Origin of the sequence: Ruegeria sp. (assembly GCF_965199275.1) — a bacterium.
Lineage (GTDB): Bacteria > Pseudomonadota > Alphaproteobacteria > Rhodobacterales > Rhodobacteraceae > Ruegeria.
The window spans coordinates 1-52,465 of sequence record NZ_CBDAQX010000018.1 but is presented as its reverse complement, the minus strand read 5'-3'; the positions used below and the strand labels follow the sequence as shown (position 1 = coordinate 52,465).

Genomic DNA, 52,465 nt, shown 5'->3' with positions numbered 1-52,465 from the left:
GGAAGATGTTGACTACCGGACGCGGCGCGGCCTCGACAAGGGTCTGTTCCAGCAATTACTGACCGGGAAATGGATTGCCGACAAGCGCAACTTGATCATCACAGGGCCTTGCGGCGTCGGCAAAACCTGGTTGGGGTGCGCTTTGGCCCAGGCCGCCTGCCGCTCCGGAACCACCGTTCTCTACAAGCGCCTGCACCGTCTCTTCGAAGAGCTGGAACTCGGTCATGGCGATGGGCGGTTTCCACGCCTGTTCCGTCGCCTCACAAAGACCCAGCTGCTGATCCTCGACGATTGGGGTCCGGAGCAACTCACCGCCACGCAACGGCGCGATCTGATGGAGATCGTCGAGGATCGATACGGCACCGCTTCTACAATGATCACCAGTCAACTGCCCCTGAAATCATGGCACGATGTGATCGGAGATCCGACCTTTGCTGACGCCATACTCGACCGCATCGTTCACAACGCATACCGGCTCGAACTGGACGGAGATTCCATGCGAAAAACCATGCAAGAAAATACAACCAAAACGAGTAGTGACAATGACCAGCAGTAACCCCTAAAGTAAGAAAGTAGCCACGCTTCTAAGTCGCAGGCCAAAGGTGGCCGGATCGACCAGAATGGGTGGCCGGATCGACCAGAATACGCAGCCGTTCAAAATTCGCGGTCCAGCCGCAACTTAAACCCACAGGCGGTCAGCTTTGACGAGCGCGTTTGCGGTGCTCTCCCAGATCAGCCCGCAGAGGGCAGGTAACGCATCGCCGCAAACAGGATGCCGTTCAAAATCGCAATCCCCCCAAGCAACCGCCACGTCAGATCGTATTTCGCAGCAGAAATCTCCGCCTGAAGATCAGACTTCACCGTCTGAAGTTCGGGTTTAGTCGCCATCTCATCCCTCAGCGCTTTAATATTGGCATCAATCTTCTTGTCCAGCGCACTGATCTCACTGCGGATACTGGAAATGTCATCCTTGGTGGCAACATTGCCAACCAGATGCTCATGCAGCAGGATAGCCGTGCCTTCCGCCTGCTTCGGTGGAAACCCAAATTCTTTCTCAAGCCGCTGCGCAGCGCTCAATGTGTCAAATGCTGTCTGTGCCATTTAATTATCCTTTCTCTCAACATGCGATCACAAATCAATCACACCCTACCCTCAAGGTTGTTGGCGTACGTGATTGGCAAATTTCGGCCGAATGACTTGTGACACGACCATTCCGGTTATCTTGTTCGCCCGGTCTTGCTTTGCGTATAGTCGCGCTGTTCAGCAGATTTACAGAGAATGACTTCGACCGCGCGAGAACTGTGATTGGTATGATGCAAACGTTCCCCGACGCCGAATGCGATGAAGGTGAGCCTTTGAGATTTTTGAATTTCACGCTCAATCTCTGTCGGGTCGCCATGGGTTCTCCCGCTCAACGCCAGCAAAATCCGCCGCTTCACCAATTCTGCGCGGTTTTCGGAAATTCGGATATTTGCTTCGGGCATACCAGTATAACTGGCGCCGCCTCTGAGAAAGATCAGTCCCACCTTTGAATTCTTTGTATAGTCACCTTCACGGAGTTCTTGCAATTTTTTGACCAAGCTATCTATGTCAGAAGGATTTTTCGGGGCATTCGATACCCCTTCCCTGAAATCAACAAATCCGAGACGCTGCGTCTGGTTGCTGGCACAACCGGTGAGATGGCCCTTCCCGTTGCTACGTGCAATGTCGTTGATGATACCGGGCGTCCGTGTTGGCACACCATCCTGTATCACACCATAGACACCCTTCCATGGAACGAAGCGATCCACGGGTGGAACGGACCGGTGATTCGCAAGGGCTCGGAGGAAATCGTTTCTTAGGTTATGAAACCTGAGAGATACGCCGAGAAATGTGGCTGACAACCAGTCCTGGCCTTCTCTCAGCTGGCTCGTATCCCGCGCCAAACCTTCCTGGACTTTTACCAACTGCTCCAGAACCATAGCAAGATCAAGCTGCGATGGATTCCTGTATTGACGTGCAGTCGCTATCATTTGCAGCTTGGCTTGGTTGCGTGAAATATTAGAAGACAAGCGCAAAAGCCTATCCTCGAGGTCCCTGACATCTGCGGTTGTGATTTCAGGCTGCGTTACGTGATGCGGAAAATTCAGCGCCACATCCAGACGGTTACCATTTCCGACGGAGACCGTAGTCGGCGTATCCTGCTTCTCGCCGCTCGATATTAACTCGGCCGCAGACGCGCGAGAAAACTCGATGATGGCGCTGCGCCTGACCAGAACCCTCTCTTCTGGCTTTTCCACCCGAGCGATGAAAGCCCAATCGCCAAAATCACCTATGTAAATTAGCTTTTCCGTACGGAACCCGTGCTCGCCGCTCTTTTCTGACGAGACATCCAAAAGCGTTGCTTTTGCTGTTGGCTGACGCGCGAAGGTCATCATTCCAGGCTCGGGTTTAGAAGTAACCATCTCAAGCAAGACTGGGCCACCAAAAAGCTTTAAAAAATTATTGTAGAGGAAATTCGTCAGGGGGTAAAATTCCCGTTCCTCAATCGCTTGGTTCGCGCCATGTGCAAGCCCAGCCGTCAGAGATATTTCAGGTGCATCTGGGGCGTTGCATTCCAAGATCGTCTGATCGGCTACTCCATGAATCTCGGGCTCATCGTGCCGCGTTTCATTAGCATTTTTAGCAATATTTCTGATTAGGTTGTCGCGGTCATATGCGGCCTCTGCTGCAAAGATAAGAGCAGTCGAACACAGAGTTATCAGCAAAATGGACTGTCCAAAGCCGGTATAGGGGTACGACCGGTCGCTGCAGATAACTCCGTTCCAGAACCAAACCCAGAAACACTTGATCAATTTCCAAACGGATTTAACGTTTTTTCTGGCGACATCACGTTTTTCCTCGAAATTGACGCGGGAATTATTTTGTTTGCAATCCAAACCCGTTCGAAACTTCTCGAATGCGCGTTTGAACCAACTCTCTTGCCCAACTTGTTCTATTGCCCTGATGTCGTTTAGTTTGCCCGCTCTGAAACACCTCGCAAGAAACTTAAAAAAACAACTGTTCACGAAGGCAATAGAAGTCAACCCCCATGAAACCGCAGCAACCATCCCAAGGTAAATTGCTGACACCGCCGAGGCCGATAAAAGGAGCAATAACACCGCGAACGCAAAAACCAATAGGCCAAGCCCAGCATTCTGAATCGCGGCGGCGGTCATGTCGTACCCCCCGATCGTCAGGCTGCTGGGCACACAAAGTATCAGTGACTGAATACGTTCTATGCAGAATAATGATACCGTGAAAATGGCCGTTAACACCGCCGCAGGCTTAAGATAAAAGGGGGTGTCTTCCTTCTTTCCTTTGCCTACTTTGTCGTCCGCGCACTTCAGCGCATCCAGTATCATCTGCTGGGTCTTGGTACGGTCTCCCTTGAACCTCAGGTGGTGTCCAGTTTGATGCAACAAGAGATGCTCAGAGCACAGAACGCCAGCACCATTGGCAGCCGTTGTGTTCTCACAGACCACGTTGTCACGCATCGCAATGCAAGTCAGCCAGGTTTCTTGCGTTTTTGTTCCGCTCAAGTGCCCATCTCCTTTTCGCGCCTTTGCCCGCAGTGAACCGCCCCGGGTTTAACGGACATCATCGCGCCTCACGACAGCCTTCCGCCCCTTCGGCCATCGAACTTGCCCATGCATGTCGCATGGCGGGTCTTGGCTGGGTATAGAGCGTTCCTGCCAGCACTTCGGCGACCTTGTTGGGGGGCGCGTCGAGGACGTCCTGGTAGGTTGCCCTGCGTCGGGGTGTCTGGATGCTGCGGTCCTGTGCGGTCATTGCATTCATCTCCTGTTGCCCGGCATCATAGAGGTCTGCTTGGTTCCTGTCACTTGCGTTTGCGGCCCTGCGCGCTGTTCCGGGCCTTTGCCAACCGTCCTTGTTCGGCGATCTGTCGGCGCCAGGCCTCCCCCGGCTTGCGCTCGGTGCCGTCGTCCACGAGCACAAGTTTCATGCTGTTCTTGCGCCCGGGCTTCCAGATGTATGTTCGCTCGAACGCACTTGCCCCGGTGGGGATACGGGTGACCCGGCCTTTGGCGACGGCCTCGTCGATGAGGCGGCGTTCTTCTGCTGTGATGACCGAGTGCTGCCGCTGTCGCCCAGGCTCATTCCTCTCATCCATCTCGACCCTCTCCGCCGTCATTCTGCCATCCTCTGCTGTCACCCTGTGGTGTTCTGTCTGTCCGACAGTATTTCAGCGCTGCTGTGTGTTTTCCTCACCGGCTTGCCGCCTGCGCAGCCGTAAAATGCGATTAGAGCTTCAAGCCTTAAACTTGAGACACGAATACCCTGCCACGCTTCGCGCTCTCGGGACATTCGTGTCGCATGTGCTTCAGAGATAAGGCTTGAAGCTGTAACGGATGTCGGGACAAGTCCGGTGCGGTGACTGATCTCCTTGACGCTCATGCCCGCTGCGGCCCAGGCCTCTATGTTCGCATCCCTCTTGGCACGTGCCGCATTTTCCACCGGGTCTCCATATATTGCCGGTCGATCAGAGCTTGCGCGGGACAGACCCCAGGTTTTCTTGGCGCGGCTGTTTTCGATCTCGGCCAATGCTTTCCATCGCGCCAGCACTGTGGTTGCCGCCTCTTGTCCCGAAGGTTTCATCTTCTGTCCCCTGACATCCGAGCCGTCCTGAGCCTCTGGTCGTTTATGATCAAACTCCGCCTGGGCCTGTCCGCGACCCGTTTCACGCATCATCGCGCCCCATGATAGCCTTTCCACCCCTTCGGACCCTGTGAGCGCCCGCCCTGCGCCCCTTTCCCCGTCCCCCACATCAAGCCACCCCCTTTCCCCGCCACATCGCGCCGCTCCATCCGCCCGCACACCTCATCGCCCCCCGCACCCCGTCCCACAAGTCCTCTCACTGCAGTGCTCTGCCTTCGGGCTGCGCCTTTGGCTGTTTGCCTTGTCTGTCGCGTTCCCAGATACCGAGGATAGCGCGTGTGAGGTTGAGCTCACCTGTTATGGCGCGCCGTGTACATGCGCGCAGTGTACCGCCCGGGTTTATGACGGGTGTGACGGGATGGAACCTGTTTCTGTCGATGACGAGCAGGGCGATGAAGGCGATTTCGTCACCCATGACATCTGTGGCCTCGAGCCATGCGGATATATTGATGCCGAGGTCGCGCAGCAGGTAGGGCAGGCAGTCGCGCCAGTCTTCCAGGACCTCAAGATACATGGCTGCGTCTTCGGATGCGAGATCTTTGAGTGTATTCTGGTTGAGTTTTTGCAGGATTTCGGGGTTGATCCACAGGCTGGCCTTGCGATCATTTTTTCTAAAGCAATCATTGCGCCCGTCAGGGTGCAATGCCAAGCTAACCCTGTCGCCAGCGTATGCTGGCGTCATCATTTTCGACTGCAGGTCGTTACAGGACTCAAAAGGTTTGGGTTCAGGTTGTATATGGGGCCGGACATGGGAGACCGCCGCACCGGACATATTTGTGCCATAATGCCTGTTATCCACAGAGGTTACGGGCTGGTCTGTATCCGTGCTTGCATGGGTGTTTCCATGTGTGTTTTCGGGGGCGATTGCGGCTTCGTCCTGACGGGCGTCACGCTCTGCGTCCTGCCGAGAAGAACAAAGGTCTGCGGATTTGCTTGCCGGGGATACCCCTTCGGGCGCCAGCACGTGATCCGGTGATGCGGCACCCTCTGCTTCGGGCGTTGGGTCAGACTCAAGCTCAGGCGCTGGTTCCGGGGGGCAGGGGGCCTGCGCCCGGGGTTCAGTCTGCGGTTCGGACTGCAGTTCGGGCCGGGGGCCTGCCTGCGCTTCAGAGTGGTCTTCTGTCCGGTCTTCTGCCTGGATGTCAGTCTGTGGCCCTGTCTGTGGCCCTGTCTGCTCTTCGGGGGCGAGCGGTGTCAGGGCGTCGCGAATGTGGTCCTCAAGCGCGATCACCTGTGCGTGAAGCAGATCCAATGCCTCCGCGTCCAGAGCGCGCAGCCGGGTCCGGGCACTGAACACGCGCAACCCCTCGTAAGCCTCTTCCGCCCAGGCCCGGGTTTCCGCATCCGCAATGCCCCTGATCAGCAAACGGACCCGCTGCTTGCCTGTGCGCACATAACCCACCACCTGCCGGCGCTGCGCTTCCTCCTCCTCGGCCTGCGCCACAAGAAAGGTGAAGGCCTGGTAATTGGCAATCGTCGGCTCCAGCGACAGGCCAAAGCGCACGCCCTCTGCGGAGCCCTGGCCCGCCCGGTAGCCGCGATAGCCATTCTCCGCCGTGGTCCGCGCAATCAGGCCAAAGCGCACCAGCCGCTCTTCGATGCGCCGAAACTGCCGCTCGCTCAATCCCAGCGCCCGCGCCATGTCACATTGCCGCCGCCAGTTCACCGGCGCATGGGTGCCGCTGTGCCAGGCCACCCGTTCGGTGCGGTCGGCAATCTCGCGATAGGCCTGCACATCCGTCGCATTGCCCCCCATCAGGATCAGAACCGCAACAGCAATATTGATCGCCGTGGCCTTGGTCACATCCCCCGGCAAGACAAAATGTTCCTCCGCCCCCGGTATAAACGCCTGGATCTGATGCGCACGCGCGGGATCATAAACCCCCGGTGCGCTGTCGCATGTAAAATCTCGCATCTCTGCTCTCCATATGTTCAGAGCGCAGGTCATCGCCGCATATACCCAATCAGCCCGGGTGAGGCGCGTCGCAGATCCGACCGCACACCCGATCCAGGGGACAGATACAGCTCTCCCGATCCCGAAAATGCATTTTCGGGTTGCCTCTTGCGTCGCTTCGGGCTAATCAGAAGGTGATTTTATAGAGCTTCTGACTAGTCGCCATAAGCAACTCAATCGCGCGGGGAGACCTGCGCGTTTTGCTTTTTTGGCCTCAACTCTTTTTTGGCCTTACATCATCGCGTTCCGGATCCCGTCTCCTCCTGTGCTGGTGGGCCTCTGATCGCAACCGGCCGGTATATCGGCACCGTCGCAATATCTGGCGCGCAGCCTCGCGTACTGTCTGGCGCAATATCTGTACCGCCCGAATCGTGCGGACGCTCCATATAGTATAGAGCCGCAGCCCTCCGGCGCGCATTTACAATCTGCGCCAATAGGGGTAGGCTTGAGCGCGTCACACATGATCTGCGAGACCGCTGTAATGATTCGTCTGGACATATTTGCCAAGAAATCCCCCCCCCTCAGGGTTTGAGACGAAAGTCAAGCGATTTCTCCCGGTTTTTCCGTAAAAATCTTCACGACCTCTCACGTCAGAATCACTCACGTCAGAATCACTCGCGTCAGGATGTCTCGCGAATCGGTGTCCCGGAATGCCCCGGTCCGCTCCCGAATCACGTAACACCGTCACCGCGCCCGGCACTGACGCGCGTATATAGCGGCTGTTGCGTGCAAATCCCTGCATATCTGAGCCTGCTCAAGTCTTGTCCCGTTCTTTTTGTCCTACTCCAAAACCACGCGCGGCGTCTACTGCTATGCGCCGCGGGCGCAATTGCCGCTATATCTATGCTCGCCCCACAAGAGGGCCGGGCGCAAGACATCATCCGCTGCCCGGACTGGCAGTCGCTGGTCAGACCGGTCGCGCTGCGCGCCAGCACCGAGCGGGTCGCGCCCGGCGCGTTTGAGGCAAAGCTCACGCGCCCGGGCCGGACTGCCGCCCCGTCGCCAGATCTCGCAGATCAGCGGGACGGGGCAGGCCGCAGGCGGGCGGTCCCATTACCGTCCGCCTGCACCCATACCATCCGCGCCGGCGACACGCTGGGCCGGATCGCGGCGCGCAGCCTGGGCAGCTCACGTCGCTGGCCCGAGATCGCCCGCGCCAATCCCGGGCTCGATCCCAAGCGCCTGCGCATCGGGGCCCCCATCCGATTGCCCTGTGAGGCCGGGGCCGGGCAGGGGGCATCAGTGGGACAGGAGAAGTCCAGCGCAATACCCGCCAGCACGCCCGGCGCACCGCTCAGCGGCACCGGGTTCCTGGCCGCCCTTTTTGGCACCAAAGCGCCCGCGCCCTCCACCGCAGCGACACAGACAGGCGCAGAGAAGCGCCCACAGACAGAACCGCCGACAGAACTACAGACAGGTCCGGGCAAGGCAGGGCGGGTCGCATCCCCGGCAGATGGGGCACAGGTGTCAAAGCCTGCAAAAGGGACTAAAGCTGCAAAACCCGCCAAAGACGCCACACCGCCGCCCGCGCCGCTGCCCATCTGGAGCGCGCGGGCTGGCGAGGATTTCGAGGCGGTGCTCAGGCGCTGGGGCAGGGCGGCGGGATACCGGGTGGTTGTCAGCACCAGTGATGCCTGGATCCTGGCGGTGCCGGTCCGGCTGCAGGCCGAGTTTGAGGCCGCGTTGAACCAGCTCGTGCAGGGCCTGGGCTCTGACGGCACCGCACCCCCGGTGCGGATTTACTCCAACAGGACAATCCGGCTGGGAGGTCTGTGATGGGGCGGCGCAGATCATCCGGTCCGATCCGGCTGGGGCCGCTCCTTCTGCTTGCGCTTTGCGCCTGCGATGTCAGCGAGCAGGCCGGGCGCGATATCGAGGATGGAACACGGCTGACCCGTGAACAGCTTGATGCACAGCGCGCGGCACAGCGTGGGGAAGTCCTGCGCGTTGACCGCCCCTATTACGGCGGCGCGCTCAAAGTCACGCGCGGCTCGAGACAGGGTGATCCGCTGCCCCGACAGCTCGAGGCCGCGCGCGGCGTGAGCCTCAGGCTTCCCGGGCAGGCTGACATCCGCACCATTGCCGCCGCGATCACATCGGCCAGCGGCCTGCCGGTCAATATCCGCACGCGCTACATCCTCACGGGTGGCGATGTGGTCGAAGTGCCCATCGGCACGAGAATGCGCGCCGCCTATACCGGCCCGCTTTCGGGGTTTCTGGACCGGCTGTCGACGCGCATGGATGTGGCCTGGTCCTATGACGGCAAGGGGATTGCCATCGATCGCATGGTGACACGCGATTACAGGGTATCGCTGCCGGTGGGCAGGACCACCGTGACCGACACAGCCGAGGCAGACCGCGGCCCGGTGATCGCCACCGAACGGGGTCTTGCACACTGGGATGAGCTTGAAGCCCGGCTTCAGCCTCTTGCGCCGCCGCCTGCACGCATCACGCTCGCGCCCGGCTCTGGTCGCGTGAGCGTGTTCGGCCCCCCATCCGTTCAGGCCGCCGCGCGCAAGGTCATTGAAGATACGCAAGCCACCGCCTCCGCCCGGATCGGATTGGAAGTTGGTGTCTATTTCGTGGACAGCGAGGCGGCGGAAGACTTTGGACTGACCACCTCGGGATTCCGGATCGGACATAATATTGCCCGCTCCGGCAGTTCCATCGTGATCGGGAGCGAAGCCACCGGCAGGGGCGGTCTGCGTCTGACAGGCCCGAATGGCTCTTCGATCGATCTGGCCGCTTTGGCGCGTGACCGGTCCGTGGTGGATTATCGGCTGGCTTCAAGTATTGCCCAGTCCGGGGTCATCACCCCGCTCGGCCTGACCCGGGAACGCAGCTATATCAGAAACAGGACCATCGAGCGCGATGGCCGGGGCACCGGGGGCACCTCTTCGCAGGGCGACGATCCCGGGCGCGTGAGCTACGAGATCGGGGAACTGGAAACGGGTCTCGGCATCACCGCGCTGCCCAGATTGATCGACAGCCGCCAGATCCACCTCTCACTGAGTGTCATCCAGCGCGCCTTTCTCGGGTTCGACCAGGATGTTGAAACCCGCACAGGCGGCATTCAGGCGCCTTCCGTGGAAACCCGTGAGATCAGAAACACCTCCGTGCTCGCCCCCGGCGAAACCCTCGTGCTTTCGGGGTATGAACAGGATGTTTCGTCAACGGGCGCCTCCGGCATCGGTCTCTTCAAGGCCATCGGCCTGGGCGGCAAGCGCGAGGCCCGCACCCGCAAGGTCCGCATGGTCATCCTCGTGCGCCCCAGCCTGATCCCGCAGGCCAGGGGGCGCTCATGACCGGGGTTCTGTCCGATCACCGCGCCTGCCCGGCCCCCGCGCAAGATACGGACGGTCCGGGGCGTGCTTCGGGGACATGCGTTCAGATGGCCTTGCCTGGCCCGGCCCTGCCGCAGCCGGTCTCGATGACATCACGGGGCGGCATCCGTCTTGTGGCGGGCCTCACATGGCAGGTGGTAACGGGGCCGGAGCTGCCCTGCCTCAAGACCGATGCACCGCTTGTGCTGCGTTTGAACGGTCTGCGCGCGCAGATCGACAGATCGGGCGGTGATAGCGCATCGACGTCGCTGCTGCTGGCCCTGGCGGCGGGGCTTGTTCATGACCTGCCCGAGGCGGCGGGCACCTGGATCTTTCTGGCCGGCCTGCCGCGCGCGGAGGGCGCCCCCGAAACCCTGCTGGCGATGGCCGATCTCTCGCGGCGAAGCGCGGAGCATGAAGAGGGCGCCATCACAGAGCGCGTGAGCCCGCGCGCAGGCCCCGAGGCCCTCTTCGACGATCCCGGCGATCTCCTCGCCGCGATCCGGAACCACCTCGGCACGACCGAGATCGGAGGGATCGCCCTCTGCCGGGCCGCCGGATCAGATGCAGCCTGGCGCCGGTTGAGCGAGGGGCTTGCAGCTGCTGCGCCGGATATAGCATGTCATGATGTGAGCCCGCGCGCGGAGGGCGTGCCGGTCTTCTCCAGCCCGCCCCGTATTCCGTCCAAAGCGCTTGGTTTGGCCGGTCTTGGGGGGACGGCGCTCTGCGCCGGGATCTTCATTCTCGTCCCCTTTGTCCAGTCGATCTTTGCGCCGCCGCCTCCGCCGCCGGTCCCGATGGCCGATATGCGGATCGAAGCGGGGGCTTTTGCCCGGATATGTCAGGCCGCGCTGGCGGGGTGGTGGCCCCGCAGTGTGGGCTGGGAGCTCGGCAACAGCGGCTGTGCGCTGACCTCCCATCTGCCCGCCACGCTGGGGCTGCCGGACCCGGGCCGGTCTGATCGATTGTTTGAACCCATGCTGGTCTGGGCGCAGTTCACCCCCGCTGTTGATCGCAACCCGGTTCTCGCCCGCGCGGCCGCGGCGCAGGTTCTCAGGGCCTGGCCCGGTGAGGCGCAGCTGGAGGGAGGGCGCCTGATCCTCTGGCGGGTTGAGCCTTTGCCCGTGACGGAGGCCGGGGCCGCGGGTGTTCCGGCCCCTGCGCCCGATCAGGCAGCCCGACAGCTCGCGGACGCCTTTGCCGAAGCCCCCGGTGCCGTAAAGACCGGTGAGACCGGGGTCTCGGTGACACCCCCTTCCGGCACGGCAACGGGTGATCTGTTTGCCCGCTCAGCCGGTGTGCCCCGCTTTGACCCGGTGCGCTTCATCCGCTCGGGCAAAGGTGAAGAAACACTGTACCTCGCGCCGGTTACCACGCGACAGGTGCCGGCCTCGCTCCTTGATCCCAACAGATCGGAGGACACGCCATGATCCTCCGTCTCTCATCTGTTCCGGCACCTGGCCTTACCGCCCTGTTCCTCAGCACGCTCGCCCTGGGGGCAAGCCTGTCGCCCATGGCGGCCTCTGCGCAAACCGCGCCACCAGGCGGGACACTGGGCGGGACACCGGGCGGGACACTGGGCATTGATTGCGACCAGCCGCGCCGGTCTGTCGAGGGCCGGCTGATCCTCGACAGGGATGGCGCGCACAGGGTTGCCTGCGAGGCGGATCGGGCAACCGCACTCAATTACGCGCGGGTCGTGCGCGAGACCCGCAATCGCCTGCGCCTGGCCCTTGATGCAGCCCCGCAACCGCTCTGGGACGATCTTGTGACCCACCTGCGCAATGACGGCGCGGGAACAGACAGGCAGGGGTCGGGGGACAGGGTCTCGGACTGGAGCTATACCGCCCGCGATATCGACGCGCTGCCGGCGGGCAGCGCCGCAAGGCGGGCTGCGGACTATTGGAAGGACGGTGTTCTGAACCGCAGCGCGGTCCCGAAGGACTGGCGCCCGATCGTGAAGACGCGCGCCTGTGGTGTGGAGATGGAGGGCGACAGGCCCGTGCCCGGCATCGGGGCTGCGGTTTTTGTCTGGCTCGATCGCGACAGGATCAGGGAGCGCTGGTCGTCGCAGATGGTCCAGCGCACTGTCCGGGCCTGGCTGGAACGCGGGCAAACCCGCGTCTCGATGATCGAAGAGATCCCCGACATCCTGACCGGGGCCCGCACGCTGAAAGATGCCAACGGACAGGAGCGGGGGCTCAGCGCCGATCTGCGCGCCTGTATCGACCAGGCCCCGGCAATCCCCGAGGGCGCACTGGTCATGCGGGCCTCGCTGACCTGGAAAAGCAAGCGCGGCGAAACCGTGCGGCCCTGCACTGATCCGCTCAGGGTTGGCGTGCAAAGGCTGGGATGGGAACGGCATAACGACGTCCATGTCGTGCCTCTGAGTGCAATCAGGGCAGATGGGTCCCCCCACCCGCAGCGCGGCAGGCCGCTTCTGGCACAGTTCGCCGACCCGCGGGACCGCCCGGTTCTGGTGGATGAGACCGTTTCCATAGATTATCCGATCGTCGAAGGTGAAGAGGATAATGAGGCCGACAATCAGGCTGAGGCAACATTCCTGGTGCGCAACAGCTGCCGCGTGCCGCGCGTGCGCGATGTGATCCGCGCCGAAGACTGTAAAGCGATTATCAACGGCACCGAGGTTGAGGGCAAGCATATCAGGGTCTTCCGGTTCCGGGAGGTTCAGGATGATCCCACCGATCCCACCCGCGTCTATCTCAGGCCGGTGATGCGCGATCCAGGGAATGCCGCAAACGGGCTCGGTGTGGTGGTTGCAGGCAATGGGCACCCGATGTGGGAAGAAAGCACGATTGGCTGCCCTGACGTGCCTGATACCGAACTGCCGGATATTCCCGATCCTGTTGTGGACACCGTCCCCGCAACGAGTTGCAAGCAGCACTGGGGAAAGAGCTACGAGGGCGCGCGCACCGGCTATGTCCAGACCATCACCTATCCCGCAGGCTGGTCTCTGGATGACGTTGTCATCCGCACGGTGCGGGATGATTGCTTCAACACGATCCCGGTTCAGAAGACGCAAACCACCCCCGCCGGCACCTGCCCCCGGGGTCAGATCGGGTCGATCACCAAAAGCCGCCGCCTGACCTGGTTCAACCGGGCCTGGGCGGTGCAGGACCGTGTCTATCCCCGCTTTGCCCGCCGCCTGCCGGACAGAGCCGGCCTCGAACATGCCATCGCACAGCTCCGCACCGATCAAACCGGGCTGGCCTGGTACGACCAGGTGCGCGCCGGAGGCTGGAGCACCTCCAACACCTGTCGGCCGCCACCCCCGAAGCCTTCTTCGGGAGGGGGCGACGGGGGTCGTGGTGAAAACATCGGCTCATGGGACAGTGATGGCGATGGGATCACGGATTCTGTCGGTCAATACGCTGGGGGCGGCGGGACCAGTCCCGACGGTGTGGGGTCAAGGGCCAATCCAGGCACGAGTTTCGGTGGCGGTTATTCAGGAGGCTGGAGGTGACATGCACCTGCTGCACTCCATATCCCAGTCGTTTTTCGAGACGAGATCACCCCGTTTTTTCGAACGTGAAAGGGGACTTTTTGTCACCAGCACAATCATCAGAGAGGACCCATGTGATGAGACAGCATATCCTTCAGGCCCTGGCAGCAGCGGTCTTGCTGGCCAGTGCGGCAACACCCGGCTTGACCCATTCGGATCGCGGCGAGAAACGCCCGCGAACCTACGACGAGGTCTTCATCCCATTCACAAAAGAGGACGCCGTCCGCGAACCTTTATTCCGTCACCCGCCCGGCAATGTGCGCGCCGAGCACATGTGGCCTTTATTGGCCGGCAAAGTCATGCTTGTGGATGCCGGCAGAAAATACAGCTCGGTCCCGGGCGTGGTCGATCACGCCTTGATGGTCGTCTTTATGGGCCCCCAAGGTCGAAATGTCTGGTGCGTATATGGGGATACATCCGACTATTATCATCGCGATCAAAAATGGGCACCGATCAGGTGGAAACACGGGGAAACGTATTTTCCGCAACTGCATCCCGCGATAGGGGAGGACAAGCGTCCGGGCCTCAGCCCGGTCTATAATGGCGAGACCGGCCAGATCGTGTTTTTTACCCATCGCCAACCGGGATGGTCCACACGGAGTGTCGGTCATCTGCAGGAGCGGCTGCCCGCGGCGGTCTGGACGCTCTGCCCGGAGTTTCCGAGCGCGGAAGAGCTGGGCGTCGGTGTCAACAAGAACCAGACCGCCGTGACCTATGACAAGCTGCTGGAACAGGATCCCGGGCGGCGGGTGTTGCGCCCCGATCTGATCACCCTCGATCCCACGGAACCGGCCAAATGAACGGGCAGGGGGCATATCACAAACCCGGACCGGTACAGTCGGTCGGCGCTGCCTCGGCGTCCCGCGTCAGTGGCGCTGGTCTCTTTTGTCAGCGTGTTGAAGCGGACAGCCGGTCAGAGAAGCCTGTCGAGCAGGGTCATGACCACGATCCCACCCACCATGATGCTGCCAAGAAGGATCTTCATGTCCTTGTTCTGAACGATCATCTCCTTGCGCAGCGCTTCAATCGATGCGTCGATCTTTACATCCAGCGTAGCAAAGGACGCGTCGATCTTTGCATCCAGCGTAGCAAAGGACGCATCGATTTTTGCATCCAGCGCCTTGCTGTCCTTTTGCAGCGCGGCCACCGAGGCGTCAATTTTTTCATCAACCCTTTGGATATCCTTCTGCAACAGCGCGATATCATCCTTGGTCGCAAGATTTTCGGTTATGCCCTCGGCGAAGGTTGCGGCAAGGGTTGCGGCCTGGTCTTCGGAAAATCCGGCGGCGCTGAGGCGTTGCGCCGCTTTGAGGGTATCGAAGGCAACAGACATGATCGGCTCCACAAGATTCGTGACAAAACGCGTCTGACATGTGTCATAAGCGCTTTGCCCGGGGTTTTCCAGCCAAAGCTTGCAGCATGTCGGGCGGCCACCCTCCTGATCGCCGCCGCTCTCGCGTCCCCCGCCCCGGCTCAAACAGCAGACGCGGAGGCCGGGCCAGGCGCGGGGACTACCCTCGCGCCTGTCACCACCCCCGTCACCACGCCGGCCCTCACCCCCGTCACCGCCCCCGCCCGGAGCTCCGGTTTTGATCTCGGCGATTGTCCGGATGATCTTCTGCGGCAGGCCTGGCTGGAAGAACAGCCCCTGCAAATGGCGGCGGTGGAAGCGGAAGTGCTGGCGCTGTGCACCGAACGCGCCGAGGCCATCGCCGGTTTCCTGCGCACCCGCGCCCTGCAGGACGCGGCCCTGGGACGCCTTCAGGGCTCCCGGACATCACCGCCTGTCGCGCCCCGCGCCCCTGCAACAGCCCCGACGTCTCCCGTCATTCGGGATCTGACGGTGAAGGTGAACGCCTTGACCGCGCGGATCGCCCGGCTGGAAGCGGCACCGGAGGGGGGCGCGCCGGAGGACGCGCTGCACCAGCTGCGCCTCGAACTTGCCACGGCCCAGGATGCGCTCGTCGCGGCCCGCGCGGCAGAAGAGGCCACAGGCGACGCATCAGGGCCCGCGCCACAAGACCTGCCGCACGTGTCGCCGCACATCCAGGGCAGCGCGGCGGCCACAGCCCGGCCGAACACGTTGGCAGACGCGATCGCGCAAGAGCTGGCGAATGAAGAAGACGCTGAGCCAAAGGCAACCTCAACCGACCAGCCGGAACGATCCAACGGGCCCGCGCGTGTCGCGACATCCGGGCACGCTCTTGCAGACGCGCGCCCGATAGAATGGCAGGTGGTCCATGCCGTGCGCAGGGGCGATGGACCCTGGAGCGTCCGGCTGCGCGGCGCGCGCGAGGTCGCGATCCCTGTTCCGGGAGCCACCCCGGAAGACCCGCCCACCCTCCGCTGGCAGACCGTCACAGAACCCCCCGTTACGCGCCGCGTGGGCGAGACCTTGCCCGACGGGTCCATCCTGCAGGCCGTGACCAGGGACGGTGTGCGCCTGCGCGCGCCCGCTGCAGCCGGGACCAGATCGGGGAGCAAAGACGCGCTTCTGCCTTTCGCCTCCGGGGAGGACACCGCGCCGGGCACGCTGGACTGGAAGGTGATCAGGATCGAGGGAGAGGGCCGGGATGCTGGATGATCAGGGCAAACCCCGCGCCGGCACAGCTGACCGCCCGCGCAGGCCGCGCCCCGGACGGCTCGGGGCATGGATCGGGGGATGGTTGGGGGCATGGTTGGGGACGCTGCGCCCGCAGATGGATGCGGCTCTTGAGCGGGCGGGGCTGTCCGGTCTCACGGGCCAGCGCCCGACACCCCCCTTGAGCAAGGGCGGGGCCTTTGACATCGGCTCGGAGCCGTTTCGCAAAGCCTGCGCCCTTCTCGAAGATGGCACGGTCTGCCTGGTGCGCGCCTGGAACACCGGCGAGGTGGCAGCGGAACTGGTCGCGTTGCGGGCGCGCTATGACCTTCCGGATGAGAGAGACCGCCGCGCGGTCACGGCGGCACAGATCAGCGCGTTTTATGGCGATGAGACGAAGGCGCTGGTCAGGCATACCCCCGGGGGCGGGCAGCTCAGGCTGAAGCGCGCGCTGCAGGAGGCGGCCGCGCTGGGGGCGTCGGACATCAAGCTGATCGAACGCAAGACCCATGGCCTGTTGCGGATCAAGGTGGGGTCGGGGGAATTCACCCATGGCTCGGAATGGCCGCTTGAGGATGTCGTGGCGGCCATCGACTGGGCCCATGGCAACCGGGACGGCGGCGGCGGGACACCGACAAAGCTTCTGGGTGTCCCGGACAGTTTCTCGCTGGGCCAGTCCGGGGAATTCACCGGGATGCCAAAGGGCATTGCCGCCCTTCGGGGCCAACTGGCCTGGCACGGAGACAACCGGCATTTCCTGAACCTGCGGCTGCTGCCAAAGGCGGACGCGGCACAGTTCGGCAATCTCGCAGGGCTCGGACTGGAGGCGGATATCCTGGAGGCGCTGGCGGCAGAACGCCGCTCGGAAAGCGGGCTGGTGATCCTCGGCGGCTCGACCGGGGACGGCAAATCCACCACCCTGGTCCGTCATCTCGAACGGCTTTATGCCGAACGCGATGGCAGGATCTCGCTCTACACGATCGAGGACCCGGTCGAATACCCCGCCCTGGGGGACGGTGTCATCCAGTTCCCCGTGGTGCCGGGCAAAACGCCCCAGGAGCGCATGGCGAATTTCTCCAGGATGCTGATGACCTTCGTGCGCACCAACCCCGATGTGGGCATGGTCAGCGAAATCCGCTCGGCGGCGGATGTCAACGAGGTGCTGCATTTCGTGACCTCGGGACATAAAATCTACACCACGGTCCATGCCAATTCGGCGATTGGCGTGCTGTTCCGCCTGATCGCGCTCGGGGTGCGCCCTTCGGAGCTTGCCGGGCCGGATGTGGTGAACATGGTGATGCGCCAGAAACTTGTGCCCGAGCTTTGCCCGCATTGCGCGGACGTGCTGAGCGGCCCGGCGCGGGCCCGGGTCGAGGACTGGCTGGGCGAGGAGGCGCTCTTTGTCGCACAAAAAAGGCCCGGACCCCTCACCCTGTTGCGCCGCAACCACAAGGGCTGTGCGCATTGCCTGGCCCCTTATGCCAACCTGTCCGGCGCGATTGCGCAAACCGCAAAAGCGGCCTGGGCGGGATATTGCGGCCGCCGCGCCACCGCAGAGCTGATCCGGCTGGACAATGACTATCGCAAACTCGTGAACGCGCAGGACCAGATTGGCGCGCTGGAATACTGGCAGATGCCGGTCGCAGAGGGCGGCATGGGCGGGCTGTCGCTGGCCACGCGGCTGCGCCGTCTCGTGGCGTCCGGCGTGACGGATTTCGAACATGTCACCAATGAAGCCCTTCCCGACCCTCTGCCCGCCATCACCGGACCGAAACGGGCCGCACGCCAGACAGGGGACGGATCATGACGGGACGCCTCACGCAGTGCTGGATATGCTTCGGGTGTCGGAATGACCGCGTGCCTGCCGTGAGGGGCCCGGACTGTCATCTCTGCGCAACGCGGGCCGATGACGCAACTGCGCACGGCCCCGTTCAACAGGGCCGGCCCTGCGATGGGGAGGGGCTGCAATGAGCCGCACCCGGGCAATCAATATTCAGCTCAGCGGCGCGCCGGTCAGGGGCGTGGCGCTCCTGTGGCGCAGGCTGAACTTCAGGGCCGCCACCCGGGCGGATGTCTGGCAATTGCTGGGGGATGTGGTGGCATCCGGTGTCGAGCTGGAGGAGGCCCTCAAGGGCGAGATCCGCAGCAGTCTGAGAACCGGGAACCGGACCCGCGCCCGGGTGCTGGCAGAAATGGTGTCGGCCAGTCTCGACGGCAGGCTGGCGCAGCGGCTTGCGCCCTACACATGGCCGCCGGAACGCCTGATCCTGGCGGGGCTGGGGCGCCAGCCCGCACATGCGGTCCTTGCATCGGCAGCGCGGCTGCTGCGCACCCGGCTGGCCCTGCGCAAGGCCGTGAACGAAGCGATTGCCCTGCCGGTCCTGCTGGCCCTGAGCCTCTTTGCACTGGTCCTGTTCTTTGGGCTGGAACTGCTGCCCGCCCTGTCGGAGATCGTCGATTTCTCGACCCTGGGTGCGGTGCAGGGCGCGACGGTGCGGGTCACTCTTGCCCTCTCGGGCAACCCCGCCCGCCTGGTTTTGTGGGTCGCGGTGGCAAGTGTGGCGCTCATCGCGCTGATGCGCCTCTGGACCGGGGCGGGCCGCGCCTTTGGCGACCGCTTCCCACCGTTTTCGATCATGCGCCTGCAAGCGGGCATCGGGTTTTTGTTTGCGGTGATCGAGCATGGCCGGGGCGGAACGGTGATCAATGGCGGATTGCTTGAGGAGATGGCGCAGAGCACCGGGCGCTATGAGGCCTCGCGCATCCGTGCGGTGAGCGCAAAACTCGGCCAGAACGCAAATCTGGGCGAGGCCGCCCTGGAGGCGGGGCAGGGCTTTCCTGACGACAGGCTTGCCGGCGTTCTGAGCCAGCTTTGGAACCGCCCCGATGGCATCCACAAGGCAGGCCGGTTTCTGGACCGGCGGCTGGAGCAGATCGAAAGCACCGTCAAGGCGCGCATGGCGGCGCTGAACATGGTGCTTCTGGTCCTCGTGACCACCGTGCTGGTCCTGTTGATGTCCATCATGCTGCCGGTCTTCGACCAGATCAACCGGGGGGCAGGGCTGTGACGATGACCTGGACAGTGAGACCACGCCAGCACCTGTCATGCCCGGTCATGTCCGGTCATGTCCCGACCTGGCAAGAGAAACCAACAGCTGAATGGGAGAAACACATATGAAAACCCGACTTGAAACAGCGGCCCCCGGGACCGGCAGCGGGGCCGTATCGGAATGTCACGACACGGTCCCAGGAGCAAAGGGCAGACGGCGCGTCCCGCGCCGGGCGCGCCGGGGTATCTCGCTGTTCGGGGTGATCCTGGGGGTGGCGGTGGCCGCATTGGTCACGGCCGGGCTGGTCAGCGCATACCAGGGCGTGGTTCTGAATGTCCGCGCCGGAAGCGTTCAAACCACCTTCATTGGCGCGGTTGCAAATGTCAGGCGGGCCTTTGCCAGCGCAACAACCTTCGCAGGTGGCAGAGCCTCGATGAACGCCATCATCTATTCCAGCGCCCCCGACAATTTCCGGAACACGAACGGAAGCGCCCGGGATGCCGGCATCACATTCCCCTGGTGGGAAGGCTCCTCAAAACTGATCGCCAGCGCCACTGCTGCAGAACACAGCGCGGATCTATTCACGCTGCATCTCGAGAATGTGCCGCCGGCCGTATGCGAGGCTGTCGGGGCCGCCTTCATCGGCAACAGTTCGGTCGAGCAGATCGCTGCCGATAAAGCGGCGGCAATCGGCGGGGCCGGGGAGGTGGCTGACACGGGCGTGGATCTCGCCGCCAATTGCGCCAACGTCGACAGCGACGATGACCTGACCGACCTGAAAATCCAGTTCCGGGGATGATCCGGGGTATCGCATATCCCGGCGCCAAAGCCTTTCCCCGCCGCCCCCGGCGCGGCCTTTCGGCGCTGACCGGCGTGATGCTGCTGGCAAGCGTCATGGCCGGCATCGCCGCAAGCTGGCAGATCGACATCGCCCGCGCGCGCATCGAGGGAGAGGCCCGGCACCTGGCGGAGGTGGTGGCCGCCGAAGGCTACGGGCTGCATCACTGGCTGCACGCAAACCCGCCCATAACCGCACCCGGAACCGATCCGTGTCAGGCCACCGGCGCTGCACCCTGCGGGCGGGCGCTCACATCAGAGGAGCAGGCCCGCCTCGCGCGCGCCGCGACCATCGCGCCCTGGCGCAGGGATGCCACTGATACAGCCAATGACCCAACCCGGGTGCTGCTTGCGCGCGGATGGACCCTCACACATCTGATCGGCGACACCGGCAACGGGCCAGCAGATGGCGTGATCGTCCTGCACCCAGGAATGCACGTGGTTACGCATCCGACATGGCGCGCCGCCCGGCAGGCGCTCGATAATGCCTTTGGCCTTGACGGGGCCGGGGATGAAGAGACGCAGCGCGCCGCCGCCCTGATCGCGCGGGACGCGCTGGGACGCGGTTTTGATCCCAAACATGACCGCGCCATCCTCGCCTCCCGCTTCGCACGGCTCGATACACAGGCGCTCTTTCGCGAACGGGTTGCCGGACATCCCCCCTTGCCCATGACAACAGGCATCAACATGGGCGGCAGGACCATCCTGGGGACCGGGCGCCTGGGTGCACTCAGTGCCACAGTTCCGACACTGCGCGGACAGGGCGATAATCCCCTGCGCGCCGACAGGCTTGCACCACAGGCCGGGATGACGCTGAACGGGGTGTTCGCGCCCCGAATCGTCACCCTGTCGGGAACCGGAACAGCGCAAATCGACGCAGACGCAACCGTGACCGAAACCCTGCGCGTCGGGACCAATCTCATCACCGGGCTTGCCACGCAGTCCGGCGCGGCAACCATCACCGGACGGACAACCGCCCGCACCCTGATTGCCTGTGCGGATCCGGACGCAGAGCTTTGCGGCGGCGGCGATCTGGAGATACGCAGACTAAAGCCCGACCAGACCCTGGCAGATGTGGTGGTCTTCGGGACCACAACCGTCACCCGGGCCGACACCCGGGCCGTCACCACAACCGGCGGGGCGGAGACATCCACCGTCCGGGAAACGCGGGCCGGAACCGGCGTGTTTGATGAGATCACCCGGCCCCGGCTGCGGGTCACCGGCTGTTACCGCTCCGTCACCCCCTTTGTTTATGGATCGAGGTGCTGACCCATGAATGCGCATATATTCCCCTCCCGCACCCGGCGCGGGCTTGGCCTCTTCGACAGCATCCTGGCCTTTGCCGTCTTCTCCTTCGCCCTGCTCTGGGCAAGCCAGATCACCGGCAACTGGATCACGGCGCGGGCCATGGCCAATGAGGCCCGCTCCGTGGCCGAGCTCGCGCGCGCAGGCCGCCTGCTGGTGGAAGGCGATCCGGCCCATGCCGGGCGCCGTCACGCGCCCCGCGCCGCCCCGCACCCCGTTGATCTGGCCGAGCTCGAAGGGGCAGGCCTGCGCGCCCCCGCGCTTGGGGAGCGGACACCGGGGCGCCGGACATTGTCGCTGTATCTCTATCGCCCCTCGGAGGGCGCCTTGCTCATCATCGCCCGTGCGCGCGGGGAGACCAAACTCACCCGCATCCCCGGCGCAGAAGATGGTGTCAGCGGGGTGGGGGTGCTTCTGTCCGGAGAGACCGGGTTGCGCGGGCCGGGCGTGAGCTACGACATGGCCCCCATCAACAGGCGCATGCCCGGCTTTGCAACGGCAAACGACATCTTCGCGCTGGACTATGTTGCGCTCGACAGGAACTGCCCGCCCTATCTCTACCGGGTGGCGGTCGATTGTGACGGGGATGGCAGCAACGATGCCGAGGTCAACACCATGTCCGTCGATCTGGATATGGGCGGCAACGATCTGACCGGCGCGGGTTCCATTGGCGCGCGCAGCGCGCAGATCCGCCAGCTGGTCGGGCAAACGCAGATCACCGGCCCGCTCACGGTCAGCGAGACGCTCGACGTCGAAGGCAACACGACGATCGCCGGTGACCTCGCACTCACCGGCACGCTCACCGCGCCCAATATCACCATAGGCGAGAGCCTGACGGTCAAGAAGGCGTTGAGCGTGAACGGCCCGCTCACGGGCGGGGCGCTCACATTCGATGGGGAGGCAACAGTCGCGGGAACCGCCCGGATCGGCACCCTCCGGATCACCAACATGAGGACGCAAGAGCTCAGGGCGGACCGCATCGATCTGGGAACCGGGACCTTCCGGGAGCTCTTCACCGAGCAGGCGACGGTCACGAATTGCACGGGGTGCAACTGATGGCAGGCAGGCGCAAACCCCTTCTGTTCATCGCCACGGCCCGCGCCCTCTGCGTCCTCTACGCGCTTGCGGGTCTGGTCGCAGCTCCGGTCCTTGCGCAGATACCGCTCACCGCAGAGGCGCAAACCCCGCTCCCGATCCTGGATTATGCAGAGGACAGCGGCAAACGTGACCCCTCTGGTGGCGCCTCTGGTGGCCCCTCTGGTGGCAATGGCGCGGGTCCTGCGCGGCACCCCCCGGCAAGGGATGTCCGCGCGGCGCTGTCAGAAGAGATGGCGCAGATGCGAAAGGACATCGCCGATATCGCGCGGTTCGCGCGCTGGCAGGACAATCTCGCACGCATCGCCCGCACCGACCCTGCCGAAGCCCTGCGCCAGCGCCTGCCCCTCTCCGACTGCCGCGCCAGCCTGTTCGCATCGATCTGCGACGCGCTGAGCGGGATGTTCAAACCGGAGGATATCGAATGAGCACCGTGCAGCACCAGGCCCGCTTTGCACGCCCCGTCAGGCGCGGGCAGAAGAGGATGGGCAGGAGCATGGCAGAGACACGGGCGGAGACCAGGGCACAGCCCGGCCTGACGGTGGATCCGCGCGCGGCGGTTCTGTGCTATGGTCGCAGTGCAGAGATTTCCCCGGCACGGGCCGCAGGACAGGATGGCACGGACAGCACAACACGCCCCCGACGCACCCACATGGCGGCAGACCCGCAAGATCGGCGGCCATGTCTGGCACGTCTCGATCACATGGGATGGCGGCGACGGCCGGGATGGCGATCGTGCGCTCTGCACCTGGCGGCGCGACACGGACCCGGTGCAGGGGTTCATCCTGCGCACCACGGCCAGCCGCCGCGATGTCACGCGCCACTTCCAGAGGCTGGTGCTCGGGTTCGCGCGGCGCTGAAGACCGCCCCCGGCGCGGCGCGCAGGACCACACGCCATAGCAGTTTCCTCCTCCTGTTTGTTGGAAACTTCAGTATGGAGGACAGCGCGGTCAGGCCACGACGGTGGTTTGGCCGCGCCACAATTCGACGCGGGAGGCAGCCATGACGGACCGCATTCCCCTGCCAGACCGCCGCCCCGGCGAGACCCGCAAGCTGACATGGGCGGGAAAGACGATTTTCGTCACCATCGGTTATGGGGCCGATCACATGACGCCACTCGAGATCTTCTACGATAGCGGCTACCGCTCGGGCTCGGATATGGAGGCGCTGGTCTCGGATCTGTGTATCGCGCTGTCGGTCATGCTCCAGCATGAGGGCGTGACGGCAGCAAGCCTCGCCCGCTCGATGAGCCGCGCGTTCGATCTGCGCACCGGCGCAGAGAAACCCGCATCGATTCTGGGCCTGCTGCTGGACGAGCTGATCCGCCCGCCCGCATGGTCGGCGGAACTGGCAAACCGGTTGCGGGCCGCCGAAGACACCGCACCGGATGGACCGGGAGAGACGCCATGATCCACACGCGCATATCCTTGCCCCATATCGAAGAGACCTCCTGCCGGATGGTGTGGGTGGCGGTGCTCTTTGCGGTGGTGCGCGATCTTTGCGCCTCTGACGCCCGCGCCCGCGCGCGGCAAGAGGCCGAGCGATGGGTGGGGGCCTGGCCGGGGCGGGATTTCCGCACGGTCTGCCAGATGGCCGGGCTTGATCCGGCCCGGGTCCATCGCGCGCTCTCCGACCTCATGCGCCTGGCCCCGCGCGCGCGCCGCAAGGTGGCCGCGGACCGGCTGGGCTGCAAGAGCACACAGATCAGCACCGCGCTCACGCTGCGCGTGCAGGGCTTTGAGGCCGCGCGGCGCGATGCCCCGAAACCCGACCCAAAACCCGACCCAAAACCCGACATGGCACCCGGCCCGAAACCCCTCCGCCGCAACAATCAAGGGGACCCCATGACATGACGCTCCCGATCCTTGATACCGCCGAAGGCCCGGTTCTGCTGATGGCGCTCTGCTGCACGGGCGTGGCGCTTTTGGCCATGGCCTGCATCGCCTGGCACGATTGCCGGCGCTTCGAGATCCACTTCGAAGGGCTGGGCCTTGCCACGCTGGCCCTTGTGCCGGTCCTTCTTGTGGCGGGCGGGCGCTCCGCAGTGCCCGACGCGCTGTTGGGTGCCGGTCTGTTCGGGGGCGCCACATGGATAGCCCGGCGGCTGCACCCTGCCCGGCTCGGGCGGGGGGATATTGCCCTGATGGCTTTCCTGGGCTTTGTGGCGGGACGGGAGGGGGCCGTCCCGGTGCTTGCCGCGCTCTGTCTCTTCTCTGCCCTCACCGCCGCCCTCTACAGCATCGCGCGCGGCAAGCGGCTGTTTCGCTCGATGTTTCCCGCCGCCCTGCCCGCAATGCCTGCGGCGGCGCTGGGTCTGGGGCTGCGCCTTGCGGCTCCGGCAGAGCAGGACATACGGCTCTTTGCACCGGTGCTGGACGCCCTTGTGGATGTGGCTCTCCCCGTCACGATACTCGCCTCTACCGTCCTGGTCGGCCTGGCATTTGAGCGGCGCGGTAAATCCGCGCGCGGAGGGGGGCAATGACGGGATTGGTCGACATGCTGGACAGCCTGCCCGCCGGTCTGCTGCCGGGATTTATGGCCTTGCTCGCCTCAGGCGCAGGTTGGATCGCTCTCGCGCACCGGCGCCGGGTTGCCGCGCGGGCCGCGACGCGCGCACACACGGGCTTTGTGGCCCGCGCGATCCTGAACCGGCAGGAGGCGAAGCTTTATCGCCGCATCGAGGCACGGCTTCCAAAGGGCCTGCGGTTGATGGCGCAGGTGTGCTACGGCGAAATGCTCTGCTGCCGCGACCGGTCCCGGTTTTTGACCATCAATGCGCGCCGCGCCGATCTTGTGGTTGTGGATGCGGGCTTCAACGTGGTGGCCGTCATCGAATACCAGGGGCGCGGCCATAACGGGCCCACAAAAAGCCGCTCCAGCCGCGCGGGCCTCCGCGCGGGCCTCGGTGATCGCAGGAAGAAGGCGGCGCTGGAGGAGGCGGGCCTCACGCTGATCGCGATCCCGGCAGAGTATGACACACGCACGATCGAGCGCGCCATGGACCTGATCCTGCCCAAACGGGAGGCACGCCCATGAGCCGCCCGCGCAAAACCGCCCGCAGCGTGACAGGCGCATATGACCTCTGCCGCAGGGACGGCTGCAGGATGAGGGGCACGGGCGCAGACAGTCCAATGACCCGGAAAGCCCGCGCGTCCCTGCACGCAGCAACAGGGGGTAACAGGCGGCGGCTCATGATCTGCACACCCCCCACCGCTGTCATGATCGCCCCTGGGTTCCACAAGAAAACAGCGTGCCTGTTCGACGGTATCCGGAACGCCCTTATGGCACGTCCAGTTAACCTTGAGACGGTTTGTGCTGGCTGTCGGCGGCACCTTGGGCGCGCAGAACCGCCCATTGACCTCATTGATAACCGGAAATGCTGTAACGCCGCCTCACCGATGAGCAAAAATACGCAAGAAGCCCGGGTTTCTTCCGGAACGCGCGCAGTCTTCAAGAAACTGTCTATGCTCGTGTTGCCAATGTTCAATAAGCGGTGCCGAAGAGTACGCTCTATACAGGTCGTCAACCGTCATTTTACCCGCCCTGACGGGGTCCATGTTGAGGCGATCACCAGCAACGGTGCGCAACGTATCAAGGCCAGTCATTGGAAATCGGCCATTGAGTGCAATTCTGCATCCCATGAGTTCCAGCCAGAGTTGCTTCAAACCCAACAGTCTAAAACCAAGAAATGGCATATATCGCGCGACCCGAAGTGTGAATCGCGCATCCTGCAAGCTGTTCGTGACACCCTCACAATCAAGAGCACGGGCAAGAGAGCGGGACCCGATGGCGCGGCCAGACGTTTCGAAGTGCTCAATCTCCATTGCGCACAAAACGATCAGGTGATTTCGCATTCCCCGGTCCTGCGGCCAGTTGAATGCGAAACGGACGAATCCAACGCCAGAGAGCAGAGTGATTCCTTTCATATTTGTATTTTGGACGATCACAATATGAAGGAATGCGGGGCGCGGGGCAAAACCCCGTGCCTCGTCCAGAACATTGCCGGGGCGGGTCAGACATACCCCCTCCCACATTCATGTGCATGTGCCCCGGCTGCCCGGCCAGTGCGGGCAAAACAGGCACACACCCCAAACACAAAAGGGCACCTTTATGCAACCCGTTGGAACACCGCTCCTGAAGCTGTTGTGGATTTTCATCTCCAGATTCGGGATGGGCGTCATCATCGGCACCCTCCTGCTGCTGGCGCTCACGTTCACGCGCAACACCATCCAGTGCGGCGATCCGTTCATCTTTCCCGACCGAAGCATCTGCCAACGCACACCCACGCACACCCCGGAGGTCCCCGCAAACAGGCACGGGCCATGACCACCCGACCCCGCCGCCGGGGCGGGGGCAGGATGAGGGGCAGGGGCGCAGACAGTCCAATGACCCGGCAGGGGGCGTTTGCTTTGCACGCCCGCCTGTCAGAGCCCGGGGGCCGCCGATGACCGGGCGGCGCACCGTGAGGGACTGGCTTGTGCTGGCCCTGGCCATCCTGATGGCCGCGGGTCTGTTTGCCTCACATGAGAGGCTCGATCAGATCATGCGGGCCCTTGTTGCCCCGACCCCGGCACAGGGGACAGGTTTGCGGGGCACAGGTCTTCAGGGCGTGGCCACGGTCACAGATGGCGACACGCTGGAGATACATGGCCAGCGGATCCGGCTGCACGGCATCGACGCGCCCGAGAGCGGGCAGAGCTGCGCGGATGCAAAGGGTGCGCTCTATCGCTGCGGGCACTGCGCGGCGCGGGCCCTGGCAGACCGGATCGGAGACGGGGTGGTGCGCTGCGAGCAAACGGATATCGACCATCGCTACACGCGGGTCGTGGCGGTGTGCTCTCAGAACGGGGTCGACCTGAACCGCTGGCTGGTCGAGACCGGCCAGGCGCTGGCTTACCGTCGGTACAGTCCGGATTACGTCAAGGCCGAAGAGATCGCGCAGGCCGCGCAGCGCGGGATCTGGGCCGGGCGGTTTGTCGCGCCCTGGGACTGGCGCAAGGGCGCACGGCTGGAGAGGGAGGCTGCCCCGCAGCCCTCACCCGCGCCCGAGGGCTGTGAGAGGAGGGCGCAGCGATGAGAGTCACGCTTGAGCGGCATAATGAAGTTTATGGCAAATGTATCAGCAAGCCTGACCTGATCTCGCGCGCGGGACCCACCTCAATGCGGGGTGTTCGGGTCAAACACAGCCGACAAGGACGGCGCATCGATCGCCGCATCGAACCAGGTATCAAGCTGATCGACATCAGCGGCAGCAACCCGGTCACGCATTGCTTGGGGCACATGGCCGAACCGGCGCTCAAGCAGGCGCAGCAGGGTTTCGGCCTTGCCAACCGCCAGACCCTCCGCCTTGCCCTTTGCCTCACCGGCAGCCAGGCCCTCGGCCAGGCCCACCGCCTTGCCCTCGGCATGCATCGTCTGTGCGATCGTTCCCATATGCGCCTCCATGTCATGGGCGCCCAGGCGCCGCAGTTCCGCCATGATATCGTCGCGGTCCACATCCTGGTAGACCTCGCTGATATAGGTGAAGACCTGCCTGCGCAGATCACTGCCCATTGGCAGGTCGTTCACCACATCCTCAAGATAGCGCACCGCCTCGCGCTTCATCGCGATCAGCACAGCTTTGAGCGCCGGGTCCTGCGACAGCGCGGCGGTGGGTATCTCGCCGATATTTCTCAGAATATAGGCCGCGCCGGGCAAAAACACCAGTTCCGGCGGCGCGTCGATCATCGCGCCCAGCCCGTCCGGCACGCGCCAGCGCCGTTCGCCGTTATAAAGCACCAGCGGCACGATGGCCGGGAGCCTGCCCTTCAGGGCCGGGCCGTATTCCTTCCTCAGCCGGCGCCAGATCCGGATCATGTAGCCGGCCAGTTGCAGCGGCAGGTCCGTGTCGGGAGTGCTCTTGTGCTCGACCAGCAGATAGCACCAGGCCGCGCGGCCGGACCGGGTGGACACCCGGAAGAGCGCGTCACTCTGGCTGCCGGCCAGGGCCTCATCCACAAACGTCCCGTCCACCTTCTGCGGGCGCGACAGGTCGAGATGGGCGGCAATTGCGTTGGGCAGGTGATCGCGCAGGAAGGCGCGGACCAGCTTCGGGTCCTCGAACGCGGCGCGAATGAGCGCGTCATGGGCGTTGGAAAGCTCGGCCATCTGTCCTCCGGCAGGCGCGTCTTTTGCCCCTGCTATGCGCAGAGACCGCGCGGCGCAAGGCCCGATTGCCACCTGGAAGACCCTCACCCCCGGCCCCCATCCATGAAAGGACCCTGACCATGAGCCATTTCACAGTGCATGTCCCCGTCGCGGGAAAGGACGGAAAGACGCGCTACCCCCGCGTCGGTGTCCTCTTCGAGAACACGAACAGGAACACGGGCGAGATCTACCACACGATCCGGCTGGACTTCCCCGTCGGGGCCACGGAACTGCGCGCCTTCGTGCCCCGGGAGCGGGACGGGCAAGCAGGCGACATGCGCCCCGATGACGGGGGGATGGCATGAGCAAACCGGAAGGGGGCCACACGCTTGCCGGCATCGGCAGGACGCTCAAGCGTCTGGGCCGGGAGAGCCTCCGGCAGCACCGGTTCCTGATGGCGATGGTGATCCTCAACGTCCTGCTCACGGCGCTGCTCTTCCATCAGATCGCCCCGCTCGGAGACGCGCTCGACGCAGAGGACGCCGCGCGACGGGCAAGCATCAAACGCTTTGAGGAGGCCCGCGCCAAGCGGAAACCCGGCCGCAACATCATCGGCAGCTTTGGACGAGAGGAGCCAATACTGTCACAGACGCCATCGAACCACGATCCGGAGCGCGCCCATGAGTGACGCCGCACAGCTTGATCGGTTCATCCGCGCGGCCCTTGGCCCCCATGGTGCGCTGCTTGATGACCCTGAGATCGTGGAGCTTTCGGCCAACCCCAATGGCACGGTGTTTGTGGTGCGGTTGGGCAAGGCCCCGGATTGTGTGGGCCACATTGAGGCGGAAGCCAGGGGCCGGATCATCCGGTTCTGCGCCACCGCGCGGGGGGTGCCGGTCACGCCGAAGAGCCCGATTGTGTCGGCGCGCATGCCGGGGGCGGGGTTTCGGTTCGAGGGGGTCATTCCGCCCTGCGCCCCGGCGCCGATGTTTTCGATCCGGTTTCATGCGTCGCGCATCTTCTCGATGCAGGATTATATCGACAGCGGCACACTCGATCCCGCGCAGGCGGAGCAGGTGCAAGCCGCCCTGGACACCCGGCAGAACATCGTCGTGGCCGGCGGCACCGGATCGGGCAAGACCACCTTCCTGAACATGCTGATCGGGGAAGCGGCGAAGCGCGACCCCGACCAGCGCCCGGTGATCATAGAGGATACGCCGGAATTGCAGAGCGATCTGTTGAATGCGGTCTTCCTGCAAAGCTCGATCACCGTGGACATGACCCGGCTGGTGGCCTCGAGCCTGCGCCTGCGCCCGGACCGGATCATCGTGGGCGAGACCCGCGATGGCGCGGCGCTGGCGATGATCAAGGCCTGGAATACCGGCCATCCCGGCGGCTTGACCTCTGTCCATGCCAATTCGGCGTGCGCCGCCCTGAGCCGTCTCGACATGCTGGTCTGCGAGGCCTCGATCACACCGCAACGGGCGGTGATCGCCGAGGCTGTTGATCTGGTGGTGTTTCTCGCCGCCACCCGCGCGGGCCGCCGCGTCACCGAGATACTGAGTGTGAAAGGATATGAACATGACCGGTTTATCTTCGCGTAAGGCGCTTTATCTGCGCGCAGGGCCCTTGCTGTCCGCGCTGGTTCTTCTGGCTCTGATGACGGGGGCGGCAAGTGCCGCCCCAAGTTCCGGCAGTGCCCTGCCCTGGGACACGCCGATTGAGCGGATTTCCGGGGCAATCACCGGCCCGGTGGCGTTCATGTTCGCGCTTGGCGGCATGGTGGTCCTTGGCGTGCGCTGGATCTTCGGGGGCGAGATGGGCGGCATGACCCGGGGATTGCTGACCACGGTTGTCGGCATCTGCCTGCTGGTTCTGGCCACCCGGTTTGTGCAGGTGCTTTTCGGCGTCACCGGCGCCGTGATCGCGGGGTGAGGGGATGGAGTTGCGGATATGACACTGAGGCACCGGCACACCCGACCCCTGTTCAGAGCGGCGCTCCTGGCCGTCCTGATCGGCATGGGCGGGGTCGCAGCCTCCCCCACGCTGGCCTGTGATGCCGCCTGCCAGGAGCGCATCGACAAGCTGGCGGGTGAGGCAAAGGCGCGGGATCAATCCGTGGGGCGCGGGCCGAACAACACGGTGGTGGTTCAGCATGGCGCCGGGATCCCCGTGCTCAAATGCCGACCCCTGCACTTTTGCACCATCCAGCTGCAGCCCGGTGAAGTGCTGCGCGAAGACCTCGCTTTGGGGGATACGGTCCTGTGGCTTGCCGAGCTGCGGGTCTCGGGCACCGATCTCGAGCCGCATGTGCGGGTCGTGGTCAAGCCGGACGCGGCGGCAACACGGACCAGCCTCCTGATCCCCACCGACCGGCGGTTCTACGATATCCAGCTGGTGCGCAGCGACACCGAATACACGCCCGTGATGGCGTTTACCTACCCCGCCGAGGTCGCAGCCGCCACAAGGGCGAAAGTTGCAAAAGACGCCGCCCTGCGGGCCGAGCGACAGGCGCAGGTGGCCATCGAGGAGGCGCGCCAAAGCCTCAAGGTTGGCACGCGCGAGGTGTTCTCAGGCGATCTGGACTTCCGGTTCGACATTCGCGGCAAGGCCCCGTTCAAACCCACCCGGGTCTTCACCGACGGGCGCAAGACCTGGATCGATCTGCCCGACCGCTATCGCGGCGAACGCCCGGTCTTTCTCGCAGACGGGCCGGGCCAGGCCAACCAGGCCGTGGTCAACAGCCGCTGGCAGGGCAACAGGCTGGAAATCGACCGGGTGATCACCGGCGGCGCGCTGGTCATCGGCGTCGGGCGACAGGCGCAGAAAGTCATCCTTCGAAGGATGTCCAGATGAGCGGGCGGGGTTTATCTTTTTGCGTGCTGCAGGGCAGGCTTCGGATACCGGGCGGCACCCGGGTGCTGAGACGGGTCGGGCGATCTGTGGGCGCGCGCGCCGCGCTGGCGGGGGTCTGTGCGCTGCTTGCGGGCTGCGCGGGCGTCGATTTTGCATCCCTCTCCAGCCGCGCACGGGAACAGGCCCGGCTCGATGCGGCGCAGGAATGCGCCATCGGCTATGACATGGCGCGCCAGATTTACGCGCTGGCACGCGTCAACCAGACGGTGGTCCGGGTCTCGCCCAGGCTCGGGGCGTGCGGGGCATGGGCCGCGCAGTATCTGCGCCGGGCCGGGTTTGCCGTCGATGAGACAGCGAAGCGCCGCGACACTTATGTCTTCACCGTCACCACCTATGAGGACGGGGAGCGGGTGATCGCCACCACCGCCCTGCCGGGCCTGCGCCTCACCCGCGCCTACAGGCGGGCCGCGTTCGGTGTCCTGCCCGCCTCCGGGTTTAACGTCACAACGGAAGGGGAGCCTGGTTGATGCATCCCAATCCCATCTATCGCTCGCTCACCCGCCCGATCCTGTGGATGGGGATGGAACGGGTTCCCGGGGCCCTGCTGGTGCTGGGCACCGGCACATTGGCGCTCGCGGGGCTGATGCTGGCCGGCAATTACATCGCAACCGCCCTCATCCTTGGCGCAGGCGGCGCCTCCACGGTCGGCTTTGCGCGGCTGGCAGAGCATGACCCGGCCTTCTTCCGGACGCTGGCGCGCAGGCTCAAATATGACGACATCTATCCCGCGCGCGTGAGTGTCATCGACACCACCACGGGACAGAGATCCACGCACAGAACAGGGCGGAGGGCACGCTATGGTCAAGGCCTTCAATGAGCTGATCAACTGGTACGGTCTCATCGATGAGGGTGTGGTGCGCTGCAAGGACGGCTCGTTCATCGCAGGCTGGTACCTGGAGGGGATCGATACCGAGCCGCTGGGGGAAGAAGAAAAGGCCGCACGCACGCAGGCGCTGGCCCGGGCGGTGGCGGAGTTTCGCGATGAGGACGGGTTCTGGATCGAGTTCGCCCGCAGGCCGCTGCGCAGCTACAAGAGCTCCGAGAAGGATTTCGAGGCGGCGGCCCTGCAGGTCTTCGAGGCCGAGCGCGAGGCGTTCTTCAGGGCCCGGGATGCCAACTACACCAACCGCATCACGCTCTGTTATCATTGGAAACCGCCATCCGGCACGGCAGCGGTCTCCCACCTGCTGGGCCGGGTGACCGGGCAGGACAGCGCGGACCAGGACCAGCTTTTGCGCGACTTCGCAGCGCGCTGCGCCATGGTGGAAAGCCGTCTTGGGGCGCATTACAGGATGGCGCGCATGGGCCTGCGCACCGATCTCGATGATCACCACGAGATCCCGATGCGACGGGATGCGCTTCTGGGCCGGCTGGCCTCGTCGCTCTCGGGGCGCTTTTGCAAGATCAACGTCCCCCGCATCCCGGTCTATCTTGACCACATCCTTGCGCCCGAATGGGTCCATCGCCTGCCCTGGCACTTGCCAACGCTCTCGGCCCGCCCGCTCGCCCTCATCGCCGTGGACGGCTATCCCGCGCAATCCAGCCCGGAAATGCTCGGCCTGCTCGAAGCGCTGCCCATCGAATACCAATGGACCACGCGCTACCTGCCGCTCTCGCCCACCAGCGCCAAAGCCCGCATCGCCGCCCGCCGCCGGGGATGGAGCTTCTCCCGCTCCTCACTGCGCAGCCAGTTCAACAAGGACGAGGAGGCCGCTGCGGTCTCGCAGTTTGCCGATGACATGGCGCAAGAGACCACAGAGGCCCTCACCGGTGTCGAGGCCGGCGAGATGAGTTTTGGGACCTGCACCACCGTGCTCACGCTCTTTGGCAATGATGACAGGTCCGAGCCGATGCTCAAGAGCATCGCCGAGCGCATCATCACCGAACTGTCCCAGAACGGCTTTTCCGCCCGCCGCGAGACGCTGAACGCGCTCGAAGCCTTCCTCTCCACCCTGCCCGGACACCGCGCCGAAAACCTCCGGGCGGGGCTGGTCAACAGCCAGGCCTTCGCGGACCTCATCCCGATCTCGACCATCTGGTCCGGACAGCCCACCAACCCGTCCAACAAGTTCCCCGCCGGCGCGCCCGCGCTCATCCGCGCGCTGAGCGCAACGGGAGAGCCCTACTTCTTCAACCTGCACAGCCGCGATATCGGCCACAGCCTGATCTTTGGACCCACAGGCTCCGGCAAGTCGGTCCTGCTCAACCTCATCGCGTCGAACTTCCTCAAATACCCGGGCGCGCAGGTTTTTGTCTTCGACAAGATGAACTCCATGTATACGCTCACCCGCGCTATCGGCGGCACCCATATCGACCTGGGCTCCGATGACGTCTCGCTCAGCCCCCTGAGCGGGCTGACGGACCTCGGAGCCGCCTGGGCGGCGGAATGGGTGGACAAGCTCTGTACGCTCAACAAGGTCACCCTGGCGCAGGACGCGCGCACCGAACTGGGCCACGCGCTGGCCAATCTGCAGGGCAGCACGGATGCCTTGCGGGAGTTTCGGGCGGCGGTCCAGGTGCCCGCCGTCCAGCAGGTGATTGCGCAATATATCGACGCGGGACCCTTTGCAGGTTTTATCGACGCGCCCTCCGACACGCTCGATCTCTCCCGTTTCACGGTGTTTGAGGCCGACAGGATACTGGAGGCTGGCCCACACCTGAGCGTCCCCGTGCTGGATTATCTCTTCGAACGCATCGAACATCGCCTCACCGGCGCCCCTTCGCTCATCCTCATTGATGAGGCCTGGTCCTTTATCGGGCACCCGCTCTTCGCCCGGCGCATCGAGAAATGGCTGCGCGAATTGCGCAAGGCCAATTGCGCGCTGGTGCTGGCCACGCAGTTTACCGGTGATGCGCTCGACACCGGCCTCTCCGGCCCCCTGATCCAGAGCTGCAAGACCCGCATCTTCCTGCCCGACCCCGATGCCAAGAACACGCGGATTTCCCAGGCCTATCGCGACCTCGACCTGAGCGATGCGCAGATCGACATTCTCGCCACCATGCGCCCGGCGCAGGACTATTACATCATCAAACCCGAGGGCCGGCGCATTGTCGATTTCTGCCTCGGACCCAAAGCCCTCAGTATCCTCGGGGCCACCGATGTGGACGACACGGCCAGGGCCAAAACGCTCTGGGCCAGAAACCCCGACACCTGGTGGCACCCCATCGTGGAGCGCGCGGCCTCATGACAGACCAACACAACGCCCCGAAGCTCAAGGCGCCTGCATCCCGGCATGTGCCCCTCATGCGCCCGCCTTCCCCCCGCCCTGTCTGCGCCACATTCCTTGCGGCCCTGGTGGCCCTCACACCCCCCACCCCGGCCACATCAGGCGGGGCTGTTGGCAGGGCAACCGAGTTCACCCAGCTGCTCAACAATGCCGAACTGGTCTCGCTGGTGGGGCTGGAAACGAAACTGCTGAACACCAATGCCCGCCAACTGGCAACGCAGGCCAATCTCTTGCGCACCCAGTTGCAGGCTTACCGGAACATGCAGCGCAACACCGCCAACCTGCCGGAAACCATCTGGGGCGATGTGGTCACCTCGCTGACCGAGCTGCGCTCTGTCATGGCCTCGGCGGGTGCGCTTGCCAGCGACGGGGCGGCGCTTGATGCGCTGATGAAAGGACGGCTGATCGCCGATCCGCTCTTTGAGGCCTCGGCGCTCTCGCGCGGCGCGTTCGAGAGCCGCTACAATGACTGGGTCGCGCTGTCGCAGAGCGCGCTCAACGCAGCCCTCGGAACCGCCCGCATGACGGTCGAGGATGTGGACAGCGAAGCGGAACTGATCGCCCGCATCACCCGGCAGGGACAGACGGTTCAGGGTCAGGTGGAAGCCCTTCAGGTCGGCAATGAACTGGCCACCTCCATCGCGCGCCAGATGGCCCAGCTGCGCCTCCTCACCGCCGCGCAGAATGAACAGACCAGCCTGTTCCAGGCGCGCTGGATGGCGGAGCGCGACGCGGCAGAAGCCGCGCGCCGGGAGACCGTCAGGCGCGCCGAAGAAGAGCGCGCCCGCCGCGCACCCGGCCGCAATATCATCGGCAGCTTCGGACGGGGAACCCGGTGATGGCACAGACAGGACCCAAACACGCACTGTTGCGCGCGCTGCTCCATATAAGCCTCGCCCTGGCGGTGCTCACCCTGATCGCGCCCGTGTCGGCAGAGGCAAACCAGGTTGATGAGATCAGGGACGCGTTCGAGACCTCCGTTGTCGAGGTCGGGGATCGGATCAAGGGGATTGCGATCCGCCTGCTGTTCTCGCTCTTCGTGATCGAACTGGTCTGGTCGCTCGGGCGCATCGTGATGGAGCAGGGCGATATCGGGCAGGTTCTGAGCGCGCTGATGCGCCGCATCGTCATCGCCGGGTTCTTCCTGCTGCTGATCGACGGCATCCCGTCGGGCGGTGGCGAGACCCTCGGGATTGCAGATTTCATCCTGCGCTCCGCCGAGGCCCTGTCCGACGAAGCGGGCGGTCCCGAGACCCTCTCGCCCAGCGACATCTTCTTCCCCATGATGGATACCGGCTTCAATATCTGGGACAACAGCACAGGTATCGGCGGCACCCTCTCGGCAGCCATTGTCTGGGTCATGATGGTCGTCATGGGGGCCATCATGACCGGCCTGATCATACTGGCCTATGTGATGATATACATCACCTTCACCCTCGGCATTCTGATCCTCGGCTTCGGGATATTGCAGCCAACGCAGCACTTCGCAACCAACTTCATCTTCCGCGCCATCGGCAGCATCTTCAGGCTCTTCGCCACGCTCCTCATTGCAGCCATCATAAAGACCCAGCTCGAAAGTATGGAAGGGCTGAACGGGTTCGAGGACGGCATCCTGATCATCGGCCTCTGCCTCATCCTCACCATGGTGCTCTTCGTCGTGCCTGCCTCTATCGAGAGCCTGATCGCAGGGGCACCCGGTGCCTCACCCGACGGGGCCATTCACCGCGCCGGCACGAAAGGCGCAGGGTTGGCGGGCCAAGGTGCAAAAACCGCCGGCAAGGCCGGTGCGAAGGCCGCAGGGACCACCCTCAAAGCCGGCAGCAAAGCGGCAGGCGGGGCGCTCTCCGCATCCATCCGCAGCATAAAGGGACGATTCGGTAAATGAGCAAGGCTATAGAGACCAACACGCAGCCGCACGCACACACACCCACAGAAGCGACCGCCATACCCGCCAGCGGCGCTCCCAGCGAATATCTCGCCGCCCGCGCGGACTGGGATGACCGTTTCGCAGGCCAGCGCAAGACCGTCCGCGTGCTGACAGGCATCACCCTGCTTGCGCTCACCCTCGGCGGTCTCGGGATGGGCTATGGCATCTACACGGGCGCCCGCACCCAGTACATCCCCTATATCATACAGGTGGACGAGCTTGCGCGGATTGCCACCACACCACCACCGGAACGGGTTGGCACATGGCCCGCCGCCATCGTGCGCCGCGAGCTTGATCTCTTCTTCGACCGGCTGCGCTCGGTCAGCCCCGATCTCAACGTCATCGCCACCAATCACGGCGCGGTGGAGCATTTCCTGCCCGGCGATGCGCCCGCCACCACCAAGCTGCGGGCCTATTTCCGGCAACCCGGCAACAACCCCATCAGCCGGGCCGAAGACGAAACCGTCGCCGTGGACGTGATCAGCGTCAACCAGGTCACCGACGGCTCCTGGCGGGTGGAATGGCGCGAAACCCTGTTTGACCGCCGCTCCGGACGGGAGACAGGCATGCGCCGCTTCGTGGCCACCGTGCAAGTGGTGTTCCGACCCCCAACCTCCCAGGCCATCCTGCACATCAACCCGCTCGGCCTCTTCATCCAGGACCTCGATATACAGGAGATCGCAGGCTGATGGAGAGCACCGGTAAACCCGTCAGGGTCGTCCTGTTTGGTATTTGCGTCTTCGTGATCGGCCTGTTTGTGCTCTTCTACTGGCAATCCATAAAGCCCGATCAACCCGCCCCGCGGTCAGATACAAGGCAAGACGTAGGCAACGCAGGAGATACGGCCAGGCTCGGGACCACCGATGAGATCATCCCTGGCACCTTTGTGGGTGAAACGCCACCGCCAGACCCGCCTGTTGAGCACCCCGGCACCGCGCCCGCTGCACCTGTTGGCCAGACCGCGGCCCCCAACCCGCCGGCCACGGCGGAAGACGCCCTGCGCGACGCCGCCGAACTCGAACGCCTGCGCCGTCTCCTTGAGGCCGAAACAGAAGAAATACTCGCCAACCGCGAACTGACACGGCAAGCCAAATCCTCCCCCATCGGTGAAAGCCGGGTCGATCTGACCCAAACCGCATCCCCTGCAAAGCCTGCGCCCTCAAGCCCGCCGACCCCAAACCCGGACCCAATCCTTTCTGTGCAGCAGACCGCGCCAAACCGCGTTCAGGCCGGGGCCGGGGCAAGCACAACCAACACAGCGGGACAGGCAGCAAACCGCGTTCCGTCAGGGCGCCGCACTCCGGGACAGGCGTCGCGACACTCAGGACCCCAGACGGGGGCTCTGGCCCCTGCCGATCCCTATCTTGCGCGCGCCTATTCGCCGCACCGGACGCTGGCAGCCCCCTCGCCCTTTGTCCTGCACAAGGGCACGGTCATCCCCGGCCTGCTCAGGACCGGCATAAATTCCGAAACCCCCGGCGTGGTCTCGGGCACCGTCCGCCTCGATGTCTTCGACACCGTGACCGGCACGCATCGTCTCGTCCCGGCCGGCTCACAGCTCTTCGGGCGATACGAGGCTGAGACGGATTACGGGCAAAAACGGCTCGGGGTCGTCTGGACCCACCTGATGTTTCCCGATGGCGCCGCCATCCGCCTCGAGGGCCAGAGCGCCACCGACAGTGCCGGCCAGTCCGGCTTTGCCGACAGGCGCAAGGGCCACTTCCTGCGCACCCTGGGCGGCAATCTGCTCTATACGATCATCAACACAACCGAAAGCGTGGCCGCACGGCGGCTCGAAGAAGAGATTCTGAAGGGCCTGGGCGGCGCGCCCGAGCCGCAGGGGGGTGGGCTCAACATCAATATCGGCGGCGGCACCGGCTCCGCGCTGAGCAATTTCAACCGCCAGCAAGCAGGTCTGGGACCAACCCTCATCATCCGACCCGGATACCCTTTCAACATCGTCGTCGGGCGCGACCTCGTGCTGGAGCCCCGATGATGCGGCACATCACCAATACCGGAACGCGCCTTCTGTCCGCATTGTGCCGCGCCGGTCTCCTTCTGCTGGCAGGCGCCCCGGCCCTTGCCAATGTTGCGGATGCGCGCAGCAAGGGCGTGCTTGATTTCATCGGCGCCATCGAAGCCAACGGCTATGACGATTACTACCAGGGTGCGGCTGAACCACCGCCCAAACCGCTCACCACCATGACCGTGGACGAGGTGCTGGCCTGGCAGGCGCACATCGACGCCCGCTCAAACTCGGAAGCGGCCGGCAAATACCAGATCGTGGAAGACACGCTGCGCGAACTGGTCGATGGGGGCGTCGTTGCGCGCGACGCGCCCTTCAACGCAGCCACACAGGATGCGCTCGCCCTGCATCTGCTGGAACGACGCGGCTACGATCCCGCCCGCACCGACTATGCCAATATGGGCGATGCCATCGCGCGGGAATGGGCCGCCCTGCCCGTTTGCACGGGCCTGCGTGCGGGCCGGTCCTATTACGATGGCCTGGGCGGCAATAGCGCGCGCACCACATGCGAGGCCTGGCTCGGCGTGCTTGCAATGAGTGATGATCCCGTGGCCGTTGCCGATGCGATCGCGCTCTCGCGCATCCTGGCCGCCACGACAGCGGCCGGCACCAGCGATCTCGATATCTTTCTCGACGATCTGCGCCTGAGCTTCTTCGACATCCCGGAGACCCTCATCTCCATCGCGCTGTCGCTGCTCTTCAGCCTGTCTGTCATCGAATGGGTCCTGACCACGGCCCGGCAGATCTCGGACGGGGATGGGCTCAGGGTCTATATCACCACCCTGCTCCAGCGCATCACCATCGCCGCCCTCTTCGTCTTCCTGATCACCCTCTCCACCTACAGCGATCTGGTCATCGCCAGCGCCGAAGCGCTGCTCAATGTCGCCACCACTGGCGCCAGTATCGATGTGGTCGATCTCTTCGACAGTCTCATCGCCATGGTGCTTGAGCTTTTCGGGCGCAGCTGGTGGGACATCCCCGACAAGATCGCGGCCATCGTCATCCTGCTCGTGGGCGCGCTCCTCCTGGCCGTGATCATCACCGCCTATATCGAGGTCTATATCGCCTTTGCCGCCGCCATCATCGCGCTTGGCTTTGCCGGATGGACCCGCACCCGGCATATCGCGATCCGTTACCTCAGGACCGCCGCCTCCAGGACCCTGTCTCTCTTCTGCGCACTCTTCTGCGGGGCGGTGATGTCCCGCCTGCTCTCTTTCGATCTCGAACGGGAAACAGGCAGCCCCCTGATCCTTGCAGGCAGCCTGATCATCCTCACCATGCTGGTCACATCCGTGCCCGATGCGCTCGAACAGGCGATGACCGGACGCCCCGCCGCCAGCACCGGCAGCGCCCTGCGCAGGCTCTTCACCAGCCTCGTCTTCGGCGGCGCAAAGCGTGGCCTGCACGCCATACGGGGGAAGACATGAAACCCGAATTGACGCGAGACCCGTGCAGGCCCTGGCGCCGCTCCGCCCCGCTGCGCAGAGTGCCGTGCCTGTTGCTCATCATCCTCATCGCCCTGCCCGCCTGCGCCGAGATACGCCTCGATGCGCGCACCGCCGGGATGCTCGATTTCATCGGCACGCTGGAAGCCCCCGGCGGCTATGACACCTATTCCCATTACGCCGCCGCCCCGCCGCCAAAACCCCTCACCACCCTGACCGTGAATGAGGTGCTCGCCTGGCAGGACCGCATCGATGCCGCCTCGCGCTCGGAAGCCGCCGGGCGGTTCCAGATCATGGAAGACACACTGCGCGACTATCTGGTCCCCACCATGGGGCTGACGGGCGCAGAACTGTTCGATGAGAGCATGCAGAACGCCATGGCGGTCGCCCTGTTGAAGCGGCGCGGCTGGAGCCCGGACGGGACCAACTATATTGGCATGGGCAATGCGCTGGCGCGGGAATGGGCCGCCCTGCCCCTGCTTTCGGGCCCCGATCTGGGAAACTCCGCCTATCACAACACCAGGGGCGTGCGCAATCGCGCCCTGACCACACCCGCGCAGTTCCTCGCCGTCCTGAAGGACCCGACCACATCAAACGCGGTCCTGAACGCCACAAAGACACCGTCTGCCACCCGGGTGACACGGCTGGGCCTTGGGGCCGTGCGCATTCGCACCTTCAGGCGCACCCGCCCCACAGCACCGCAGGACATGACCGGCGGCGCTCTCACCCCCTCCCGCGTCATCACCTTCGATCTCGATCCCTATGCGCAGGAGTGAGGCCATCATGACCCGGACCACAGCGAAGACGCCGCCCGATGCGCGGGCGGGCGCAGGCGAAGCGAGGCTGACGGAGACCGCCGTCGAAACCCCCATGTATGACCCCATGGACTGGTCCCCTGCTGCGATCCTTGCCCTGCAGAGTGAACCATCCCTTTCCTATTGGCTCAAACGCGCCATCGGTGATCTCGCAAAGCGCGACCCGCTCGATGCGCTCCATGACGCCGAACTGCTCCGCGCCCTCATGAAGGCCCGCTGGCAGGCGCATGCCGGGATACCCGGAAAAGCGGACGCGCCCTGATGGTGAAGAAGACAAAACCCCGGACCGGAAAGCCTTCGCCGCGTGAGCCCGCGCGAAAGCCCTCACCGCGCCTGAAGCTGAACGGACTGCCCCCGGCCGAGCAAATCGCTCTGCTGGGCGCGGAGGCCAAACGGGTCCGGCAGCGCGAAGAGGCCCGCCTGATCCGCACCGCCCGAAAGGCGGGGTATTTCGACCGGCGTGTCACCAACGCCGAATTGATCCGTCGGCTCAGGCCCGAGGTGGACAGGCCCGTAAAGCAATCGCAACTGCAAAAACTGGAGACCAGAATGGCCAGGACAAAACGCAAGGCAACCGAAGAAGAGCGCAGGCTGGACGTGCGCCGCAAGATCCTGCTGGGATCGTTTCTCATCGCACAGCTCGAACACAAGCCTGAGATCAAAACGCTGGTGCAGGACGAGCTGCCAAACTTCCTCGACCAGCATGGGGTCGATTACGGGACAGTGATAAATCGTACGCTAAGCGCTCTGGTCTCTCTGCAATGTGCGATAAGCGAAGGCCTGGACACGCCCGAACACCTGCTCAGGCACATATCGCCCTTGGGATGGGAGCACATTCTGCTCATAGGTCAGTACATCTGGCGAGAAATGAGGCACAAAATCGCTTAGCGTACGATTTATCACTGTCCCGTAATCGACCCCATATATGCAGCTATGGTCCGTTTAGGCCTACAGCCCGCGCTTGCGGAGATCAGTCAGCTGTCCCGCCTGATTCTGACGGCCACGCCGGAGAAGCTGGGGCGCTCCGTGGTGCGGGTGAAGATCACCTGGGAAGAAAAGGAAATCGACCAGCGCCGCACCACCCTGCGCGAGTTGGACCGGCCCAGGGTCGGACGCATGGCCCGGCGCGAGGGGACCGCGGAAACCGTCGCGCCGGACGCCCCGCCCCGCGGTTTCCCGGCTTCCGGATCGATCAGGGGCGATGCGGTCTGGGACCCTCTGGCGCGGGAACATGTCAACCGCCTCCAGGGGGGCCATGTGCCCGATCTGCGCATCCTGGCCGAGAGCTTCCGAAGCTGGTGTGCCGCCAAGGATATCCCCCTCAACGCCCGTACCATCGACAAGACATTCATCGGCTTCTGCAGAAGCTACAAACCGCCGGAATAAGGCTGGCCTGCCCCTCAATCCAGCCAAAAGTTCCTGCCCTTGCCGGTAGGAGACAGAAAACATAAAAACGCAAATCGTTTTGATGTATAATCGTGCCTTCCAGATTTTGCTCAATTCGCTGCCGCTCATCTCGCGGTAATCCCTGCGGATGCAAGCCGATATTGCCCGCGCAGCTTACGAGGAAGCGGAAAATGCCTGAGAACGTCACAAACGAACTGATCCTTGAGCACCTCAAAAGGATTCAATCCAAGTTAGCGGAACACGATCTTCGGTTTAGCCGGATTGAAGGTGAACTTCGCGCAATAAAGGCGCATGTGGGCGGTCTTGTGCAAAGTGATTTGACCCGTGACAGCGGTCAAGCTGCCATACAAGAACGCCTCGATCGCATAGAGCGCCGCCTCGATCTGGTGGACGCACCGGCTGAATGACACACGCGGAAGCTATAGCCGCTGCCGCCGATCTGAACGAGTTAGCCGCGGCTCTGAACGCTGCTGAAGCAGATTTCCTCGCCTTGCATCGGAGCGGCCTGAACGGCGTTCCGATGGACGAATATTACTACATCGACCTCACGAACCTGCCCAGATGGGGGACGCCACCCAAAGGAATGGAAGGGCTGTTTTCGTGGGACGAGAAAGGCCGGGTTCTGGAACGCGCTGGCAATCGTTGGCGCGTGGTCATGTCGGTCGAATAGCCGACCCCAATTCCACACAACACCTAACGCGAACTCGCCCTCATTGTCGCTGTGCCTGGCTGCGTCGACCTGCCCTGATCCGGGCCAGCTGCGCCTCTGCCTGGACCGGATCGGCGGGGCGGACGTGCCGATAGGAGACAGGGAACATCAAAACGCAAATCGTTTTGATGTGTAATCGTGCCTTTGGAAAAGTTAGTACTAACTTTTCCAACCGGATAAACCGGCTCAGGGGATGCCAGCGATCCCGCTTGCAAAACCATCCCAACAGCTGAACCGGAAAACCCCTCGAAGCGCCGTTGAGCATTCAACCTGGTTTGAATGCGGAAACGTGCTTGAGCCGATTTCTGAAAAATCGACTTGCAGATCACGACCCGCCGGGGCGGCACCTACGGGATTTCCCGTAGCCGGATCGAGCCGGGGAAGCCTCTCAGACGCGCTCAGGGCCGCTCTGAGCCTCTCAGACGCGCTCAGGGCCGCTCTGAGCCTGGACGCCCCCGCCAGGATCGGGCAAAGCGCGGGGCGGGGATGATCTTCTGGCCTGGAGATTGTTCCTGCCCGCCCCGGGTTGTGTCGCCAGTTCGCAGGCGTTCGGGGCGGGACCCATCCGGGGGACGCACCGGGAACCGGGTGCCTGCGCCCTGAAGGCCGATCCTGTCCAACTGGTAAAATCACGGGTTCGCATCGGATCCGAACCAGATCCCGGATTTTGTGCTACGAGGGGATCTGGGGCGCTCCGGCTTACCGCTCGCGCCCCTGCCGCTCCCTGTCGAGTGCGGGGAGGGATTCCGGGGAGCGGCACAGCCTCTTTGAAACTGCTTCCCGGTCCTCCTCTGGTGATGGAATTTTCCAGCCTCTCCGCAGGCGCTGTTCCCGGGGTCTTTTGCGCAACCTCTCGACCCGGCCCTCTCTCAGAAAATTTCCGACCTCTCGACAGGGCGATTCCGGGGCCATTTTTTTGGGGGATAGGGGGTAAAATACATAGGATATATGGATACCGAAGTGCAAAAACGCGGTTTTAGCCATAAAAAAAGGGTGATTTCGAATCTTGACACTTAGTCAGAACACTAACTATTCGATTCTTGAGGTGCAAAAAACCATGGCCCGAATTTCCATCCGTGACCTGAAGAAAATTCATGGCATATCACAGACCGATATCGACCTTGCCAGAGAGACCCAGAAAGCGCAAAAACGGGCAGACGCTCCGGTGCTGCCAATCGCGGTTCTGGTCGGGGTCCAGGAACGCCGCAGGAAGGCCGAAACCAACGTCACGGACCCGGACACCCTGCTGGAGCGGCAACTGCGCAAACGGGGTGTTTACGACCGGGTGGCGCTTGTGCTGGACCGGGAAGCTCTTGTCGAAAGAAGTCCTGAACGTGCTATGAAGGCCCGAGAGCTGGCGCAGGGCGCGAAAGGCATGAGCGCCACCGTGCAACTTGAATTCGACTTCCTCGGGGGTGGCAACGTGTCTATCGCATTCCAGTATCAGGACGCCGTGACAGAGCGGCTTTTTGAGGCGGCTCCAACAACGACAAAAGCCAAGGAAGCCATGTCGATCCTCTGGACGATTTGCCGGCACCTTGGCTGGCAAAGCTACGAGTGCACCAAGACCGCCAGTCAGCTTTGCGAGATTATGCGCACACACGAAGTAAACATGTCTCAATCCCTTAAATTACTTGAAGAAGTTGGCGCAATACAGCGGATCAAGAGAGGTCGTGTGAAGGTCATTACGGTGACGCCGGAGGGGGCTTTCCGGGGCAACATCAACGACCACGGAAAGGCGGTTGAACGCTACAAACTGGACGTGATCGAGGGCGGCGCAACCGATGACTGAAATCACCTTCGACACCATGGCGGCGGTGCGCCGCTTGCGCGATAGCGGCATAAGCGAGGAACAGGCTGAGGCAATCACCCAGACGGTGCGCGATGGCGTCACCGGCGGCGTTGCCACAAAAGCCGATCTGGCCGAACTCAAAGCCGAAATGAAAATCGATATTGGCAAGCTGGAAACAGAACTCAAGTGGATCAAGCTGATCGGCGGCGCGATCCTCGCGGTGCTGATCCTGCCATGGTTGGCCGAGATCGTCGCCGCCACTATGGGCCTGTACGCATGAATGGAACGGTGAGGGGTCATAAGACTTTGCAAAACTACCGTTCGGAATTAGGGTTTCTGAGAGGGCGCAATTCTCCGGTGGCAATGTTGTCCGGCAGGTCGAATGCGTGCCTGCCGAGGAAATTGATATGTTTGTGTCCAAGGGGCGATATTCTGGCAATGTCATTGGGGCTGACATTCCAGCCTTCTGTTTCGAGTTGGTCGAGTACGCGCTGCATGTAGGTTGCGTTCCAGTAAGCGATAGCATTGAGGGTGAACCCGAGCGCTCCAAGTTGTTCTTCCTGCCCTTGCCTATAGGGTTTGCGAATTTCCCCCCTTTCACCGTAACAGACGCGCCTGGCCAGGCTGTGGCGAAGCTCCTGACGGTTAAGTTGGATCAGAATACGCCGCCGCGTTTCCTCGTCAGTGATGAATCTGAGGATATGCAGCGACTTGATGATCTTGCCCAATTCTCCAAGGGCTTTGGCGAGTGCCGTGGTGCGTTCGCGCACCTGAAGTGTACGCATGACTGCGCCTGCATTGATGTGTCCAAGCTTCAGCGATCCGGTCAGACGCAACAGGTCTTCCCAATTTTCTATAATGAGGCGGACATTGATCTTGTTGCGCGTGAGCGAATCAAGCGGACCATAGTCTGCTTTGCGGTCGATGCGCCAAAGTCGGGTCTGACCGATATCCGCGAGCCGAGGACTGAACTGATAGCCAAGCAACCAAAAGAGTCCAAAGACGATATCGGAGTAGGCCGCCGTGTCGGTCATGATTTCTACGGGTTCGAGATCGGTTTCCTGGTCGAGCAAAAGCGCAAGGATGAACATGCTGTCGCGCAGTGTTCCGGGCACAACAAGGGCATTGAGGCCAGTGAACTGGTCGGAGACAAGGTTATAAAGCGTGATACCGCGGCCAGTCTTGAAGTATTTCGGGTTAGGGCCGGCATGGATGACCGTGGGTGGAGCGGAAAAGCGAATTCCGTCTGCGGAGGCAACATCACCAGAACCCCAATGTTGGACGATCGGCAGTTCATTGTGGGCGGCAACGATGCGAGCGTTTGCTGCCGTGATTGTCTCGGAGCGGATGAAGTTCTGGCTGATCCAGGAAAGCCTGTCGCGCCGAAGTGGCGGAAAGCTCGCCTGCGTGATCGGCTCGAAGCCAATGTTGCAGGCCTCGGCGAGCAATACGGCACACAGGCTTGTCTGGAAGCCATCGACGCGCGCGCGCCGCTCAGTGACATGGGTGAAATCCTGCGCAAAACCGGTTCGGTTGGCGACTTCGAGAAGCACATCCGAGAGATCGACTTTTGGCAATCTGGTCCGCATCGCGAACTTCAGTTTCTTCAGGCTGTCGGATTCTTCGATGCGGTCGAGTGGCGTGATGACGAGCTGTGGCTTGCCCTTCTTGATTTCAGTTCGAATTGCCGGATTTACTTCGAAGGTTTCCGCCGCCCGCCGATAGGCTTGGTCAAGTTGGTCAGCAAGAACGGCGAGTTCCGTTTCTCCATTTGGCGAACGTTCAAGTGTGCGGCATATAGTTGGCTTCACCGCCTGCCACGCTTCGCCGCTCAGCAAGCCACGTCTGGGATCATCAAACCTCATGCCAGCGGGCACGAAGATGTCTCGGGTCTTAAGTGCCCCCTGCCAAGCCTCGCATACAGCAAAAACATAAGCTTTATTGTCGGAGACTTTTCCATTGGTATCGAGCGCGTATTTGCGCCAGACTCCACGCAGGATTTCAGTCGGCGCATCGTTCATATCAGCTTTTGCCCAGTTCTCGATGCCGCGAAGAAAATCGATCGCCGCTTTGATAGGCTGGCCCTTGGGCGAAGCTTCAAATTCTATTCGTTCGAGGAGGTTGCGAAACAGTGTGTGCGTCGTGCGCCACTTTACGATCAGTTCTTCCAGCGGCTTGTCTTCTGGTGGTTTGGCCAAGACATCGACACGGTCAGTGGCTTCAACGAGGGCGGCATAATTCAATTCGTCGTAGATGGCATCGCGCCAGGACCGGAAAGTCATATCTGTATCATCGTCGCCATCGGTCATGACGCGCCGGGCCAGGTCACGCAAGGTCAGAGCAGCAGCGTCCAGATCGCCCAAGCTTCGCAATCTCTTTCGCTTGCGAGCTGCCTTGGCTTCTCGAAACGTATCCGCCAGCAAGGCACTAAAAAGCTCGACCGCATCGTCGATGGCAACGGCCTCCAACGTGTGAAACAGCGCGGCGATAATCGCGGTTCGGCGCGGCTCCTTGGCAACCGCGATTGCAGATGGCCGCATGGTTCTAGCTATCTTGGCCAGGCGCTGGATGAGTGCATTCGGAACCGTTTCAGGCGAATGCGGGGCCAGTTCGTAGGCGCGAATGTCATCAAGGCGATGAAAGTGGCGCAGCAGTTCTGTCATAGACCGTCTTGTGGGAGCCGCCCGCAACGAATCCAGCCTGCGCAGCGACCCGCCTTCGCCCTCAAGCAAGGCGGTGATCTTCTGCCGCTGCATATCCGACAACGCATCGGACAGATGCATCCACAACTGCCGATGCGCACGATCCCGAATGCGGGCAACAAGGCGCTCCAAAGTGCTGATACCAGGCAGCAGTATCTTGCGCGCCAACATCCACGCCGTGGCCCGGTCAATCAGCAGGCTCGGCCGATCATCGCCAGACCAACACAGAGTGTAAAGCCAGCGCGTCAAACGAAAGCGAGCGCTGGCATCATCGGCCAGGTCTCGGAAGCCGTAGGTTTTCCGGATCAAGGCCGCATGGCGCTTCTTTGGGCGCCCAACAGCATAGGCGGTCAAAGACGGCATCGTGGTCAGTCCGAGCTGTGCGACCACCGCTTCAACCACGACATCGGGAATATCCTCGAACCTTGTCGGAAGTACGCCAAGGAACCGAGCGATACCGAGTTGAAGCGCAAAGCCCAGACGATTATGGCTGCCACGCAACTGATTGATAATGTCCCGATCAGTCGCATCAAGGTGGAAATATCGCGCGATCTGCGTTCGACTGGGAACCCCGTCGAAGCGTCCGTATCGCGCCCGCTGCGCGTCACTCAAAAACCGCGTCGGCATTCGCAAATCTCTCAAGTTTCGCGAGACCGAATCCGGCCACGAAGAATCAATGGTTTATCTATCGCAAAATACAGATGCGAAAGAAACGGTTTTTGCGACAACTTTTGCGACACTTCGGAAGGGGCGGCATGAAATTTGGTTACGCGCGCGTCTCAACGAACGCCCAGGAACTTGATTTGCAACGGGCCGAACTGGAAGCGACCGGATGCGAGACGGTGCTCGAGGAAAAGGGTTCCGGTGCACGCATAAAGAGGCCTGAACTGCAAAGGTTGCTAAACCAACTCAGAAAAGGGGATACGGTTGTCGTGACGCGTCTTGATCGCTTGGCGCGTTCAACGTCTGAACTTTTACGCGTCGCAGAAGTTATCGGAGAAAAAGACGCGGGACTTCAATCGCTTGCCGAACCCTGGGCCAATACATCCTCGCCCTCAGGCCGCATGATCCTGACCGTGTTTGCTGGCATTGCAGAGTTCGAACGTGAACTTATACGAGGTCGAACCGAAAACGGTCGAAAGGCTGCATTGCAACGTGGCGTCATATTTGGACGCCCTCCTAAATTGGGGAGTGAACAACGCGACACAGTCCGTCAACTTCTCGAAAATGGAAAATCCGTCAAAGAGGTCGCCAGAGCATTCAAAGTCCATCCTGCAACCATTTACCGATGTCTCAACGAAAAAAATGCCTTATGACCCCTCACCGTTCCATTCATGCGTACAGGCCAAAGGGGGCTCTCCGATCCGAGCCGCCTATTGTTGGAGCCACGCTCGCCGCAAACTGAAGGAGGTCTTTGACCGCGACAAGTCCGGGATCGCAGCAGAGGGCTTGCGTCGGATTGCCGAATTTTACGCAATTGAAACTGAAATTCGGGGCCTTCCACCCGAACAGCGCCTGTCTGCGCGCCAGACACAAACCGCGCCCTTGGTTGCCGAGTTCGGCACCTGGCTTCAGGAGCAGCGCCTGCAGGTCTCTAAAAAATCCAGACTTGGTGAAAAGCTCAACTACATTCACAAACATTGGGACGGCTTGCAGGTCTTTCTCAGTGACGGCCGGGTTGAGATCGACTCCAACAACGTCGAAAATCTCCAAAGACCAATTGCCCTTGGGCGGAAAAACGCACTGTTTGCGGGTCATGATGAAGGCGGCGCCAGTTGGGGCCGTATCGCATCTCTGATACAGACCGCGAAGTTGAACGGCGTGGAACCCAATGCATATCTGACCTCAACGCTCCAAAAAATAGCAGCCGGTCACCCCCAAAGCCGTATCGACGAGCTCCTGCCATGGAACTTTCAAAAGTCAAGCTGAAATGCCATGTGTGTGCCTCGTTACGCTTACATTCGATCAGCGATCTCGCCGAGATATTCTCCGTTTCAAGGGCTACCGTCTATCGCACATTGCAGAGAGACCAGAGCGCTTAGCGTACGATTTATCACTGAGCCGTAATCGACCCCAAGAAGCTCTAAAATCTGGCCTGCGCAAGGCCGATGCGATCCTGAACATTGTCTCTCGGCGCACCAATCCCCCGCCGCCAAAGGCGATTGAGCCGCCTGCCCACCTGCAGCTGAAAATGGCACCGATCGCGGATTGCGCTCGCTATGACAGGCTTGGAGGCTCCCATGCAACTGCGTAAGGAAATTCTCGAACTTGCCCGTCAACTGAAGTTGCCAGGCATCGTCAACTGCTTTGACGAAGTGATGCAGGCCGCAGCCAAAAACAACTGGCGGCCCCAACAGGTCGTGGCCGAACTCCTCACGGCCGAACTGGCCGAAAAGACTGCGCGCTCGATCCGGTATCAGATGGGTGCCGCAAAGTTCCCGGTCTGCAAGTCCTTACCTGAGTTCGACTTCACGGTCAGCCCCGTCAACGAGGAAGTCGTGCGCAATCTTCATGACGGCGATTTTATGGACCAGGCCAGGAATGGCGTGCTGGTCGGTGGAACCGGATCGGGCAAAACGCATCTCGCAACAGCGATCGGGGGCCACGCGGTCAATAACCGCCGGCGGGTCAGGTTCTTCAGCGCTGTGGATCTCGCGAACAAGCTGGAGGCTGAACATCGCGAAGGCAACGCCGGGCGGCTCAGCGAGCAGCTGATCCGCGTCGACCTCGTGATTATAGACGAACTCGGTTATCTGCCGTTCGCAGAGTCTGGTGGACGATTACTCTTCCATCTCATCAGCAAACTGTACGAGCGAACGTCTATTCTGCTAACAACCAACCTCGCATTTGCTGAATGGCCGAGTGTGTTCACAGATGCCAAAATGACCACTGCTCTCCTGGATCGACTGACACACCATTGCGATATCATCGAAACCGGGAACGAAAGCTGGCGAATTAACCACCGCGACTAACCTCGAAATCGGGGAATAAATTCAAAACAGACAGCAGGTCAAACCTTCAGTCGAGCTACGCTCTCTTTTCGGTTTGACCTGCTGTCCACCCCCTCCTGAATCAACCTAAACACGACCCCCTCAACGCCCCTCTTAGCTCCAAGGGGGGTCAAATTTGGACGCCGATGGGGGGTCATTATTCAATGCCGATTGACAGTACAAGCCGAACAATCCAGATAAATATCAGGATCGCAGCAAGAGTTCCTGCAAATGTAACACCTTTCCAAGTTACACTATAACTCTCCGCAAAAAATTGCGTCAGAAGAAGTGCGAACCCGACACCAAATATCAGCATACCAAACATGGCTACCTGATCACCTGCATCATTTCTAATTCTCATGATCTCGCCAAGAAACTCAAACTCAAAGAATTGATGAGACGCTAAGAGCAAACCTGTGAGAGTGAAAAGTGTCGCGAAAGTCCACGCAACCATTCTCGAAATGGCGCTCGACCCATTTGGCGGATTTCTATTACCGTTTTCTGACATCTACTTGCTCCGCTTATAGTAGGTTTAGGAGAGAACGGCAAAGCGTGGGGCAACAAGCCGGAATTTTAAATTGAGGCGACTGCCATTGACCTAATTGAGGTTTAAGATGGGGTTTAGACGTCGCATCAATTCTGATTTGCCCCACGTTTTGAGGTAGTCTCCTACATCCCATATGAAAATCAAAGCAACTCCACAAATCATTCTCTCAATATCAACCTCCAAGTAATTCTTGAACGACGGATGGCTTCTTAGAAATTAAAGCAAGAAGCACTTGCGCTGGACCATTTGGTTGGCGACGGCCATGCTCCCAATTCAGCAACGTGCCTTTGGCAACGCCGATGCTGCGAGCAAACTCCGTTTGGGAAAGGCCTGTCTTTGCACGAACCCCCGCGACATCAATATCTGAGACGGCTATCTCGTGAACTCGGGCGTCAGCGCCCTGCCCTTTTGAGAACGCTTTCGCTTCTTCGAGACTTTGTTTGATGCTGTTAAAAACATTCATTCTTTGTCGCTCCACATACCTACGATCTCTTTGCTCAACTCAACTGCCGCAGCTTGCTCTTTGGGTGTCAGGTTTGCCTTCTCATTCTTCGCGAAGACCGTAATCAGAAAGATCGGCATATGTCGGCCACCAAAGACGTATATCATCCGAAACCCGCCGCGCTTGCCTCCAGCATCACGAGGAATACGCACCTTTCGCAATCCACCACCGAGCGAAGTGCCCGCCTCTGGATTCTCGGCAGTCCAAACGATAACGGCTTCGCGCTCATCATCGGACATGACCGTTTTGGCTCGGCGTTGAAACTCCGGCATCTCTACGACTGTCTGTAGTTTGGTCATCTGGTATATGTCATTGGCGTATAAGTCAATGACGCACTCATGTTGCTTTTCCATTTTCGTATGCGGCGAGCATGTCGGCCAGTAGGTCATTGAGCCGCCTGCCCTCTCGGTCTCTCAAATCATTGAGCTGATTGCGGAGATCGGAAGAAATATAAATGCGCCAATACGTCATGTCTTCGTTCAATGGCGGCCGCCCACGCCTCGGGGGTGGCGATGGTTGCGTAGTGTCCGTAGATCGATTGAAGCCGTTTGCGCGACCTGCGGCAGCGACTGCTTCGGCGTCTGCCTTAGGACGAGAACCTTTCTTTCTCTTCAGTCCCGCCCCAATCTTTGGATCTAGAGCCTCTTCTTGGTGGTCATCGCTCAGGTTCAAAAACGTCACGGCCATCACTGTGCCTCCAATATCTCTGCAAGCTCTTTCCCGAGGCTAGCGGTATTTCTGATCGCACTCTTAACAGACTGGCTGTCTTGCAGCTCGAAAAGGGTTCTACCTTCTGCCATGACCCGCTCGAAAGGCGCTCTTCGCATGAGTTCGGTTTGCAGGCGCTCTACCCTTGCCCCGTTGAGTTCTGCCAAAAGCTCTTTGTGAGATGTCGTGACAATTGCCGCGTCCGTTTGCGTAATCAAGATGCGAGCTGGCACCTTCCGTCTGGCTGCACGCCCTGCGTC

Annotated in this window: 59 protein-coding genes; 45 read left to right on the top strand and 14 right to left on the bottom strand. The window is 62.4% G+C overall.

Features of this window, described 5'->3' with window-relative positions:
* Positions 1-556, top strand: a 556-nt coding sequence (gene istB, locus ACOERD_RS14565; RefSeq protein WP_419739507.1) for an IS21-like element helper ATPase IstB, incomplete at its 5' end; no start/stop codon positions are given.
* A gap of 176 nt (positions 557-732) precedes the next feature.
* Here istB (ACOERD_RS14565) and ACOERD_RS14560 read toward each other — a convergent pair.
* From ACOERD_RS14560 to repC, 6 genes are all read right to left on the bottom strand, one after another.
* Positions 733-1,101, bottom strand: coding sequence for a hypothetical protein (locus tag ACOERD_RS14560; RefSeq protein ID WP_419739506.1), 369 nt, complete (start codon positions 1,099-1,101; stop codon positions 733-735).
* Positions 1,102-1,217: 116 nt separating this feature from the next.
* On the bottom strand, positions 1,218-3,560 hold the full coding sequence (locus tag ACOERD_RS14555) for a hypothetical protein (RefSeq protein ID WP_419739505.1): 2,343 nt from the start codon (positions 3,558-3,560) through the stop codon (positions 1,218-1,220).
* 58 nt (positions 3,561-3,618) lie between these two features.
* Positions 3,619-3,819: a hypothetical protein gene (locus tag ACOERD_RS14550; RefSeq protein ID WP_419739504.1), complete on the bottom strand. Its 201-nt coding sequence runs from the start codon at positions 3,817-3,819 to the stop codon at positions 3,619-3,621.
* Between the two features lie 40 nt (positions 3,820-3,859).
* Complete coding sequence (locus ACOERD_RS14545; protein WP_419737867.1) at positions 3,860-4,174, bottom strand: hypothetical protein; 315 nt, start codon at positions 4,172-4,174, stop codon at positions 3,860-3,862.
* A gap of 17 nt (positions 4,175-4,191) precedes the next feature.
* Entirely contained in the window at positions 4,192-4,731 is a 540-nt protein-coding gene (locus tag ACOERD_RS14540) for a hypothetical protein (RefSeq protein ID WP_419739503.1), read from the bottom strand.
* A gap of 163 nt (positions 4,732-4,894) precedes the next feature.
* Complete coding sequence (gene repC, locus ACOERD_RS14535) at positions 4,895-6,613, bottom strand: replication initiation protein RepC (RefSeq protein WP_419739502.1); 1,719 nt, start codon at positions 6,611-6,613, stop codon at positions 4,895-4,897.
* Between the two features lie 882 nt (positions 6,614-7,495).
* On the opposite strand from repC, the gene ACOERD_RS14530 reads away from it, so the two are divergent.
* The 5 genes from ACOERD_RS14530 (at position 7,496) to ACOERD_RS14510 (ending at position 14,298) form a co-directional block, all read left to right on the top strand.
* Positions 7,496-8,428 carry a TcpQ domain-containing protein gene (locus ACOERD_RS14530; RefSeq protein ID WP_419737622.1) on the top strand — a complete coding sequence of 311 codons (933 nt, stop codon included), beginning with the start codon at positions 7,496-7,498 and terminating at the stop codon, positions 8,426-8,428.
* Positions 8,428-9,957 carry a secretion protein gene (locus ACOERD_RS14525; RefSeq protein WP_419739501.1) on the top strand — a complete coding sequence of 510 codons (1,530 nt, stop codon included), beginning with the start codon at positions 8,428-8,430 and terminating at the stop codon, positions 9,955-9,957. The genes ACOERD_RS14530 and ACOERD_RS14525 overlap by 1 nt, the downstream gene beginning before the upstream one ends.
* Entirely contained in the window at positions 9,954-11,405 is a 1,452-nt protein-coding gene (locus ACOERD_RS14520) for a hypothetical protein (protein ID WP_419739500.1), read from the top strand. Before ACOERD_RS14525 ends, ACOERD_RS14520 begins: the two co-directional genes overlap by 4 nt.
* The gene (locus ACOERD_RS14515) at positions 11,402-13,459 is read left to right on the top strand and encodes a hypothetical protein (protein ID WP_419739499.1); all 2,058 of its coding nucleotides are present in this window, start codon (positions 11,402-11,404) and stop codon (positions 13,457-13,459) included. Before ACOERD_RS14520 ends, ACOERD_RS14515 begins: the two co-directional genes overlap by 4 nt.
* Positions 13,460-13,575: 116 nt before the next feature.
* Entirely contained in the window at positions 13,576-14,298 is a 723-nt protein-coding gene (locus ACOERD_RS14510) for a hypothetical protein (protein ID WP_419739498.1), read from the top strand.
* Between the two features lie 113 nt (positions 14,299-14,411).
* Here ACOERD_RS14510 and ACOERD_RS14505 read toward each other — a convergent pair whose 3' ends face one another.
* Positions 14,412-14,831, bottom strand: coding sequence for a hypothetical protein (locus tag ACOERD_RS14505; RefSeq protein WP_419739497.1), 420 nt, complete (start codon positions 14,829-14,831; stop codon positions 14,412-14,414).
* A 321-nt stretch (positions 14,832-15,152) separates the two neighbouring features.
* Between ACOERD_RS14505 and ACOERD_RS14500 the strand changes: the two genes are divergently transcribed.
* The 12 genes from ACOERD_RS14500 to ACOERD_RS14445 all read left to right on the top strand — a co-directional run bounded on the left by ACOERD_RS14500 (position 15,153) and on the right by ACOERD_RS14445 (position 25,402).
* A complete protein-coding gene (locus ACOERD_RS14500; protein WP_419739496.1) occupies positions 15,153-16,082 on the top strand; it encodes a hypothetical protein in 930 nt (309 codons plus the stop codon).
* Entirely contained in the window at positions 16,072-17,886 is a 1,815-nt protein-coding gene (locus ACOERD_RS14495; protein ID WP_419739495.1) for an ATPase, T2SS/T4P/T4SS family, read from the top strand. Before ACOERD_RS14500 ends, ACOERD_RS14495 begins: the two co-directional genes overlap by 11 nt.
* Positions 17,887-18,046: 160 nt before the next feature.
* The gene (locus ACOERD_RS14490) at positions 18,047-19,147 is read left to right on the top strand and encodes a hypothetical protein (protein ID WP_419739494.1); all 1,101 of its coding nucleotides are present in this window, start codon (positions 18,047-18,049) and stop codon (positions 19,145-19,147) included.
* A 259-nt stretch (positions 19,148-19,406) separates the two neighbouring features.
* Positions 19,407-19,928 carry a type 4 pilus major pilin gene (locus tag ACOERD_RS14485; RefSeq protein ID WP_419739493.1) on the top strand — a complete coding sequence of 174 codons (522 nt, stop codon included), beginning with the start codon at positions 19,407-19,409 and terminating at the stop codon, positions 19,926-19,928.
* On the top strand, positions 19,925-21,235 hold the full coding sequence (locus ACOERD_RS14480) for a hypothetical protein (protein WP_419739492.1): 1,311 nt from the start codon (positions 19,925-19,927) through the stop codon (positions 21,233-21,235). Before ACOERD_RS14485 ends, ACOERD_RS14480 begins: the two co-directional genes overlap by 4 nt.
* A 3-nt stretch (positions 21,236-21,238) precedes the next feature.
* A complete protein-coding gene (locus ACOERD_RS14475; RefSeq protein WP_419739491.1) occupies positions 21,239-22,327 on the top strand; it encodes a hypothetical protein in 1,089 nt (362 codons plus the stop codon).
* Complete coding sequence (locus ACOERD_RS14470) at positions 22,318-22,794, top strand: hypothetical protein (RefSeq protein ID WP_419739490.1); 477 nt, start codon at positions 22,318-22,320, stop codon at positions 22,792-22,794. Before ACOERD_RS14475 ends, ACOERD_RS14470 begins: the two co-directional genes overlap by 10 nt.
* Positions 22,795-22,980: 186 nt before the next feature.
* On the top strand, positions 22,981-23,226 hold the full coding sequence (locus ACOERD_RS14465) for a hypothetical protein (protein ID WP_419738560.1): 246 nt from the start codon (positions 22,981-22,983) through the stop codon (positions 23,224-23,226).
* A gap of 142 nt (positions 23,227-23,368) precedes the next feature.
* Complete coding sequence (locus ACOERD_RS14460; protein ID WP_419738559.1) at positions 23,369-23,776, top strand: hypothetical protein; 408 nt, start codon at positions 23,369-23,371, stop codon at positions 23,774-23,776.
* Positions 23,773-24,219 (top strand): hypothetical protein, encoded by a 447-nt coding sequence (locus tag ACOERD_RS14455; RefSeq protein ID WP_419738558.1) that lies wholly within the window; start codon positions 23,773-23,775, stop codon positions 24,217-24,219. Before ACOERD_RS14460 ends, ACOERD_RS14455 begins: the two co-directional genes overlap by 4 nt.
* Positions 24,216-24,848 (top strand): prepilin peptidase, encoded by a 633-nt coding sequence (locus ACOERD_RS14450; protein WP_419738557.1) that lies wholly within the window; start codon positions 24,216-24,218, stop codon positions 24,846-24,848. The genes ACOERD_RS14455 and ACOERD_RS14450 overlap by 4 nt, the downstream gene beginning before the upstream one ends.
* Positions 24,845-25,402: a DUF2726 domain-containing protein gene (locus tag ACOERD_RS14445; protein WP_419738556.1), complete on the top strand. Its 558-nt coding sequence runs from the start codon at positions 24,845-24,847 to the stop codon at positions 25,400-25,402. The genes ACOERD_RS14450 and ACOERD_RS14445 overlap by 4 nt, the downstream gene beginning before the upstream one ends.
* A 356-nt stretch (positions 25,403-25,758) precedes the next feature.
* Here ACOERD_RS14445 and ACOERD_RS14440 read toward each other — a convergent pair whose 3' ends face one another.
* On the bottom strand, positions 25,759-26,400 hold the full coding sequence (locus tag ACOERD_RS14440; protein ID WP_419738555.1) for a hypothetical protein: 642 nt from the start codon (positions 26,398-26,400) through the stop codon (positions 25,759-25,761).
* A 76-nt stretch (positions 26,401-26,476) separates the two neighbouring features.
* Here ACOERD_RS14440 and ACOERD_RS14435 point away from each other — a divergent pair, with 76 nt between their 5' ends.
* A complete protein-coding gene (locus ACOERD_RS14435; protein WP_419738554.1) occupies positions 26,477-26,692 on the top strand; it encodes a hypothetical protein in 216 nt (71 codons plus the stop codon).
* 136 nt (positions 26,693-26,828) lie between these two features.
* Positions 26,829-27,443 (top strand): thermonuclease family protein, encoded by a 615-nt coding sequence (locus tag ACOERD_RS14430; RefSeq protein WP_419738553.1) that lies wholly within the window; start codon positions 26,829-26,831, stop codon positions 27,441-27,443.
* 80 nt (positions 27,444-27,523) lie between these two features.
* Here the strand turns inward: ACOERD_RS14430 and ACOERD_RS14425 are convergent, their stop codons facing one another.
* Positions 27,524-28,513 carry an Rpn family recombination-promoting nuclease/putative transposase gene (locus ACOERD_RS14425; RefSeq protein WP_419739489.1) on the bottom strand — a complete coding sequence of 330 codons (990 nt, stop codon included), beginning with the start codon at positions 28,511-28,513 and terminating at the stop codon, positions 27,524-27,526.
* Positions 28,514-28,632: 119 nt separating this feature from the next.
* Between ACOERD_RS14425 and ACOERD_RS14420 the strand changes: the two genes are divergently transcribed.
* The 21 genes from ACOERD_RS14420 to ACOERD_RS14320 all read left to right on the top strand — a co-directional run bounded on the left by ACOERD_RS14420 (position 28,633) and on the right by ACOERD_RS14320 (position 45,036).
* A complete protein-coding gene (locus ACOERD_RS14420; protein ID WP_419739488.1) occupies positions 28,633-28,857 on the top strand; it encodes a hypothetical protein in 225 nt (74 codons plus the stop codon).
* Positions 28,854-29,180, top strand: a complete 327-nt coding sequence (locus tag ACOERD_RS14415; RefSeq protein ID WP_419739487.1) for a hypothetical protein — start codon at positions 28,854-28,856, stop codon at positions 29,178-29,180. The genes ACOERD_RS14420 and ACOERD_RS14415 overlap by 4 nt, the downstream gene beginning before the upstream one ends.
* A complete protein-coding gene (gene trbB, locus ACOERD_RS14410; protein ID WP_419739486.1) occupies positions 29,173-30,096 on the top strand; it encodes a P-type conjugative transfer ATPase TrbB in 924 nt (307 codons plus the stop codon). Before ACOERD_RS14415 ends, trbB begins: the two co-directional genes overlap by 8 nt.
* Positions 30,074-30,427, top strand: coding sequence for a TrbC/VirB2 family protein (locus tag ACOERD_RS14405; protein WP_419739485.1), 354 nt, complete (start codon positions 30,074-30,076; stop codon positions 30,425-30,427). Before trbB ends, ACOERD_RS14405 begins: the two co-directional genes overlap by 23 nt.
* An 18-nt stretch (positions 30,428-30,445) precedes the next feature.
* Positions 30,446-31,348 carry a TrbG/VirB9 family P-type conjugative transfer protein gene (locus ACOERD_RS14400; protein WP_419739484.1) on the top strand — a complete coding sequence of 301 codons (903 nt, stop codon included), beginning with the start codon at positions 30,446-30,448 and terminating at the stop codon, positions 31,346-31,348.
* Positions 31,345-31,875: a hypothetical protein gene (locus ACOERD_RS14395; RefSeq protein ID WP_419739483.1), complete on the top strand. Its 531-nt coding sequence runs from the start codon at positions 31,345-31,347 to the stop codon at positions 31,873-31,875. Before ACOERD_RS14400 ends, ACOERD_RS14395 begins: the two co-directional genes overlap by 4 nt.
* Complete coding sequence (locus ACOERD_RS14390; RefSeq protein ID WP_419739482.1) at positions 31,875-32,225, top strand: VirB3 family type IV secretion system protein; 351 nt, start codon at positions 31,875-31,877, stop codon at positions 32,223-32,225. The genes ACOERD_RS14395 and ACOERD_RS14390 overlap by 1 nt, the downstream gene beginning before the upstream one ends.
* Positions 32,206-34,596: a helicase HerA domain-containing protein gene (locus tag ACOERD_RS14385; RefSeq protein ID WP_419739481.1), complete on the top strand. Its 2,391-nt coding sequence runs from the start codon at positions 32,206-32,208 to the stop codon at positions 34,594-34,596. Before ACOERD_RS14390 ends, ACOERD_RS14385 begins: the two co-directional genes overlap by 20 nt.
* Positions 34,593-35,474 carry a P-type conjugative transfer protein TrbJ gene (trbJ, locus tag ACOERD_RS14380; protein ID WP_419739480.1) on the top strand — a complete coding sequence of 294 codons (882 nt, stop codon included), beginning with the start codon at positions 34,593-34,595 and terminating at the stop codon, positions 35,472-35,474. Before ACOERD_RS14385 ends, trbJ begins: the two co-directional genes overlap by 4 nt.
* Positions 35,474-36,520, top strand: coding sequence for a type IV secretion system protein (locus ACOERD_RS14375; RefSeq protein WP_419739479.1), 1,047 nt, complete (start codon positions 35,474-35,476; stop codon positions 36,518-36,520). The genes trbJ and ACOERD_RS14375 overlap by 1 nt, the downstream gene beginning before the upstream one ends.
* Entirely contained in the window at positions 36,517-37,251 is a 735-nt protein-coding gene (locus ACOERD_RS14370; protein ID WP_419739478.1) for a VirB8/TrbF family protein, read from the top strand. The genes ACOERD_RS14375 and ACOERD_RS14370 overlap by 4 nt, the downstream gene beginning before the upstream one ends.
* The gene (locus tag ACOERD_RS14365) at positions 37,251-38,558 is read left to right on the top strand and encodes a TrbI/VirB10 family protein (protein WP_419739477.1); all 1,308 of its coding nucleotides are present in this window, start codon (positions 37,251-37,253) and stop codon (positions 38,556-38,558) included. The genes ACOERD_RS14370 and ACOERD_RS14365 overlap by 1 nt, the downstream gene beginning before the upstream one ends.
* Complete coding sequence (locus tag ACOERD_RS14360) at positions 38,558-40,015, top strand: type IV secretion system protein (protein WP_419739476.1); 1,458 nt, start codon at positions 38,558-38,560, stop codon at positions 40,013-40,015. The genes ACOERD_RS14365 and ACOERD_RS14360 overlap by 1 nt, the downstream gene beginning before the upstream one ends.
* A gap of 71 nt (positions 40,016-40,086) precedes the next feature.
* Positions 40,087-40,809, top strand: a complete 723-nt coding sequence (locus tag ACOERD_RS14355; RefSeq protein ID WP_419739475.1) for a hypothetical protein — start codon at positions 40,087-40,089, stop codon at positions 40,807-40,809.
* 7 nt (positions 40,810-40,816) lie between these two features.
* A complete protein-coding gene (locus ACOERD_RS14350; RefSeq protein ID WP_419739474.1) occupies positions 40,817-41,110 on the top strand; it encodes a hypothetical protein in 294 nt (97 codons plus the stop codon).
* A complete protein-coding gene (locus tag ACOERD_RS14345) occupies positions 41,110-41,736 on the top strand; it encodes a hypothetical protein (protein ID WP_419739473.1) in 627 nt (208 codons plus the stop codon). The genes ACOERD_RS14350 and ACOERD_RS14345 overlap by 1 nt, the downstream gene beginning before the upstream one ends.
* A 45-nt stretch (positions 41,737-41,781) precedes the next feature.
* Positions 41,782-42,234, top strand: a complete 453-nt coding sequence (locus tag ACOERD_RS14340) for a hypothetical protein (RefSeq protein WP_419739472.1) — start codon at positions 41,782-41,784, stop codon at positions 42,232-42,234.
* Positions 42,235-42,425: 191 nt separating this feature from the next.
* Positions 42,426-42,662 (top strand): hypothetical protein, encoded by a 237-nt coding sequence (locus ACOERD_RS14335; RefSeq protein WP_419737861.1) that lies wholly within the window; start codon positions 42,426-42,428, stop codon positions 42,660-42,662.
* On the top strand, positions 42,659-42,925 hold the full coding sequence (locus tag ACOERD_RS14330) for a hypothetical protein (RefSeq protein WP_419737860.1): 267 nt from the start codon (positions 42,659-42,661) through the stop codon (positions 42,923-42,925). Before ACOERD_RS14335 ends, ACOERD_RS14330 begins: the two co-directional genes overlap by 4 nt.
* A gap of 1,096 nt (positions 42,926-44,021) precedes the next feature.
* The gene (locus ACOERD_RS14325; protein WP_419737859.1) at positions 44,022-44,756 is read left to right on the top strand and encodes a hypothetical protein; all 735 of its coding nucleotides are present in this window, start codon (positions 44,022-44,024) and stop codon (positions 44,754-44,756) included.
* Positions 44,749-45,036: a hypothetical protein gene (locus tag ACOERD_RS14320; RefSeq protein WP_419737858.1), complete on the top strand. Its 288-nt coding sequence runs from the start codon at positions 44,749-44,751 to the stop codon at positions 45,034-45,036. Before ACOERD_RS14325 ends, ACOERD_RS14320 begins: the two co-directional genes overlap by 8 nt.
* 34 nt (positions 45,037-45,070) lie before the next feature.
* Here the strand turns inward: ACOERD_RS14320 and ACOERD_RS14315 are convergent, their stop codons facing one another.
* A complete protein-coding gene (locus ACOERD_RS14315; RefSeq protein ID WP_419737857.1) occupies positions 45,071-48,085 on the bottom strand; it encodes a Tn3 family transposase in 3,015 nt (1,004 codons plus the stop codon).
* A gap of 128 nt (positions 48,086-48,213) precedes the next feature.
* Here ACOERD_RS14315 and ACOERD_RS14310 point away from each other — a divergent pair, with 128 nt between their 5' ends.
* From ACOERD_RS14310 to istB (ACOERD_RS14295), 4 genes are all read left to right on the top strand, one after another.
* Positions 48,214-48,774 (top strand): recombinase family protein, encoded by a 561-nt coding sequence (locus ACOERD_RS14310; protein ID WP_419737856.1) that lies wholly within the window; start codon positions 48,214-48,216, stop codon positions 48,772-48,774.
* The gene (tnpC, locus tag ACOERD_RS14305; protein WP_419739471.1) at positions 48,764-49,387 is read left to right on the top strand and encodes an IS66 family transposase; all 624 of its coding nucleotides are present in this window, start codon (positions 48,764-48,766) and stop codon (positions 49,385-49,387) included. The genes ACOERD_RS14310 and tnpC overlap by 11 nt, the downstream gene beginning before the upstream one ends.
* On the top strand, positions 49,363-49,500 hold the full coding sequence (locus ACOERD_RS14300; RefSeq protein WP_419739470.1) for a helix-turn-helix domain-containing protein: 138 nt from the start codon (positions 49,363-49,365) through the stop codon (positions 49,498-49,500). The genes tnpC and ACOERD_RS14300 overlap by 25 nt, the downstream gene beginning before the upstream one ends.
* A 198-nt stretch (positions 49,501-49,698) precedes the next feature.
* On the top strand, positions 49,699-50,430 hold the full coding sequence (gene istB / locus ACOERD_RS14295) for an IS21-like element helper ATPase IstB (protein ID WP_419737606.1): 732 nt from the start codon (positions 49,699-49,701) through the stop codon (positions 50,428-50,430).
* 175 nt (positions 50,431-50,605) lie between these two features.
* Here the strand turns inward: istB (ACOERD_RS14295) and ACOERD_RS14290 are convergent, their stop codons facing one another.
* From ACOERD_RS14290 to ACOERD_RS14275, 4 genes are all read right to left on the bottom strand, one after another.
* Positions 50,606-50,956: a hypothetical protein gene (locus ACOERD_RS14290; protein ID WP_419739469.1), complete on the bottom strand. Its 351-nt coding sequence runs from the start codon at positions 50,954-50,956 to the stop codon at positions 50,606-50,608.
* A 211-nt stretch (positions 50,957-51,167) separates the two neighbouring features.
* Positions 51,168-51,458 carry a NadS family protein gene (gene nadS / locus ACOERD_RS14285; protein ID WP_419739468.1) on the bottom strand — a complete coding sequence of 97 codons (291 nt, stop codon included), beginning with the start codon at positions 51,456-51,458 and terminating at the stop codon, positions 51,168-51,170.
* Complete coding sequence (locus ACOERD_RS14280) at positions 51,455-51,886, bottom strand: type II toxin-antitoxin system RelE/ParE family toxin (protein ID WP_419739467.1); 432 nt, start codon at positions 51,884-51,886, stop codon at positions 51,455-51,457. Before ACOERD_RS14280 ends, nadS begins: the two co-directional genes overlap by 4 nt.
* A gap of 297 nt (positions 51,887-52,183) precedes the next feature.
* On the bottom strand, positions 52,184-52,465 hold a 282-nt coding region (locus ACOERD_RS14275; RefSeq protein ID WP_419739466.1), incomplete at its 5' end, for a hypothetical protein.

Excerpts from the sequence above, each read along its gene's own strand:
- repC (WP_419739502.1), bottom strand. The coding sequence starts at position 6,613 with ATGCGAGATTTTACATGCGACAGCGCACCGGGGGTTTATGATCCCGCG.
- ACOERD_RS14350 (WP_419739474.1), top strand. The coding sequence starts at position 40,817 with ATGACCCGGACCACAGCGAAGACGCCGCCCGATGCGCGGGCGGGCGCA.
- ACOERD_RS14525 (WP_419739501.1), top strand. The coding sequence starts at position 8,428 with ATGGGGCGGCGCAGATCATCCGGTCCGATCCGGCTGGGGCCGCTCCTT.
- ACOERD_RS14425 (WP_419739489.1), bottom strand. The coding sequence starts at position 28,513 with ATGGCCGAGCTTTCCAACGCCCATGACGCGCTCATTCGCGCCGCGTTC.
- ACOERD_RS14510 (WP_419739498.1), top strand. The coding sequence starts at position 13,576 with ATGAGACAGCATATCCTTCAGGCCCTGGCAGCAGCGGTCTTGCTGGCC.
- ACOERD_RS14345 (WP_419739473.1), top strand. The coding sequence starts at position 41,110 with ATGGTGAAGAAGACAAAACCCCGGACCGGAAAGCCTTCGCCGCGTGAG.
- ACOERD_RS14480 (WP_419739492.1), top strand. The coding sequence starts at position 19,925 with ATGATCCGGGGTATCGCATATCCCGGCGCCAAAGCCTTTCCCCGCCGC.
- ACOERD_RS14530 (WP_419737622.1), top strand. The coding sequence starts at position 7,496 with ATGCTCGCCCCACAAGAGGGCCGGGCGCAAGACATCATCCGCTGCCCG.
- ACOERD_RS14445 (WP_419738556.1), top strand. The coding sequence starts at position 24,845 with ATGACGGGATTGGTCGACATGCTGGACAGCCTGCCCGCCGGTCTGCTG.
- trbB (WP_419739486.1), top strand. The coding sequence starts at position 29,173 with ATGAGTGACGCCGCACAGCTTGATCGGTTCATCCGCGCGGCCCTTGGC.
- ACOERD_RS14335 (WP_419737861.1), top strand. The coding sequence starts at position 42,426 with ATGCCTGAGAACGTCACAAACGAACTGATCCTTGAGCACCTCAAAAGG.
- trbJ (WP_419739480.1), top strand. The coding sequence starts at position 34,593 with ATGACAGACCAACACAACGCCCCGAAGCTCAAGGCGCCTGCATCCCGG.
- ACOERD_RS14475 (WP_419739491.1), top strand. The coding sequence starts at position 21,239 with ATGAATGCGCATATATTCCCCTCCCGCACCCGGCGCGGGCTTGGCCTC.
- ACOERD_RS14390 (WP_419739482.1), top strand. The coding sequence starts at position 31,875 with ATGCATCCCAATCCCATCTATCGCTCGCTCACCCGCCCGATCCTGTGG.
- ACOERD_RS14415 (WP_419739487.1), top strand. The coding sequence starts at position 28,854 with ATGAGCAAACCGGAAGGGGGCCACACGCTTGCCGGCATCGGCAGGACG.
- ACOERD_RS14540 (WP_419739503.1), bottom strand. The coding sequence starts at position 4,731 with ATGATGCGTGAAACGGGTCGCGGACAGGCCCAGGCGGAGTTTGATCAT.
- ACOERD_RS14325 (WP_419737859.1), top strand. The coding sequence starts at position 44,022 with ATGGCCCGAATTTCCATCCGTGACCTGAAGAAAATTCATGGCATATCA.
- ACOERD_RS14495 (WP_419739495.1), top strand. The coding sequence starts at position 16,072 with ATGCTGGATGATCAGGGCAAACCCCGCGCCGGCACAGCTGACCGCCCG.
- ACOERD_RS14310 (WP_419737856.1), top strand. The coding sequence starts at position 48,214 with ATGAAATTTGGTTACGCGCGCGTCTCAACGAACGCCCAGGAACTTGAT.
- ACOERD_RS14370 (WP_419739478.1), top strand. The coding sequence starts at position 36,517 with ATGAGCAAGGCTATAGAGACCAACACGCAGCCGCACGCACACACACCC.
- ACOERD_RS14490 (WP_419739494.1), top strand. The coding sequence starts at position 18,047 with ATGAGCCGCACCCGGGCAATCAATATTCAGCTCAGCGGCGCGCCGGTC.
- tnpC (WP_419739471.1), top strand. The coding sequence starts at position 48,764 with ATGCCTTATGACCCCTCACCGTTCCATTCATGCGTACAGGCCAAAGGG.
- ACOERD_RS14440 (WP_419738555.1), bottom strand. The coding sequence starts at position 26,400 with ATGTGGGAGGGGGTATGTCTGACCCGCCCCGGCAATGTTCTGGACGAG.
- ACOERD_RS14385 (WP_419739481.1), top strand. The coding sequence starts at position 32,206 with ATGGTCAAGGCCTTCAATGAGCTGATCAACTGGTACGGTCTCATCGAT.
- ACOERD_RS14365 (WP_419739477.1), top strand. The coding sequence starts at position 37,251 with ATGGAGAGCACCGGTAAACCCGTCAGGGTCGTCCTGTTTGGTATTTGC.
- ACOERD_RS14420 (WP_419739488.1), top strand. The coding sequence starts at position 28,633 with ATGAGCCATTTCACAGTGCATGTCCCCGTCGCGGGAAAGGACGGAAAG.
- ACOERD_RS14330 (WP_419737860.1), top strand. The coding sequence starts at position 42,659 with ATGACACACGCGGAAGCTATAGCCGCTGCCGCCGATCTGAACGAGTTA.
- istB (WP_419737606.1), top strand. The coding sequence starts at position 49,699 with ATGCAACTGCGTAAGGAAATTCTCGAACTTGCCCGTCAACTGAAGTTG.
- ACOERD_RS14340 (WP_419739472.1), top strand. The coding sequence starts at position 41,782 with ATGGTCCGTTTAGGCCTACAGCCCGCGCTTGCGGAGATCAGTCAGCTG.
- ACOERD_RS14405 (WP_419739485.1), top strand. The coding sequence starts at position 30,074 with ATGACCGGTTTATCTTCGCGTAAGGCGCTTTATCTGCGCGCAGGGCCC.
- ACOERD_RS14375 (WP_419739479.1), top strand. The coding sequence starts at position 35,474 with ATGGCACAGACAGGACCCAAACACGCACTGTTGCGCGCGCTGCTCCAT.
- ACOERD_RS14435 (WP_419738554.1), top strand. The coding sequence starts at position 26,477 with ATGCAACCCGTTGGAACACCGCTCCTGAAGCTGTTGTGGATTTTCATC.
- ACOERD_RS14395 (WP_419739483.1), top strand. The coding sequence starts at position 31,345 with ATGAGCGGGCGGGGTTTATCTTTTTGCGTGCTGCAGGGCAGGCTTCGG.
- ACOERD_RS14550 (WP_419739504.1), bottom strand. The coding sequence starts at position 3,819 with ATGAATGCAATGACCGCACAGGACCGCAGCATCCAGACACCCCGACGC.
- ACOERD_RS14300 (WP_419739470.1), top strand. The coding sequence starts at position 49,363 with ATGGAACTTTCAAAAGTCAAGCTGAAATGCCATGTGTGTGCCTCGTTA.
- ACOERD_RS14560 (WP_419739506.1), bottom strand. The coding sequence starts at position 1,101 with ATGGCACAGACAGCATTTGACACATTGAGCGCTGCGCAGCGGCTTGAG.
- ACOERD_RS14465 (WP_419738560.1), top strand. The coding sequence starts at position 22,981 with ATGGCACGGACAGCACAACACGCCCCCGACGCACCCACATGGCGGCAG.
- ACOERD_RS14280 (WP_419739467.1), bottom strand. The coding sequence starts at position 51,886 with ATGACCTACTGGCCGACATGCTCGCCGCATACGAAAATGGAAAAGCAA.
- ACOERD_RS14455 (WP_419738558.1), top strand. The coding sequence starts at position 23,773 with ATGATCCACACGCGCATATCCTTGCCCCATATCGAAGAGACCTCCTGC.
- ACOERD_RS14450 (WP_419738557.1), top strand. The coding sequence starts at position 24,216 with ATGACGCTCCCGATCCTTGATACCGCCGAAGGCCCGGTTCTGCTGATG.
- ACOERD_RS14360 (WP_419739476.1), top strand. The coding sequence starts at position 38,558 with ATGCGGCACATCACCAATACCGGAACGCGCCTTCTGTCCGCATTGTGC.
- ACOERD_RS14460 (WP_419738559.1), top strand. The coding sequence starts at position 23,369 with ATGACGGACCGCATTCCCCTGCCAGACCGCCGCCCCGGCGAGACCCGC.
- ACOERD_RS14520 (WP_419739500.1), top strand. The coding sequence starts at position 9,954 with ATGACCGGGGTTCTGTCCGATCACCGCGCCTGCCCGGCCCCCGCGCAA.
- ACOERD_RS14505 (WP_419739497.1), bottom strand. The coding sequence starts at position 14,831 with ATGTCTGTTGCCTTCGATACCCTCAAAGCGGCGCAACGCCTCAGCGCC.
- ACOERD_RS14315 (WP_419737857.1), bottom strand. The coding sequence starts at position 48,085 with ATGCCGACGCGGTTTTTGAGTGACGCGCAGCGGGCGCGATACGGACGC.
- ACOERD_RS14500 (WP_419739496.1), top strand. The coding sequence starts at position 15,153 with ATGGCGGCGGTGGAAGCGGAAGTGCTGGCGCTGTGCACCGAACGCGCC.
- nadS (WP_419739468.1), bottom strand. The coding sequence starts at position 51,458 with ATGAATGTTTTTAACAGCATCAAACAAAGTCTCGAAGAAGCGAAAGCG.
- ACOERD_RS14290 (WP_419739469.1), bottom strand. The coding sequence starts at position 50,956 with ATGTCAGAAAACGGTAATAGAAATCCGCCAAATGGGTCGAGCGCCATT.
- ACOERD_RS14545 (WP_419737867.1), bottom strand. The coding sequence starts at position 4,174 with ATGACGGCGGAGAGGGTCGAGATGGATGAGAGGAATGAGCCTGGGCGA.
- ACOERD_RS14515 (WP_419739499.1), top strand. The coding sequence starts at position 11,402 with ATGATCCTCCGTCTCTCATCTGTTCCGGCACCTGGCCTTACCGCCCTG.
- ACOERD_RS14320 (WP_419737858.1), top strand. The coding sequence starts at position 44,749 with ATGACTGAAATCACCTTCGACACCATGGCGGCGGTGCGCCGCTTGCGC.
- ACOERD_RS14400 (WP_419739484.1), top strand. The coding sequence starts at position 30,446 with ATGACACTGAGGCACCGGCACACCCGACCCCTGTTCAGAGCGGCGCTC.